The organism is Enterococcus songbeiensis (genome assembly GCF_005405265.1).
In the GTDB taxonomy this organism is placed as follows: Bacteria; Bacillota; Bacilli; order Lactobacillales; family Enterococcaceae; genus Enterococcus_C; species Enterococcus_C songbeiensis.
The window spans coordinates 1-57671 of the sequence record NZ_BJDS01000008.1 but is presented as its reverse complement, the minus strand read 5'-3'; the positions used below and the strand labels follow the sequence as shown (position 1 = coordinate 57671).

The 57671-nt window shown below is 36.9% G+C and carries 51 protein-coding genes (1 of these 51 running past the window's edge); 3 read left to right on the top strand and 48 right to left on the bottom strand.

Annotated elements, in window-relative coordinates; translation table 11 throughout:
• The 8 genes from ylqF to FFM66_RS05440 form a co-directional block, all read right to left on the bottom strand.
• Positions 1-711, bottom strand: partial view of a ribosome biogenesis GTPase YlqF gene (ylqF, locus tag FFM66_RS05475; RefSeq protein WP_137605254.1) — the 5' portion only. Its footprint begins 156 nt before the window's first position; the window shows 711 of its 867 coding nt (coding positions 1-711); the start codon lies at positions 709-711; its stop codon lies off the left edge, out of view.
• A gap of 72 nt (positions 712-783) precedes the next feature.
• Positions 784-1344: a signal peptidase I gene (gene lepB / locus FFM66_RS05470; RefSeq protein WP_069959653.1), complete on the bottom strand. Its 561-nt coding sequence runs from the start codon at positions 1342-1344 to the stop codon at positions 784-786.
• Between the two features lie 22 nt (positions 1345-1366).
• Positions 1367-2797 carry a S41 family peptidase gene (locus tag FFM66_RS05465; RefSeq protein WP_137605253.1) on the bottom strand — a complete coding sequence of 477 codons (1431 nt, stop codon included), beginning with the start codon at positions 2795-2797 and terminating at the stop codon, positions 1367-1369.
• 180 nt (positions 2798-2977) lie between these two features.
• Positions 2978-3199 carry a YozE family protein gene (locus FFM66_RS05460; RefSeq protein WP_137605252.1) on the bottom strand — a complete coding sequence of 74 codons (222 nt, stop codon included), beginning with the start codon at positions 3197-3199 and terminating at the stop codon, positions 2978-2980.
• Positions 3192-3713 carry a peptide-methionine (S)-S-oxide reductase MsrA gene (gene msrA, locus FFM66_RS05455; RefSeq protein ID WP_048605023.1) on the bottom strand — a complete coding sequence of 174 codons (522 nt, stop codon included), beginning with the start codon at positions 3711-3713 and terminating at the stop codon, positions 3192-3194. The genes FFM66_RS05460 and msrA overlap by 8 nt, the downstream gene beginning before the upstream one ends.
• Before the next feature lie 72 nt (positions 3714-3785).
• Positions 3786-4427, bottom strand: a complete 642-nt coding sequence (locus FFM66_RS05450; RefSeq protein ID WP_137605251.1) for a YpmS family protein — start codon at positions 4425-4427, stop codon at positions 3786-3788.
• Positions 4427-5320 (bottom strand): SGNH/GDSL hydrolase family protein, encoded by an 894-nt coding sequence (locus FFM66_RS05445; protein WP_137605250.1) that lies wholly within the window; start codon positions 5318-5320, stop codon positions 4427-4429. Before FFM66_RS05445 ends, FFM66_RS05450 begins: the two co-directional genes overlap by 1 nt.
• Positions 5321-5501: 181 nt before the next feature.
• Positions 5502-6344: a DegV family protein gene (locus tag FFM66_RS05440; RefSeq protein WP_137605249.1), complete on the bottom strand. Its 843-nt coding sequence runs from the start codon at positions 6342-6344 to the stop codon at positions 5502-5504.
• Between the two features lie 128 nt (positions 6345-6472).
• Between FFM66_RS05440 and trhA the strand changes: the two genes are divergently transcribed.
• Positions 6473-7126, top strand: coding sequence for a PAQR family membrane homeostasis protein TrhA (gene trhA / locus FFM66_RS05435; protein WP_137605248.1), 654 nt, complete (start codon positions 6473-6475; stop codon positions 7124-7126).
• 49 nt (positions 7127-7175) lie between these two features.
• On the opposite strand, the gene FFM66_RS05430 is transcribed toward trhA, so the two are convergent.
• The 14 genes from FFM66_RS05430 to FFM66_RS05365 form a co-directional block, all read right to left on the bottom strand.
• A complete protein-coding gene (locus FFM66_RS05430) occupies positions 7176-7655 on the bottom strand; it encodes a dihydrofolate reductase (protein WP_137605247.1) in 480 nt (159 codons plus the stop codon).
• A gap of 58 nt (positions 7656-7713) precedes the next feature.
• Positions 7714-8658, bottom strand: a complete 945-nt coding sequence (locus FFM66_RS05425) for a thymidylate synthase (RefSeq protein ID WP_137605246.1) — start codon at positions 8656-8658, stop codon at positions 7714-7716.
• A gap of 12 nt (positions 8659-8670) precedes the next feature.
• Positions 8671-10545, bottom strand: a complete 1875-nt coding sequence (locus tag FFM66_RS05420; RefSeq protein WP_137605245.1) for an ABC-F family ATP-binding cassette domain-containing protein — start codon at positions 10543-10545, stop codon at positions 8671-8673.
• Positions 10546-10665: 120 nt separating this feature from the next.
• Positions 10666-12729 (bottom strand): cation:proton antiporter, encoded by a 2064-nt coding sequence (locus FFM66_RS05415; RefSeq protein WP_137605244.1) that lies wholly within the window; start codon positions 12727-12729, stop codon positions 10666-10668.
• Positions 12730-13014 (bottom strand): hypothetical protein, encoded by a 285-nt coding sequence (locus tag FFM66_RS05410; RefSeq protein ID WP_048605015.1) that lies wholly within the window; start codon positions 13012-13014, stop codon positions 12730-12732.
• Between the two features lie 146 nt (positions 13015-13160).
• Positions 13161-15302 (bottom strand): peptidoglycan D,D-transpeptidase FtsI family protein, encoded by a 2142-nt coding sequence (locus FFM66_RS05405; RefSeq protein ID WP_137605243.1) that lies wholly within the window; start codon positions 15300-15302, stop codon positions 13161-13163.
• Positions 15303-15608: 306 nt separating this feature from the next.
• Positions 15609-16727 (bottom strand): LCP family glycopolymer transferase, encoded by a 1119-nt coding sequence (locus FFM66_RS05400; RefSeq protein ID WP_048605012.1) that lies wholly within the window; start codon positions 16725-16727, stop codon positions 15609-15611.
• 224 nt (positions 16728-16951) lie between these two features.
• Entirely contained in the window at positions 16952-17761 is an 810-nt protein-coding gene (locus FFM66_RS05395) for an ABC transporter permease (protein WP_048605011.1), read from the bottom strand.
• A 45-nt stretch (positions 17762-17806) separates the two neighbouring features.
• Positions 17807-18865, bottom strand: coding sequence for an ABC transporter ATP-binding protein (locus tag FFM66_RS05390; protein WP_048605010.1), 1059 nt, complete (start codon positions 18863-18865; stop codon positions 17807-17809).
• A gap of 116 nt (positions 18866-18981) precedes the next feature.
• A complete protein-coding gene (gene tagD, locus FFM66_RS05385) occupies positions 18982-19380 on the bottom strand; it encodes a glycerol-3-phosphate cytidylyltransferase (RefSeq protein ID WP_048605009.1) in 399 nt (132 codons plus the stop codon).
• A 154-nt stretch (positions 19381-19534) separates the two neighbouring features.
• Positions 19535-19735 carry a cold-shock protein gene (locus FFM66_RS05380; RefSeq protein ID WP_048605008.1) on the bottom strand — a complete coding sequence of 67 codons (201 nt, stop codon included), beginning with the start codon at positions 19733-19735 and terminating at the stop codon, positions 19535-19537.
• Between the two features lie 83 nt (positions 19736-19818).
• Positions 19819-20289 carry a GNAT family N-acetyltransferase gene (locus FFM66_RS05375; protein WP_082147281.1) on the bottom strand — a complete coding sequence of 157 codons (471 nt, stop codon included), beginning with the start codon at positions 20287-20289 and terminating at the stop codon, positions 19819-19821.
• Between the two features lie 69 nt (positions 20290-20358).
• Positions 20359-20967 (bottom strand): superoxide dismutase, encoded by a 609-nt coding sequence (locus tag FFM66_RS05370; RefSeq protein WP_137605242.1) that lies wholly within the window; start codon positions 20965-20967, stop codon positions 20359-20361.
• Between the two features lie 75 nt (positions 20968-21042).
• Entirely contained in the window at positions 21043-21498 is a 456-nt protein-coding gene (locus FFM66_RS05365) for a GtrA family protein (protein WP_137605241.1), read from the bottom strand.
• Between the two features lie 153 nt (positions 21499-21651).
• On the opposite strand from FFM66_RS05365, the gene FFM66_RS05360 reads away from it, so the two are divergent.
• Positions 21652-22452 carry a DUF1189 domain-containing protein gene (locus FFM66_RS05360; RefSeq protein WP_137605240.1) on the top strand — a complete coding sequence of 267 codons (801 nt, stop codon included), beginning with the start codon at positions 21652-21654 and terminating at the stop codon, positions 22450-22452.
• Positions 22453-22530: 78 nt separating this feature from the next.
• Positions 22531-23475: a phosphoglycerate dehydrogenase gene (locus FFM66_RS05355; protein ID WP_137605239.1), complete on the top strand. Its 945-nt coding sequence runs from the start codon at positions 22531-22533 to the stop codon at positions 23473-23475.
• 14 nt (positions 23476-23489) lie between these two features.
• Here the strand turns inward: FFM66_RS05355 and FFM66_RS05350 are convergent, their stop codons facing one another.
• The 26 genes from FFM66_RS05350 to FFM66_RS05225 form a co-directional block, all read right to left on the bottom strand.
• Positions 23490-24449, bottom strand: coding sequence for a glycosyltransferase family 2 protein (locus FFM66_RS05350; protein WP_137605238.1), 960 nt, complete (start codon positions 24447-24449; stop codon positions 23490-23492).
• A gap of 75 nt (positions 24450-24524) precedes the next feature.
• Positions 24525-24839 (bottom strand): HesB/YadR/YfhF family protein, encoded by a 315-nt coding sequence (locus tag FFM66_RS05345; RefSeq protein WP_048605002.1) that lies wholly within the window; start codon positions 24837-24839, stop codon positions 24525-24527.
• 15 nt (positions 24840-24854) lie between these two features.
• Positions 24855-25520, bottom strand: a complete 666-nt coding sequence (locus FFM66_RS05340) for a potassium channel family protein (RefSeq protein WP_048605001.1) — start codon at positions 25518-25520, stop codon at positions 24855-24857.
• A gap of 80 nt (positions 25521-25600) precedes the next feature.
• Positions 25601-26230, bottom strand: a complete 630-nt coding sequence (locus tag FFM66_RS05335) for a response regulator transcription factor (RefSeq protein WP_048605000.1) — start codon at positions 26228-26230, stop codon at positions 25601-25603.
• Positions 26205-27302, bottom strand: a complete 1098-nt coding sequence (locus tag FFM66_RS05330) for a sensor histidine kinase (protein ID WP_048604999.1) — start codon at positions 27300-27302, stop codon at positions 26205-26207. Before FFM66_RS05330 ends, FFM66_RS05335 begins: the two co-directional genes overlap by 26 nt.
• Positions 27299-28030 (bottom strand): cell wall-active antibiotics response protein LiaF, encoded by a 732-nt coding sequence (liaF, locus tag FFM66_RS05325; RefSeq protein WP_137605237.1) that lies wholly within the window; start codon positions 28028-28030, stop codon positions 27299-27301. Before liaF ends, FFM66_RS05330 begins: the two co-directional genes overlap by 4 nt.
• Before the next feature lie 135 nt (positions 28031-28165).
• Positions 28166-28648: a transcription elongation factor GreA gene (gene greA / locus FFM66_RS05320; protein WP_048604997.1), complete on the bottom strand. Its 483-nt coding sequence runs from the start codon at positions 28646-28648 to the stop codon at positions 28166-28168.
• A 109-nt stretch (positions 28649-28757) separates the two neighbouring features.
• The gene (gene mltG, locus FFM66_RS05315) at positions 28758-30128 is read right to left on the bottom strand and encodes an endolytic transglycosylase MltG (protein ID WP_137605236.1); all 1371 of its coding nucleotides are present in this window, start codon (positions 30126-30128) and stop codon (positions 28758-28760) included.
• Between the two features lie 75 nt (positions 30129-30203).
• Positions 30204-32165 (bottom strand): CDP-glycerol glycerophosphotransferase family protein, encoded by a 1962-nt coding sequence (locus FFM66_RS05310; RefSeq protein ID WP_137605235.1) that lies wholly within the window; start codon positions 32163-32165, stop codon positions 30204-30206.
• Between the two features lie 148 nt (positions 32166-32313).
• Entirely contained in the window at positions 32314-34251 is a 1938-nt protein-coding gene (locus FFM66_RS05305) for a GH25 family lysozyme (protein ID WP_246038422.1), read from the bottom strand.
• A 653-nt stretch (positions 34252-34904) separates the two neighbouring features.
• The gene (locus tag FFM66_RS05300; RefSeq protein WP_137605234.1) at positions 34905-36632 is read right to left on the bottom strand and encodes a DUF6020 family protein; all 1728 of its coding nucleotides are present in this window, start codon (positions 36630-36632) and stop codon (positions 34905-34907) included.
• A gap of 121 nt (positions 36633-36753) precedes the next feature.
• Entirely contained in the window at positions 36754-37701 is a 948-nt protein-coding gene (locus FFM66_RS05295; RefSeq protein ID WP_137605233.1) for a glycosyltransferase family 2 protein, read from the bottom strand.
• A gap of 10 nt (positions 37702-37711) precedes the next feature.
• A complete protein-coding gene (locus tag FFM66_RS05290; protein ID WP_137605232.1) occupies positions 37712-38665 on the bottom strand; it encodes an NAD-dependent epimerase/dehydratase family protein in 954 nt (317 codons plus the stop codon).
• 3 nt (positions 38666-38668) lie between these two features.
• The gene (locus tag FFM66_RS05285) at positions 38669-42133 is read right to left on the bottom strand and encodes a CDP-glycerol glycerophosphotransferase family protein (RefSeq protein ID WP_137605231.1); all 3465 of its coding nucleotides are present in this window, start codon (positions 42131-42133) and stop codon (positions 38669-38671) included.
• Positions 42134-42216: 83 nt separating this feature from the next.
• Positions 42217-45531: a CDP-glycerol glycerophosphotransferase family protein gene (locus tag FFM66_RS05280; RefSeq protein ID WP_137605230.1), complete on the bottom strand. Its 3315-nt coding sequence runs from the start codon at positions 45529-45531 to the stop codon at positions 42217-42219.
• A gap of 15 nt (positions 45532-45546) precedes the next feature.
• A complete protein-coding gene (locus tag FFM66_RS05275; RefSeq protein ID WP_137605229.1) occupies positions 45547-46719 on the bottom strand; it encodes a CDP-glycerol glycerophosphotransferase family protein in 1173 nt (390 codons plus the stop codon).
• Positions 46716-47447: a WecB/TagA/CpsF family glycosyltransferase gene (locus FFM66_RS05270; protein ID WP_171000800.1), complete on the bottom strand. Its 732-nt coding sequence runs from the start codon at positions 47445-47447 to the stop codon at positions 46716-46718. The genes FFM66_RS05275 and FFM66_RS05270 overlap by 4 nt, the downstream gene beginning before the upstream one ends.
• Positions 47437-48585 carry a CDP-glycerol glycerophosphotransferase family protein gene (locus tag FFM66_RS05265; RefSeq protein WP_137605228.1) on the bottom strand — a complete coding sequence of 383 codons (1149 nt, stop codon included), beginning with the start codon at positions 48583-48585 and terminating at the stop codon, positions 47437-47439. Before FFM66_RS05265 ends, FFM66_RS05270 begins: the two co-directional genes overlap by 11 nt.
• A gap of 168 nt (positions 48586-48753) precedes the next feature.
• Positions 48754-48975 (bottom strand): hypothetical protein, encoded by a 222-nt coding sequence (locus tag FFM66_RS05260; protein ID WP_048604988.1) that lies wholly within the window; start codon positions 48973-48975, stop codon positions 48754-48756.
• Between the two features lie 202 nt (positions 48976-49177).
• Complete coding sequence (gene asnS / locus FFM66_RS05255) at positions 49178-50476, bottom strand: asparagine--tRNA ligase (protein WP_048604987.1); 1299 nt, start codon at positions 50474-50476, stop codon at positions 49178-49180.
• A 42-nt stretch (positions 50477-50518) separates the two neighbouring features.
• The gene (locus FFM66_RS05250; RefSeq protein ID WP_137605227.1) at positions 50519-51709 is read right to left on the bottom strand and encodes a pyridoxal phosphate-dependent aminotransferase; all 1191 of its coding nucleotides are present in this window, start codon (positions 51707-51709) and stop codon (positions 50519-50521) included.
• A gap of 18 nt (positions 51710-51727) precedes the next feature.
• Positions 51728-52222 carry a cell wall elongation regulator TseB-like domain-containing protein gene (locus tag FFM66_RS05245; protein ID WP_048604985.1) on the bottom strand — a complete coding sequence of 165 codons (495 nt, stop codon included), beginning with the start codon at positions 52220-52222 and terminating at the stop codon, positions 51728-51730.
• Between the two features lie 131 nt (positions 52223-52353).
• Positions 52354-55122, bottom strand: a complete 2769-nt coding sequence (locus tag FFM66_RS05240) for a helicase C-terminal domain-containing protein (protein ID WP_137605226.1) — start codon at positions 55120-55122, stop codon at positions 52354-52356.
• A 157-nt stretch (positions 55123-55279) separates the two neighbouring features.
• Positions 55280-55579: a hypothetical protein gene (locus tag FFM66_RS05235; RefSeq protein ID WP_137605225.1), complete on the bottom strand. Its 300-nt coding sequence runs from the start codon at positions 55577-55579 to the stop codon at positions 55280-55282.
• Between the two features lie 128 nt (positions 55580-55707).
• Positions 55708-55908, bottom strand: coding sequence for a cold-shock protein (locus FFM66_RS05230; RefSeq protein WP_048604982.1), 201 nt, complete (start codon positions 55906-55908; stop codon positions 55708-55710).
• A 309-nt stretch (positions 55909-56217) separates the two neighbouring features.
• The gene (locus tag FFM66_RS05225) at positions 56218-57339 is read right to left on the bottom strand and encodes a baeRF6 domain-containing protein (protein WP_137605224.1); all 1122 of its coding nucleotides are present in this window, start codon (positions 57337-57339) and stop codon (positions 56218-56220) included.
• Between the last annotated feature and the right edge of the window lie 332 nt (positions 57340-57671).

The window sequence follows — 57671 nt, the reverse complement described above, 5'->3', positions numbered from 1 at the left end:
AGCTAATTGTTCTTCCTCTTCTTTTGACAGCTGATATCGTTCTGCAATTTTTCCCGGATAATAGCGGGAAAAAAAATCCAATCCGTATAAAGCGATATCGTCCAAATGCAGCAGTTGATCTTTGATTGCCCCGGTTAATGCCAATTTTTTTCCAATCATCGCATCTTCAAATTTTGGCCAAAGAATTCCCGGTGTATCCAATAATTCTAATTCACTACCAGAGCGCAACCACTGTTGACCTTTTGTAACTCCAGGTTTATTTCCCGTCTGTGCAATTTTTTTCCCCACAAGTCGATTCATCAAGGTCGATTTTCCCACGTTAGGAATACCGATAACCATCGCTCGAATTACTCGTGGTCTGATTCCTCGCGCTTTGTCTCTGGCAATTTTTTCCTGAAGTGCCTGTTTTGCCTTACCAACGATTGCTTTGACTCCTTGATTTTCCTGGGCATTGATCGCTAACGTTGGAAATCCCTGTGCTTCAAAATATCCTTGCCATTTTTTTGTTTGGATTGGATCAGCCAAATCTGCTTTGTTCAATAGAACCAATCGTGGCTTTTGTTGCAAAATTTGATCCATCATCGGATTTCTAGAAGAAAGGGGCAAGCGAGCATCCACCAATTCAAAAACAATATCAACAAATTTTAATTTTTCACTTACTTCCCGTTTGGCCTTTGCCATGTGACCGGGAAACCATTGAATCGTCGTCATTTATTTTTCCTTTCCTGTCTATTATATATTTTCTCCGCTAGATAAAAGTCTTTAAAAAAACTTTTTATCGTACTATGCAATAAATTTCCAATGAGGCAGCGGATAATAGACAATCCGTGCCTTTCCTAAGATATCTGTATTTTGAATGGAACCAAAAGAACGGCTGTCTTTAGAAACCCGCCGATTATCACCCAATACAAAATAACTGTTCTCTCCCAACGCAACTTCTCCTGTCAATTCCTGGAGAGAAAAATCATTCGTATAGGATGAATCACCGGAATCACTGCGCCTATTTTTTGTTAAAAATGGTTCGTCAACTGGTTTGCCGTTGATGTACAATTGATCTTGTTTATAGGCAATGACATCACCGGGTAGACCAATCACTCGCTTTATGTAAGTAGTTCCGCTTGGTAATTGAAAAACCACCACATCAAAACGGCGAATTGGGGATATTTTTTCCACCAGTACCATATCCCCTTGGTCCAATGTTTTCTCCATGGAGTTTCCTTCAACGGGAACCGGAATCAGGAGAAAGCCACGAATCACAATCGCGATCATAAAAGCCAAAATCGCATATTTGCAAATCACCCAGAATACATCCAAATATTTTTTCTTCACTGATTCTCCTCCCATCATAAAAACGCCAATTCATTTTTTATTTACTCTGTTTTGCTAATTCGTCTAATCCTGTTAAATAGGCCTGATCCTGCGTTTGCAGTTTTTTAGTAATCAGTGCTTCAATTTGTGTAGCAGTTTTTTCTTCCACTTCTCCTGTTACGTCTAATTGATATTTTTCTTGTAACTCTTTGACTGCCGCAGAGGTTTTTTCATTGAACAAACTACCGCTCGTACCATAATCAAGGGCATTTAAAAACTGATTCAAGGTAGATACGTCATCGGAATTCTGCCCTGCTTTCAATGTTTCATCCCGTGGCAGGGGCGGTAGATAGGCATACTTAGGATAGTCTGCTTCAATCGTCGGCTTGAGACCTTTTTCGTGAATCCAATCTCCAGAAGGTGTCAACCATTTCATGATGGTTAATTTGATTTCACTTTCGTCTCCTAAATCAGCAATGCTTTGAACGGTTCCTTTTCCAAAAGTCGTTGTCCCGATTACCGGAACATTCGCCGATTCCTTTAAAGCCGCAGCAAAAATTTCGGCGGCTGAGGCGGAACCACTGTCTACTAAAACTACAACCGGTTCTTTGACTTTAAATCCGTTGTCTAATTTTTCACTGGCTTTTGCCGTTGAGACAACACCTTCCGAGTCAGCAAATTCAACAATCGTTTTGCCGTTTTCTAAGAACATACTGGACATTTGTTCTACTTGATCCAATAAACCGCCAGGATTTTGCCGAACATCTAACAGAAAAGAAGTTGCTCCGTCTTTTCTCAAAGCCTCAATGGCTGTTTTTAATTCAGTGGTGGTTCCTTCGCCAAAACTGGTGATTTGAATCACCCCTACCTTTGGATGATCCGCAGCAATTTCACCATGAACCGTTTCCAGAGGAATAGTGTCCCGAACTAAGGTGACAGTAAATTGTTTTTGCCCCCGTTGAATGGTCAGTTTGACCTTTGTTCCTTTTTCCCCACGAATTTCTTGAACAACTTCGGTCAATTCTTTGCCCGCAGTTTCTTTGTCATCCACTTTTAAAATCTGATCTTTTGCTCGTAGTCCAGCTTTTTCGGCAGGTGTTCCTTTGATGGGCGCCTGTGCGATTTGTGGAATTTTATCCACCAGCACCAAGGTTGCTCCGATTCCTTCGAAGCTGTCAGACAAAGATTGATCCAACTCCGTGGCATCCTCTTGGTTCAAATAGGTCGTGTAAGGATCATCCAATGCTTCTGCCATCCCGCTCAAAGCACCTTCAATCAACTTCTCCTTATCAACATCTTTATAATAATTATCTGTGACAGTTTGATATAGATCATGTACCTTTTGCAATTCGTCACCATCTGTGGCTGTCTCACTTTTTTCTGCTTGTGCATCACTGTTTCGTTGGAAGAGAATTCCTCCACCACCAAAAATAATTGCAACACAAATCATGGAAATCATGTATTTATAAAAAGGAATCCCTTGCTTCATTTTTTCCTCCAGCTTTCTATCTTTCTCGCTAGTTTTGACCGTTTTCTTTTTTTAGCGTCTGTTTCATTTTAGCATAGTTTCTCTGGTTTGCTATGAAAAAAATTGATTATTCAAACTTTCTCAAAGACTTTTCTGACAAAAAAAAACTGATAAAATCAGCGGTGGATTTTATCAGTTTTTTTATTTATTTTCTTCAAGATATCTTTCCCATAGACGATCAAAAATATCCATCGTTGGCAGATAATCCACACTCATCTCCAAATAAGTAGATAATTCATGGTAATCCGTCGACTGTTTTGGAAATTGGATATCGTGGCTCGCATGGGTGGCAAAAACCTGTGCTTCATCACGGTGATTCGGTCCCTTGACGGCCATTAAATAGTGGTAAAAACTTTTATACATCCAAGTTCCCCCAATTTTTTTCTACAAAAGCAGCACGCCGAGCATGATTTCGGGCAAAATTTTCTGGATTCTTCTTGTAATATTCTTGATGATAATCCTCCGCCGGATAAAAAACTTGTGCCGGTTCAATCGCAGTCACTATTGGTCGATCAAAGCGACCACTGGCTTGCAACTCTTCCTTACTTTGCTGAGCGATTGCCTTTTGCTCCTTTGTCGTATAAAAAATCACGGGACGATAATTGTCGCCACGATCCTCAAATTGCCCAAAAGCATCGGTTGGATCTGTCTGCTGCCAGTAAATATCCACTAACGATTGATAACTAAAAATTTCTGGGTCAAAAATGATTTCAACCGCTTCTGTATGTCCCGTCGTATGACTGCATACTTGTTCATAGGTTGGGTGAGGAACATGTCCGCCAGTATATCCTGAAACGACCGAATAAATCCCTGGCGTTTCATCAAAAGGTTGAACCATGCACCAAAAACACCCGCCGGCAAAAATTGCTCTTTCCACAATAAAACACTCCTTTTTAAGTATCAGAATTCACTCTATAACATCGGTCTACGAAAAATAAGAACAATTCACTTATTTTTTAGTTGCTGGTAAATACAAACTAATCTGGATTTCATCGTCCACAAGATTGATTTTGTTCGCCCGCATGAATAATCCGTTTTGCATTCGAAACTGATCCAAACGAATCATGATATTTTCATCATCGGGATTGACTTCGATCCATTTTGGAAATTTATAACTGCGTTTGACCATGCTCATAACCTCTTTGAGCGGCAAACCTAACGTACCGATGGACAGACTTTTAGCTCGTAATTGAACATTGCCGTTATCCATGACATATGGATCAAAATATAAATAAAATTGAACCGGGAAACCCAACACCTTGAACTCTCCCGTCAGCATTGCTTCATTTTCTAAAGTGAATTCATATTTTACATCCGAATCCTTTTGAAATTCTTCCAAATAAAAATCAATCAACTCATTGACTTGCTTTTTATTGCTGTTGATCGTCAATACGGGCGTTCCCTGACGCTCAACAATAGCTGGTGTTTTTTTATAGTTCGGTTCGCGATTGGCAAAAATACGGGAACCAAAGAAAAAACCGGTACCTAATACAACCGCCACTAAAAGCAAAAAGGCAGAGCGCCAAGGATTTTTCACCCGAAACTTCCACATTTTCTTTTGCGGCTGTTTTCTTTTCGGTGTCTTTTCCATTAGTTTTGCTCCTTTATCCATTCATCTTGTGTTTTAATCAATTCATCACGTACCGTATTAGCCATCAATTGATAGCCAATGTTATTGGGATGAAATTTATCGCCATCATAAAGAACATTGTTATCCACAATCGACAGCTTATTGCCTTCAGAAGAACTGTTGTCCGTTTCTTCCAATTCACTGGTAATACCAACTTTATCATCTAATCCTTGATACAGCAAATCATTGATTGGAATAAAATACGCAGATGTTTCCTCCGTAAGAGCTTTTTCAGTTGCTGCGTTCCAGTTGTCAACAATCGTCTGCATGTCTGTGATTTCAGGGAAATTAAGATAAAAAGGATTGTAGATGCCAAGCACATAAATGGGTGCCTGTTGATTCAAGGTACGAATTTCATCCAACAATTCCGTCACCCGTGCTTGGTATTTTTTGATTGGTTTATTAAACGTTTTAATCGTCAAACCAAAAAAATTATCTTGGATGACCTTCATCAAATCATTTCCACCAACAGTTAAGGTAATAAAGTCTGCTGATTTCAGATTCTCCTGAATGGATGTATCCTTCTTCATTCGTTTCAAAATTTGATCACTGCGTTCTCCAGCGACTCCATAATTTTCGACTTCAACACTAGTTAAATTGTATCGGCTTTGAATATCATCGGCTACGATGGGAACAAAACCACCTCGATTAGTTTGATCTCCAATACCTTCTGTCAAAGAATCGCCGATTGCTACATAGTGTACTTTTGGTTTCTTATCCGAGTCCTTGTCAGAAGCCACAACCGGTTCTAGCCGTGCTTGTTCCTTTGGGATTGCCTGATTTAACACAAAAAAGATTAGCAATGCTCCGATGACTACCAATAATAGATGAATAATACCTTTCATTATTTTCAAAAAAATCCCGCTCCAATTAACGCATTCGTTTCTTTTTTTCTTATAAGTATAAAGCATTTTAGCAAAAAAAAGCTAAAAAAGGTAGTTTTCTTCCAGAAAGTTTACTGAAATTAGAAATTTCTAAATGTTATGTACAAGAAAATGCAACTCAAAGGATTGTCCTTCAAGCTGCATCATTTAATTATTCCGTGTAATACATAATGGCAAACGCACCTTCGCCTGTATGGGTAGCGATGATTGGTGTGGTTTGCAGTAATGGGATGTGCATATCTGGGAACAGCACCTGTAATTCTGATTTGAATTTTTCTGTCAATTCAAGCCCCGAAGCGTGGGAAATCCCGATTTGTTTTACATTGGGTAGTTCTTTCAATTCTTCTTTTAGCTGATCGAACCATTTCGTGAATGTCTTTGCTCCACGTCCCTTGACTACCGGAACCAATTCCGAATGATCAAAGTCCATCACGACCCGCATGTTTAACAAATTGGATAGAATTCCGGTCGCACGACTGATTCGTCCCCCTTTTACCAAATTGTTCAATGTAGAAACACCAATATATAATTTGGTATTTTCCCGCACCCGTTCTACTTCGTCTAAAACCTCAGTAATTTCTTTACCGGCTTGTGCCAACTCAGCTGCTCGAATAACTTGAAAGGATAATCCCTGATCGGTCGTGTCGCTATCAATAACGGTTACACTGCTTTTTGAAAGATTGCTGGCTTGTCTTGCTGCTTCGACAGTTCCACTTAACCCTTTTGTCATATGAATAGACAACACCTTGCTGCCATCTTTGCCTAATTCATCGTAAAGATCGACAAATTGTCCAATTGGTGGTTGACTTGTTTTAGGTAATTCCTTTGCGTTTTTCATCATTTCCATAAATTTCTCACCACTCAAATTGTCGTCATCTGGATAAACAACTCCATCAATCATGACGGATAACGGCATCACATGAATATTCAAACGATCCCGAACACTTTTTTCCATTGTGCAAGAAGAATCTGTTACTATCTTAAGTTTTATCATTGTTTGTCCACTCTCTCTTTAAAACTGGATACACTTCATGGTAGAATACGGTTAAACCTTATCTATTTCAAGTATAACAGAGAGAAATCAAATTTTCATCTTATTTAGAAAAGAAGGAGGACGCTTTCATGGAAAATTCAAAATTTAGTCGCAAATACCTCATTTTAAATGAAGTATTGAATGCGGTCACCCACGGAATCGGCTTTGGCTTGAGCGTAGCTGGTCTCGTTGTTTTATTGGTGAGGGGTGTACGAATGGGGTCGGCGATCCATGTGGTGTCTTATGCCTTATATGGTTCAATGATGATTTTACTTTTTTTATGTTCTACACTTTTTCATAGTTTGATTTTTACTAAAGCAAAAAAAGTTTTTCAAGTGTTCGATCATGATTCAATTTTTCTTTTGATTGCCGGCAGCTACACGCCTTATTGTCTGCTAAGCATTAGAGGATGGCTGGGTTGGACCTTATTTGTCTTGATTTGGACTATGGCGATCAGCGGTGTCGTTTATAAGTCCATTACCTTACATCGAAAAGAAACCGTTTCTAAAATTTCAACGATTATCTACATCATTATGGGCTGGTTATGTATCCTTGCTGCCAAACAATTACTAGCATCACTGGGAATTATGGGAACAGCTTTATTGGTGGGCGGAGGCGTTTCTTATACAGTGGGTGCCTTCTTTTACAGCATGAAACACATCCGCTTCATGCATGTCATCTGGCATCTGTTCGTGATGTTGGGTGCCGGGTTAATTTATTTTTCCATATTATTTTTTACCTGATTTCACAAAAAGACGACACTTTTCAAAAAATGAAAAGCATCGTCTTTTTTTATTTGCGTTTGTAAATTTCAAATTGGTGTGGGTAGCGATTTTTTTCGTCAAGGATTCCCTCGATTACTTCGACTTTTTCCCATTTGCTCCAATCTAACTTAGGAAAATAGGTGTCTCCTTCAAATTCGGCATCAATTACTGTTCGAAAAAGTGTATCACAGGCGGGTAGTAGCGCCTCAAAAACCACAGCACCGCCAATCACAAATAGCTGCTCCTCTTTTAGCGCCAGTACTTCATCCGCAGAATGTAAAACACGTACACCAGCAGCTTGATATGTTGGATTACTGGTTAAAACGATCGTCTTTCGGTTTGGTAATGGACGACTTCCCATTCCTTCAAACGTTTTTCGTCCCATCACGATAGTATGACCGGTTGTTTTTTCTTTAAAGAAGCGAAGATCATTAGGCAAACGCCAAGGTAAGGTTCCTTTATGACCAATTAAACCATTTTTATCTTCTGCCCAAATTGCTGCTAACATTTTTTCTCCCCCTTCTTTTATTCATTTATTTTTTCTGTTGCAAAAATCAATATGCCTGCTATACCGCAATCGGTGCTTTGATGGCAGGATGAGGATCATAGCCTTCTAAAGTGATATCTGCTGAATCAAAATCAAAGACAGATTTTTTATTTGCCAAAATCAGCTTAGGAAATGGACGAACTTCTCGGCGCAACTGCTCTTTCATCTGTTCAAAATGATTGTTGTACAGATGCGCATCACCTAACGTATGGATGAATTCTCCCACTGCTAAACCTGTTTCATGAGCAATTAAATGTGTCAATAATGCATAGCTGGCAATATTGAAAGGAACCCCCAGAAAAACGTCCCCACTGCGTTGGTACAGTTGACAGCTTAGCTTCCCTTCATTTACATAGAACTGAAACATTGTGTGGCAAGGCGGCAACGCCATGGAAGGCACATCTTCGGGATTCCAAGCAGAAACGATCAGCCGACGTGAATTAGGGTTTGTTTTAATGGTTTCAATCACTTCTTTAATCTGATCGATAAAACCGCCATCTTTGGTTTCCCAATGGCGCCATTGATAGCCATAAATATGCCCCAAATCCCCATGAACTTTCGCAAATGCCTCATCCTCAAGAATACGTCCACAAAATTTAGTTAATTCTGCTTGATAGAGTTGATTGAAGGCATCATCTACTAAAGATCGTCTGCCAAAATCTGTCATATCCGGTCCATTATACGCATTACTTTGTACATAGCGCTCAAACGCCCATTCGTCCCAAATATGATTGTTCTGTTGAAGCAAATAACGAATATTGGTATCTCCATGTAAAAACCATAGCAATTCACTTTTGATTAAGCCAAAAGGCACCCGTTTGGTTGTTAGAAGGGGAAAGCCTTCCGCTAAATCAAACCGCATCTGATACCCAAAAAGACTTTTGGTTCCGGTTCCTGTGCGATCGCCTTTTTGATGGCCTTCTTCTAAAATTTTCCGTCCTAAATCCAGATATGCTTGTTCCATCGTTTCCTCCTTTTATGCGTCTGCAAAATCACTCAAATATTCCCACCGAGCCATTTTTTCTTCCAGTTCCGTCTCCGTATCACTAAGGGCTTGTTGCAACTCTTGCAGTTTCGTAAAATTATCCCCTTGATGGTTCATTTCTTCTGTTAATTCTTCACACTTTTCTTCAAGTTTGGTAATTTCCTCTTCAATGGTTTCCCATTCCTTTTGTTCCAAATAACTCATTTTTTTCTTTTTAGGTGCTATTGTTTTTTCCTGGGATATTTTTGGTTCCTCTACGCTCGGCGAAGTTGTTTGAAGATAATCCATAATGGAACCATAATACCCTTCAATCTGACCTTGACCTTTAAAAATTAATAGCTTTTCTGCAACCTTATCCAGAAAATATCGATCATGAGAAACCGTGATTACAGCTCCCGGAAATTTGTCAAGATAATCTTCTAAAACTGTCAAAGTAGAGATATCCAAATCGTTGGTGGGTTCATCCATCAATAAAACATTCGGTTGTCCAATCAATAATTTCAGCAGATACAAACGTCGTTTTTCGCCACCGGACAATTTACCGATAAGGGTTCCGTGCATCTGTCTGGGAAATAAAAAACGTTCCAGTATTTCCGCAACACTAATTTGCGTGCCATCTGTTTGTCGCACTTGTTCTGCTGCTTCTTGCAGATAGGCGATCATCCGCTGATTTTCATCCATCGCTTCATTTTGCTGCGTATAATACGCCAGTCGCACCGTTTCACCCGTTGAAAGTGTCCCACTGTCCAATTCCAGCCGTCCCGCCAATAAATTCAGCAGCGTTGATTTACCGGTCCCATTTTCACCAGTGATTCCCAAGCGTTCCTTGGACTGAATCAGCAAATCAAAATCCTTTAAAATAAGCTGATTCTCAATCGAGTAATTTCCGGACTTTATTTCTAGAACTTTTTTGCCTAATCGTTTTGTTGCAACATCAATTGCTACTTCATCGGTAGTTTGAACTTGATACAAATTTTCTTTCAATTCTTCAAATCGACCGATCCGGGCTTGCTGTTTTGTGGAGCGGGCTTTTGCTCCCTTGCGCATCCAGGCTAATTCCTGTTTGTACAATTGCTTGCGCTTATCCTCTTGATCAGAGGCAATTCGTTCTCGCTCTGCTTTTTCCAAAAGATAGGCTTCATAATTGCCTTTGTATTCATACAGCTTTCCAAAAGACAGCTCAAACATGCGATTGGCTACCCGATCGAGAAAATACCGATCATGGGTCACCATCATCAACGCTCCTTGATACTGATTCAAATAGTTTTCCAACCATAAAATTGCTTCGTAGTCCAAATGGTTTGTTGGTTCATCCAACAATAGCAGATCTGGTTCATCAATTAAAACCTGAGCCAAACCCACCCGTTTTTTCTGTCCTCCGGAAAGGTCACCGATTTTCTTATGCAGCTCCTTCAACCCCAGCTTCTGCAAAATAATCTTTGCGTTCGTATCCGTCATCCACGCGTCATTCTCATTCATCTGTTCCTCTGCTCGTGTAAATACGGCTTGGGTTTGAGGATCGTTTTCATTTTCTGTCAATGCCAACAAGGCTTGTTCGTAGCGGCGAACCGTTTGGATTACCGGGCTTTCTCCTTGAAAAACGGCTTCTAAAATTGTTTCCCCATCGGAAAAATCAGTTGATTGCGACAAGAAGCCAATTCGGTACCCATTAGGATATGACACAGCAGTAACATCGCCATCTCCACTGTCTTTTCCTGCCAAAATTTTCAGTAGGCTGGATTTGCCTGTGCCATTGATACCAATAAGACCGATTCGATCTTTTTCATGTATCAAAAAAGAGATTTGGTCAAAAAGCGTTTTTTCTCCATAAGTTTTCGTCAAATGCGCCACTTTTAACTCTTTCAAAAAATCCCTCCTCGATAGTTCCTGCTTATTGTAACATATTCATTCTTTCCAAAAAATAGCTTCATCGTTTCTGCAAGAAATTTTGGCAAAAAGAAAAACACCAAAATTTGATGTTTTTCGCTATTTTTCAATTCGAATTTGCCACAAAAAATTAGTCAAACTTGTAAAATCCGTCTGATTGATTGCATAGGATTCCAATAAATTGACCTGTTTCCGATAATCATTGGCAGAAAACGTCGTGATTTTTTCTGCTTCTTCAAATTCATCGATCACTTTTCGCTCCAAATAATATCCCCGCAAAATTTCTTTTGTAAACGCAGGATCACCTTCCAGCATCATCTTAAAAAAGAAATCTGAGCGTTGCAACCGCTCAATAATTGACTGCCGACGATGCAAAAATCCTTCAATTAGTTGCTCATCATAAATATCCCGCAAATGTTCCAAACTATGCTGGATTTCTTGCGTATTTTCCTCAAAGACCCGTTGTAATTCGCTGATATCCCGTTTTTTCAACTCTTTTTTCCCAGAATGACGTCGTTGCAAAAAAAGCCGAGGATGGGTAATCACTCGTATAATTCGCCAAACGACAAGGAACCAAAAACCTAAGAAAGAAAAAAACTGCCGAGTCGCTGATTTTTGAAAATTAGTAATGAACCGGGAATAAATACGATAACTGTCACGGCTGATTTTTCCTTTTCGAAAATTTTCATCTAGCCCAGTTCGTTCAATCGATAAAATCAATCCTTGAATTTCTTGGACTTCTTGCTGCTCGCTTTCTGTCAGAGCTTCCTCATAGGTTTCCCAAATCCGCCCTTCATACGCATCAATAACTGATTGCAAAGCAACGTTTTCCGATTCTGAAAGAGTTTCGATTTCTCGGTCTTTTCTCAGCTGTTTCGTAACCTCTTTTAAAATCAATACTTGGTTTCGATCAAGAGGCAGCTCTGCTTCCCCGTCTGAAAGCAGCGGCAACACCATCAGGGCAACCACTAATGTTACCAAAATCACACCCGCAGTTAAAAACAGCAACAGCGCTCGATTTTCAAAGGTTTCCTCATGGATAACGACAGGTAAAATAAAGATTGTCGCTAGGCTGACAGTTCCCTTTACTCCGCCGAAGGTCAATAAGAGAATTTCAGAAAAACTCTCCATCATCTTATGCCATCCTTCTTTTATCAAATAGATGGCGGTAATAAATACCCAACGAATCAAAAATAAACTTAAAGCAATCAGCAGGATGATGCCTAACAAATACCAATTGGAATAATCTGTATTCTCCCAAATTGGTGAAAAAACTTGTGACACTTCGATTCCCAAGAAAATAAAAACTAGTCCATTCAAGGTAAATCCAATCATACTCCACGTTGCTTCTGAAACGTTTGCCAACTCTGCAGTAAACAGTGTAACTGGATTTCTGCGACCATGCGCCTGTGCAACACCTGCAACAACCGCTGCAATAATTCCTGATACGTGGAAACTTTCAGCAACCAAATATGCCGAAAATGGCAATAATAATTCAATCAATAGATAAGCTGTGACATCTTGTGCAGAAGCTTGCTCGATTAACTGAATGATTTTGCGTTTTACCCACACTACAAGAAAGCCTACCAAGCCACCGCCAACACTTGCCATAAAAAGTTGAAAACCAGCACTTGACCACGAAAAAGTGCCAGAAACCAACGCCGCTACAGCAAACTGAAAAGCGGTAACTCCAGATGCATCATTCAGTAGTCCTTCCCCTTCTAAAATCCGTACCGCTTTTTCGGAAATTTTTAATCGTTTCGTCAAAGAACCCACAGCCACAGCATCGGTCGGTCCTAACGCTGCACCAAAAGCAAAGCAGGCCGCCAATGGAATGAAAGGAAGCAGCTGATGCAACAATAATCCAACCCCTAGCAAAGTCAACAGCACGCCACCAAACGCCAACGCCAAGACCACACCAAAATTTTTAAGAATCATGGGAATATCAGCATGTTCTCCTTCACGGAAAAGCAGTGGTGCAATAATCATTACTAAGAAAATCTCCGGCTCAAAATTAATTGATTGACCATATGAGGTCAGCCCCAGTAGAATTCCCAGAAAAATTTGTAAGAAGAAAATTGGAATCGCAGGAACGATTTTATTGAAAATATTGGAGAAGGTGATTGCTCCTGCAATTAAAATCACTAACTCGATAAACGCCATCTATTCCCCTCTTCTCCGGGCTTTATCAAATACTTTCAGAAATATTTCTTTTTTCTCCAGCATTCGTTTTTCCAACAGTGCCAATTCTTTTTCATTTCCAGACAACCGCAGTTGTGCCCGCTTAGCTTCCAGTCGTAACAAATCATGTTTCAAGCGTTCGATTTTACGAAACGTCAGAATATTTTTCCGTCTCATTTCTTCGAGAAGTCGCCGTCGTTCTTCTACTGTATAGTGTCCATATTCTTGATGAAGCAGACGCATTTTCTCTTCAAAATTTTCAGTCATGATGACTCTCCCTTTATAAACTACTTTACTTTATTTTCGCTTTCTTTATTCTCTATCTTTAAAATACTCGCTTTTAGTGATTATTTCAAAGCCTAACTCTTTTTTAAACAAGAAAGTAGGACATGACTTTCGCCATGTCCACTCATTTATTTCATATACAAATCATAATACGCGTCCATGATTTCTTTTGCAATCTCCACATTTGTGTGATCGCCGGATAATTCCTTGATTTGGGGAATCATGATGCTGATGGATACCTGAGCATTTTCAGAAGGTCCATAAGCAACCAAATTACTGTTGATTAAATTGACTTCTTTGCCATCATCAATTATGAGCGTTTCAGCAGTACCGGTTTTGGCAGATACATCCATTTTTGCTGAAGCCAAACCAGTTGCAGTTGTCCAGCCACTAGTTCCGTGAACTGCATCATAAAAACCGTCTTGGATGATTTTCATTTCTGATTGAGAAATATCTACTGTGTTCAAAACAGTCGGCTCAATTGCTTTTTTCAGCTCGCCAAGATTGCCGTTTTCATCATTGTCATAAATACCGGAAACCAAATGTGGTTTTATTCGTTTGCCACCATTAGCTACAGTGGAGGCATATTGTGCAAGCTGGATCGTCGTGTAGGTATCATACTGTCCAAATGAAAGGTCTAAAATCAATCCCCCGGTACCATTGGTAGACAAGGATTCTAGGGGTGTAACGATTCCGGAGGCTTCATTTGGCAAATCAACGCCAGTTTCTGTTCCCATTCCATATTGAGCAAAAGCCGTTCGCAATTCATCGAATGCTTTGATCTGTGCCGGTTGATCAATATAAGGCATTGCCACACCAGAACTGTACTCCATTCCCAACAAACGAAAGGCAACTTTCATCATATAGGCATTGGAAGAAATTTCCAACGCTTTTTGTGCAGATAAACTTTGATTGGCACTGCCATCTTTATTATAAATTGACCCTTTGACTGCAGAACCTTGTACTCTGATTGGTTCATCATACAACACTTCGTTTCCTTTTAAAACGCCCGCATCCCAGCCGGCTGTCAAGGTTCCTGCTTTCACTACGGAACCGGGAACAAAGGCATGAGTAATGGTGCCTAGTGCGTATTCTTCAAGTTCAGTAGATTTCGTTTTATGTTGAAAACCTGACATAGCTAAAACACCACCAGTATTCGGATTCATTGCTACCGCATAAATTCCTGGCGAATATTCTACCCGTCCGCTGTCGATTAAGTTCTCAAAATGCTTCTTCAAAATCGCATCGATTTTTTTCTGGAACTCTGCATTGATAGAAAGCACAAGGTTAGAACCTTTTTCTCCTGCAAAAACTTCCTTTTGATTCGAAATGTTGCCTTCATGATCCAAGGTGATCTCGTATTGTGTTTTTGTTCCCTGCAATACTTCTTCATATTGCTTTTCCAGTTGGCTTGTCCCGACACGATCGTTTCGCGCGTAGCCTTTTGCCAAGTATTCTTCTAAATCTTCTGCTTCGATTCCTTGTTCTTCGGTGGAGACACTGCCCATAATGCTCTTCAAGGAACCTTTTTCTTCATATTTCCGTGTCCAGTCTGTTCCAGTAGAAACCCCGGGCAATTCTGCTGTTCGTTCCGAAACGATTGCCAGTTCCTCATCTGTGACATTTCTATTCTTAATAAAAATCGTATTTAAGGCCTGTGCGCCATTCATTCGTTTAAAAATTGTTGCCGCCTTTTCCTGTTCTTTTGAAAATTGAATTTCTTTGTCTGTTACCTTATCAACGATTTTTGCATACTGTTCACTGGTATCTAAATTCTTTTCTTCGTCAGATAAGCGTTCCGTTGCTTCTTCCAGATTTTTTTTATTTCCTAACCAATAATCCTTTTTGTCCCGTTCTCGCAAATTGCTGTCTACAGGGACATCGATCAGTTCATTCAATTTGTTTGCGATGGTATAAAGGTCATCTGCCGTCATCTTATTTCCCCGGGTAAACGTAATTGCCGGGTTGGCTTGATTACTGACTAAGGCTTTTCCGGTAGAATCGTAAATCATCCCTCGCGGCGTGCTGCCCTGTACCTTAATCACTGAAGAAGATTTTAGTTGTTTAGTGATATTTTCGCCATTTACAATTTGTAAATAGCCTAATTGCGCAATCAGCGCGACGAATAATGCAAAAATTACAAAAAATAAAAAATTCAAACGAAAGGGAACGTGGGAACGTTTTGCTCCTTTACTTTCCGGTTCCTTTGCACCTTTTTTCATGCTTTCAATCCAGTTTTTTGATTGTAGATTCTTTTTTAAATTTTTCATTCTCCAAATCCTTCCAGACACAGTTGCGTACCATCTCATTTTACCAAAAAAAAGTCAGTTAAGCAGTGACTTTTTGCGAACTATAAAAATATTTAAACACAACAGATAAATTCAACAAAATGTTTCACGAAAAATCTTGAAACTTTTTATTCCTAAAGAATTTTTATTGTCTTTCATTGCTTTCTTGTCTTTTTCAAAAACGCTGCCTGTGAAACACCATCAAAAAAAATACCGCTGTGGAAAAAGTTTTGTGCATAAGCTGCGTATATTTGTTGAGCAATAAAAAAAACTGGTTTCCCAGTTTTTTTAATAGCCGCCTTCTGTGTAGCTTTCCTCATAGTTAGCGCCGGTTTCATCATAATCATAATAGTCGGTTCCCTCTGTATAGGTACCTGTGTCTTCTTGATTTTGCACACTTGCATCATAAGAACCATTACTATCATCGTAAAATTGACCTTCTGCATAGCCACTTGTGTATTGATCACCTGTAGGCAACGTTTCACTCGTTGGCATATCCAGTTGCGTTTTCAAAGCATTTTGAACTTTTAACAATTCATTGATTCCCAGAATTTGATAGTAAACGCCATTAAGCATCTGACCTTCGCCTTGTAATTGTACTTGTTCGATTTTATCAAAAGCAGGAATGTAGTTTTCAGCGATATCCAGCATATCTTCCCAAGCTAAATCGGTTTTAGAATTTTTTTCCACCGCTTTGAGAATTTTTTGATAATTGCTGACGCTATCCAAGCTCATAACTTTTTTAACAATTTTGGTAATAACTTCCCGTTGACGTTTTTGGCGACCAATATCCCCTTCTGGATCGTCTTTACGCATCCGAGCATAAGCTAGTCCGGTTTTTCCATTTAACGTGATTTTCCCTGCAGGAACATGAACGCCTTCAAGGGTGAAATCAATTTTATTATCCACTTCAATTCCGCCAACTGCATCAATCAAATCTCGCATTCCCTGCATATTGATGGTTACGTAGTGGTCAATAGGAATATCCAACAGATTTTCCACTGAGTCCATCGACATTTCCACACCGCCGTATGCATAGGCATGATTCAGCTTATCCATCGTATCGTAACCAACGATTTGCGTATAAATATCACGGTCCAAGCTAGCAATGGTTGATTTCTTTTGTTCTGGATTCACAGTGACGACCATCATGCTATCTGATCGTCCTTGTTCCGTCCGACCAAGCGCTCCAGTATCGATTCCTAACAAAAGGATGGAGAAAGGTTCACGATCTTCGATACTCACTTCTTTTTCCCGCTTAGACGTTTTGCGATCCACTTTTTCAACAATATTATTAAAAGTCGTGTTCGCATCGTGGTACATTTTGATTCCATAAACAGTTACTCCAGCAACTCCTAATGTAATAATTCCTAGAATCGCTAAAATAATTTTCTGATATAAGCGCATGGTACACCTCGGTCTCTTCAATCTTACAATATCGAATAAATTTTGCCATAGTTTCCGTCTTTGAGCAACGCAACGCTTGCTTTATAACACAATCTTAATAATTCTGAAATGAAAATGAAACGCAACGAAAGCCCATTTTTCAAAAAAACAGAAAGATTTAGGTACATTTGCTGAGAAAAAAACTGACGAACATTGAATGTTCTTCAATTCCGTCAGTTCAGATTTTAAATATAATCAACAAAGCGTGCTCGGAATTTCATATGAAGATGGCTTCCTAGGATTAATAAGATAAAGACCATTCCCCAGAAAATCAGCGTAAAATTTGGTTTCTCCCAGAACCATTGGCGGCTCAAGAAACTATCTCGAAAGCCTTCAATGATATAGTAAAAAGGATTCAGCCGTAAAATTTTAACTAAAGCCACTGGCAAATTACGATTATTGATATCCCAAATTGGTCCCGACACATAAAACAATAGACGTAGAATCGACTGTAGCAGAATATGGTAGTCGCGAATCAAAACGGTAATCGTCGCATTTAATAGTCCAAAAGCAAACATAAATACCAGCATGCAGAAAAAGTAATAGAAGTACTGCAACCAATACAAGGTCGGCATGGTATCACTAACAAGGAGCGATCCCACAACGATCACCGTCATTGGAGCGTAAGAAGTAAGATTACTGATAATATTGATTGTTGGCAAAATGCTAACCGGAAACTTCATCTTTGCGACCATACCTACTTGGCGATGAATACTGTTCGATGCCCCCAAAACAGAAGAATTCATATAAAACCAAGCGGTAATCCCAATCAGCATCCAAACAATAAATGGTACGCCGGAAATTTCTCGATTTCGATTGACACCAACGCCAAAAACTAAATAATAGATTCCCACCTGGATTGCAGGATTCAAGATTTGCCAAGCCAAGCCTAAATAGTGACTCTGATAAGTTGCCTTGTCTTCATATCGCGACATCCGAGAAATCATTCCCAGATGTTGAAACTGCTCTTTAATTACTACTGAGATTTCTTTCACTAAACTCTTCCTTTTCTCATATATCCCACGAGATATTTTTTGTAATTAATTAAAAACCCGCTGCAACATTTCCAAAGGATGCTGCAATGACCAAATCAATGATTTGTCGCTAAAGGAGACGAGCGCCATAAAGCAAGTTGCTAATACGGCGACACCTAAAATTGCTTTGGTAGGACCACTCATTCGATCCCCCAATGGGATACGTTTCAAGTTTTTTTCAACTGTCGTTTGCGGCAGTTTTTGCTCTGTCAGCCACTTGTCTTGTTTATAATTTTCTGCCAACTTTGCTAAAGTAAAGGCTTTTTGCCCTTCTTTTTGTTCATCTTGGTATTTTTTTTGTTCTTTTTTCGGTTGTTTCTTAAACCAGTCAATAAATGTACGGTACTCTTTCATCACTTCTTCTGTCGGTCCAAACATCCGCATACTTCCGTAATGCATCCAAATCGTTCGATCACAAAGTTTTTCAACCTGTGGCAAAGAGTGGCTGACGAAAAAGATTGTTTTTCCTTGTTCCTTAAATTCAACGATTTTATCCACACATTTTTGATAGAAGGTTTCATCCCCAACGGACAACGCTTCATCAATAATCAAAATATCAGGATCGTTGTGAACTGCAATCGCAAAACCCAGTCGTGATTTCATCCCACTTGAATAGCTTTTAACCGGCTGATTGATAAAATCTCCCAAATCTGCAAAAGTCACGATCTCATTCATTTTTTTGTCAATTTCTTTGTTGGTCATACCAGACATCAGCGCTTTTAAGCGAATATTTTCTAATCCCGTCAATTGGTACTTTAATCCAGCACCGATAGCAATAATCGAGGTGTCCCCATTTACTTCCATTGTTCCGGAAGTTGGCGGAATAATGCCGCTAATCACATTGGATAAGGTTGATTTTCCAGACCCGTTGATTCCAATGATCCCAACTGATTCCCCAGCCTTTACTTCAAAGCTGACACCCTTCAGCGCCCAAAAACGTGGAACATTGCGATGATAGAATTTGAACAGCGCTTTTACTTTATCAGATTTCTTTTTATATAAGTCATACTCTTTTGTTACCAGCGTACTTCTTACTTTGATGTTTGTATTTTCCAATTCATTCATCCTTCTCATGCATAATTGTGTCATAGGAATTCAATGTACATGATACCATATTTTTTCTTCTCGTAAAGTATTACTCTGACAAATAAACAGCCGAGGAGCTATTCTCGGCTGTTAGTCTATTTCAATTTTAAATCATTTTTGATTTGAGTGGTGGAAACTTCTGGTGTTCGGGGTAAATAAATAACTTCTGCTTCTGTTTGTTCTTGGATGAAGTCAAACTTGCCAGCCCAGTCATCTCCCATAACAAACTTATCAATATGGTAAAGTTTGATATCTTCGACTTTTTGCTTCCAACCTTCTTCTGGAATAACCAAATCGACGTAGCGGATTGCTTCCAACAATTGTTTACGTTTTTCATAAGAAAAATAGCATTTCTTTTGTTTTTCGTCCCAATTGAATTCATCCGTAGACAAAGCAACAACTAAATAATCCCCTTGCTCTTTTGCTCTTCTCAATAAATTAATATGTCCATAATGCAACAAATCAAAGGTTCCATAAGTGATTACACGTTTCATCGTTTTCCCTCTTTTTTTCATGATACTTTACGATAACAAAAAATAATCAAAATAGCAATATTTTGCCAGAAAGCTCTTTGTTCATCAAAAAGGCACCCCAATGAAGGACGATTTCTCGTCCGTATCAGGATGCCTGAAAGCTGCTTGTTGAAGATTAAAGTTTCGTTACTTCCGCTGCTTGTGGACCGCGAGCTCCTTCAACGATTGAAAATTCAACTTCTTGTCCTTCTTCAAGTGATTTGAATCCATCCCCTTGAATTGCTGAAAAATGAACAAAAATATCATCGCCAGCTTCTGTTGTAATGAATCCAAATCCTTTTTCATTGTTGAACCATTTTACTTTTCCTTGTTCCATCTTCTGTGTAGCCTCCAAGAATAAAATTAGTAACGAATACGTTCGTCCCAATTATTATACAAAAAAATGTAAGCGGTAGCAAACTATTTTTCTAAGACGAAATCGTTCATGATAAATCCCTCGCCAATATCGCCATAAAACTCATCAACAATCGTAAATCCGCGATGCTGATAAACAGCCAATGCCTCTGTATTATTTTGATTGACCTTGAGCTGAAGTTTTAGTCCTAATGAGTCTGCCAACTGATCGTACCAATCAAAAATCTGCGTCATCAGTCCTTTTCCCCGATGTTCATGGTCAATGTATAATTTGCTGATAAACACGCAATCTGAGCGGATTTCATACGCGGTATACCCAACAATCTGCTCCTCCGTCAAAGAAAAATAATGGACCCCCGCGCTGATTTCTTGGCAAATATTTTCTGGCGATTGATAATGCTTCAGCATATACTGCACTTGCTCTGCTCCGATAATTGGAGTAAAAAATTCTTGCCAAATTTTTTTGACAACAGGAAAAAGCGTTGAAACTTCATCCGTGGTTTGTATTTCATGCATGGTTAAAATAAGCGTTGCCCCCAAATAAAAAAGATGAAAGGAAAAATTCCTTTCATCTATTGTAGCGAATTATTTTGCATTTGCAAAATGTTCGTTTACTTTTTCCCAGTTTACTACATTCCAAAATGCTTCAATATAATCTGGACGAACATTTTTATATTTTAAATAATAGGCATGTTCCCAAACATCTAAGCCTAAAAGTGGGGTTTTTCCTTCCATCAATGGAGAATCTTGGTTTGGTGTGGAAGTAATTTCTACTTTGCCATTTGAAGCAACCAGCCAAGCCCAACCAGAGCCAAAGCGCCCTGTTGCCGCTGTTTTGAATTCATTTTTGAAAGAAGTAAAATCACCAAATGTTTCATTGATTGCATCTTTGATTGCCCCTGTTGGTTCGCCACCAGCATTTGGTGCCATGATTTCCCAAAAGAAGCTGTGGTTTGCATGTCCGCCACCGTTATTACGAACAGCTGTTTTAATATCTTCTGGTATTGCAGACATATCTGAAATCAATTCTTCAACCGATTTTTCACCTAATTCGGGATGTTTTTCGATCGCTGCATTTAAATTTGTTACATACGTATTGTGATGCTTGTCATGATGCAAATGCATGGTTTCTACATCGATATAAGGTTCCAATGCATCGTATCCGTAAGGTAATTCTGGTAATTTGTAAGTCATGAAAAAAACCTCCTGATTGATAGTCTTTACACTGTAAACACTATCAAAGTTAGGAGGTTTCTTCAATTAATATGCCTACTCTTTGTCGATTTCCTCGATGACAATTTTTTTCTTGAAAATAAACAATTTACTAAATACATAATTGGCAATGACAACCAATATCTGAGTGACTAATTTGGCTAGAAAATCGCCAGAATGAAAAACGTCAATCATTAGAAACATCATTCCCATGTCCATGCCATAAGAGATGACACGATAAAAAATAAATTTTGCAAATTCAACAATCAATTCCCAGAAATTTTCTGATTTAGACTGAAAAACCCAAATCTTGTTTGTCACAAAGGCAAATAAAACCGCTGCAATCCAGGAAATACTGTTAGCATATAAATAATTGAAGTGAAATACATCTTTACTAATAAAATAGGCAGCAAAATTTACCACTGTCGCCAAGCCGCCAAAGAACAGGTAAATAAATATTTCCCATAGACCTCTTTTTACTAATTGTTCTTTAAACCAAAAAAAAAGTTTCATTTCAATGCTCCTTTGATATTTCCTTATTATCATACCTAAAATGAGACAAAATGACTAGTCTCTAGCGATTAATTTATTTCTTTCCCTTGTTTTCTACAGAGAGCTTCGTTACAATAGCTTGGAAGCCATACAGTCTAAAAAAGGAGCTTGTCGATGACAGTCTTACAATTATTCAAAAGTTCATTTTTTCGCTTTAAAGATTTAGCGGAAGCCCGCAAGATTTCATTTATAAAAATTATCGGTTATTTGGTTCTTCTAAGCGCCTTTCTCGCAATTCCGATTACCTTTCAAGTTTCAAGGATTATTGATGATGTTCAAAAAGATGGACAGGCCATTGCTGAAAAAATTCCGGATTTTACGATTCAAAATGGTACCTTGACTCCTGAAAAAACAGCGGAAGGTTTTATTTATCAAACAAATTCCATTATTTTTACCTTTGATCCCGAAGGTAAACGAAGCGCCAATGATATTTCTACAGATATGATTGGTAATTTTCTCAGCATCGGTCTGCTGAAAAATAATCTGGTTATTGCCTTACCTTCCTCGGGCTTTACCACTCAATTTCTTGGAGACAATCAGCTGGTTCTTTCCTATAAAGAAGACGCACTACAATCATTAGATGGGAGCCGTATCCGTACATTTCTCCAACAAAATCAAATTCCTTGGTGGATACAACTGGTTACTTTCTTTGTTGCCTTGTACCCTACCTTCTTGGATTTGATTTTGACAGTCTTAATGATTACAGTGGGTGCCACGATTTATTCCAAACTGAGACGTTTACCATTGAAATTTTTTGACAATCTAAAAATTGCGATCTTTTCTGCAACATTACCAGCGATCATTGCTGCGCTTTTCTCCATCTTCGTTACCTTTGATTCTAGTACATTTTTGTTGATTGCGAGTTTATTTATTTATATGCAAGCAGTCAAGGCAGTTTCCCCAATTACCAATTAGTATTTAAGCATTCTCAGCAGTCCTTGAGAATGCTTTTTTTCATCCAATTTGATAGACTAGAAAAAAGGAGGCACTTTCATGTCTAAAATTATTTTATCCAAACGTCCATTTAAACCTGAACTGATTGAACAGATACACGAAATTGCTCCAACCTATGAATTTAAAACCCCAGGAGAAGAATTTTCTTGGGATGAAGTTGCTGTCACCATTGGTTGGTCGGAAGCTTGGAAAGAAAAACTCTTTCCAGTAAAAAATCTTAAATGGGTTCAAACGATTTCCGCCGGCGTCGATTATTTGCCCCTCACACTGTTTGAAAAAAATAAAATTCAGGTGACTAATGGCAGTGGTATTCACGCACAAGCGATTACGGATCACATTTTGGCAACGCTTTTTATGAAGCTTCGTGGCATTGATCAAGCGGTCGCTAACCAAAAAAAGAAACGCTGGCATCCTGCTGAAACCCATTACGGTTATCTTTCAGAGCAACAGATCTTAATTTTGGGTACGGGTCATATTGGACAACGACTTGCTGAAACCTTATCTCTACTTGGTGCTAAACCACTTGGCATCAATACGAGTGGGCATCCAGTCACTGGTTTTTACAAAACATTTCCAATGAATGATCTGTTTACTCAAATCCAACAAGCAGACTTCGTCATTAATATTCTTCCTTTAACAGATGAAACCTATCATTTATTCAATGCTTCTTTCTTCAAAATGATGCAATCTACCGCCGCTTTTATCAATGTTGGGCGTGGGGCAAGTGTAGATACTTCCGCAATCACTGCTGCCTTGGGAACAAAGGAAATCGCTTTCGCTGCCTTAGACGTCTTTGAAGAAGAACCACTACCAGACAACAGTCCACTATGGGAACTGCCAAATGTTTTGATCACTCCTCATATCGCAGGAATGACGCCACATTTTCAAAAAGCTTTTATGGGTATCTTTTTGGAAAACCTTAAAAGCTATGTGAAAGATGGTACGTTGTGTCGCAACGAGGTAGCATTGGAAAAAGGGTATTAAAAAAACTGCCAGATTTACTTTTCTGGCAGGTCTTTTTGATTCGTTTTAATATCCGCATCCGTTTCCTTCACAATAAAATGCGGTCGTTTCTTGGTCTCTAAAAAGATTTTTCCGATATATTTTCCGATGATACCTAAGCAAAGCAACTGCAAGCCACCAACGAAAAGAAAAATCGACACCATAGAGGGCCAACCGCTTGTTGGATCCCCGTACAACAATGCCCGAATAATAATGAACACTAGTGCAATTCCCGACCCCAAACATGAAAAAGCGCCGACAAATGAAGCGAGATTTAGCGGTGCATCAGAAAAATTAATAATTCCATCAATCGAATATTTAAATAATTTCCAAAAAGACCAGGAAGTACTCCCAGCCACTCGCTCACGGTTTTCATAGGAGATATACTCGGTATCAAATCCCACCCAACTAAAAATCCCTTTAGAGAAGCGGTTATATTCAGTTAATTCTAAAATTGCGTCTACCATTTGACGGGTCATCAGACGAAAATCCCGAGCGCCATCCACCATTTGAGTATCACCAATTTTATTGACTAACTGATAAAATAGCTTTGAAAAAAAACTGCGAATTTTGGGTTCTCCCCTTCGATTGGAACGACGAGTCCCCACACAGTCCAAATTATTAGCTTCTAAGCATTGAAACATCTCTATCAGTAGTTCTGGTGGATCTTGCAAGTCAGCGTCCATGACAGTAATATAATCCCCTTTTGAAGCTAATAGACCTGCATATAAAGCAGCTTCTTTTCCAAAATTTCTAGAAAACGACAAATAACGGACATTCTCATGACTGGTTGTCGTAAGGGAACGCAACACCGCTAAGGTCCGGTCGGTAGAGCCGTCATTGACAAAAATGTATTCAGTTGGCATATCTAAATCCAACACAACTTTATTTATATGTTCAAAGAAAAGCGGGATACTTTTTTCTTCATTGTAGCATGGAACAATTACTGATAACATTGCGTTACTCCTTTAAAAACATCCTATAAATAAAAAATGTATTCTTCAATCCTAAAAAATAGGCTAGTGATTAGCCTATTTTTTTTGCTCATCTTCATGATTTTTTTCAAACACATACTTCGGTTCATCCAGTTTTTCATCATAATCCACCACTAGATCATATCCTTTAAAAAACCATTCATCCGTTTCATCGATAAAGAATAAAAGACCATCAATGGTTTCTTCTACTACTGGTTGACTAGGAACATCCACAGCCATTCCGACAGAAAATCCTTCATGAACCTGCGTTTTTCCATAGACCTTTCCGTAAAAGCGTACACCCATTCCATTATCCACTACAAGTTCCTTTTTGAACCATTCAATTGCTTTTTCGGTAACTGCTAATTTCAAACCTATCGCTCCATTCTAATCATTCATTTTATCATCAAGAATATCGACGTCACCCGTCTCACCGATCACTAAAAGATTGTCATTTTCCTTAACGATCTCGTCTGCAGTTGGTGACACAACCACTTTTCCGCCAACCCGACGAATTCCTACAACAGTTAAACCAAACCGTTGTCTAAAGTTTAGCTCTAATAATGTTTTATTGAAAAATTTCGGATTGGATACTCGAATTTCAGCTAATGAATAATCATCAGACAGCTCAACATAATCCAAAATATTTTTTGAAACTAGATTGTGGGCGATTCTGATTCCCATATCCCGCTCTGGATGGACAACTCGATCTGCCCCGATTTTCTCCAACACTCGCGCGTGATACTCGTTTTGTGCCTTAGCAAGAACATCCGGTACACCCATCTCTTTAACCATCAAGGTAACCAAAATACTCGCCTGAATATCTTCGCCAATCGCCACGATTACATGGTCAAAATTGCGAATCCCCAACGACTTTAAAGTCATTTCATCCTGCGCATTCCCAACAACCGCATGAGTAGCAATATTCATATATTCATTCACCCGATCTTCGCTGGTATCAATAGCTAAAACCTCTTGTCCAGCTTCAATCAATGTTCGACAGATACTACCGCCAAATCTTCCTAAACCAATAATTGCATAATTTTGTTTCATTTTCTTCTCCTTGTAAACGCCTTTATTAACATTACCAGTATAACAAAGACCTCTCCATCTGACTACGGAGAGGTCCTTTTTTATTTCACTAACCCATGTTTAAACGCATAAATCGCTGCTTGCGTCCGGTCTTCCACTTCTAATTTCGATAAAATATTGGATACGTGTGTTTTGACCGTTTTCAGCGTAATAAATAATTCATCTGCGATTTCTTGATTGCTTTTTCCTTGTGAAATCAACATTAAGATTTCATGTTCCCGATTGGTAAGATCCTCATGCAGAATAGGTGTGCGACGAGTCAGCCGTTCCATCATCTTGGTAGTCACTTCTGGTTCAAGCACTCGTTCCCCCCGTTGTGTAGCACGAATCGCATCCGCAATTTCATGAGCTGTCGAGGTCTTCAACATATAGCCGGCTGCACCAGCTTCAATTGCCGGATAAACTTTTTCATCATCGATAAAACTTGTCACAATAATAATTTTGGCTTCCGGCCAATCTTTTAAAATAGCTTTTGTGGATTCGATTCCATCCATCACGTCCATGACCAAATCCATCAAGATGACATCTGGGCGTAATTCCATCGCTTTTTCATAACCGATTTCGCCATTTTCTGCTTCACCAACGACTTCAATATCATCTTGAATCGATAGATAAGAAGAAACGCCCAAACGAACCATCTCGTGATCATCCACGAGCAATACTCGTATCATTTTCAATAACCTCCTTCAACAGCGGAATCTTTATCTCAATACTCGTTCCCTGTCCTTTAAAACTAATAATTTTCACCGTACCACCAACACCATTGACCCGCTCACGGATATTCATCAAACCATAACTCCCGGCTTTTTGATTGCTGGCGTCAAAGCCAACACCATCATCAAGCACCCGCAGCAAGACATTTTGGTCCACTTGATGCAAATAAACTTCCAACTCATCAGCTTTTGCATGTCGCAACGTATTTGACAGTAATTCTTGAATAACACGGAATAATTGATCTTCAATCGCCGCTGATAACGGAATATCTTCAATTTCCCATTTCAATGAAATTTTTATTTTTGTTTGCAGCTCTTTTAATAATTGCTCGATTCCTTGACGTAAACTTTTACCCTCTAAGGTTATCGGACGCAAGTGCAACAATAGCGCCCGCATTTCTGATTGTGAGGCGTTGATAATATCGGTGACCAACGCTAACTGTTTTCGCTGATTTTCAGGCGCTTGCGTTTTTTCTGCCTGTTCATTCAGTGCCGACATCATCATCATGGCAGCAAAAAGCTGTTGCGAAACGGAGTCGTGCAACTCACGGGCCAATCGATGCCGTTCTACCTCTAAAATCTCTTCTTTCGTCTGCCCATCAACCAGCTGCGGACGGCTGTTCAAAAGTTGCAGCTCAGAAGACATTTCTTTCATCTTTTCCGAAACCTTCGTAATGTCCGCATCAATTTCTTGAATATACCGATTTTCTTTTGAATGGGGAATAGCTTCCGAAAAAATAGTACTTTCATAATTGCCGCCTGCTAACAAGCGTAGTTTCTCTTCAATTCCACTATAGAACCTTTTACGAAAGACACTGATTAGTAGATAGGCAAGCAACCCGATACCCACCGAAATCGTGAGGATGTAAAAGATTATCGGGATGTAAAAAATTTTTGTTTGAAAGGTCAGCGCCCACCAGTTGCTCTGCCCGCTGGCATACAAAAAAGAAAAGTACAGTAGCATTTGAATCAAAAAAGCAGTGATTCCAATATATAGAGCCAACATTCCTTTGGTAATTTTTGCGATCATACACGGATCACCTCAATATCACCAAATAAGGTGTTTGTAATGACCTTGATTCGTCTGGTACTCTCATCATAATCTTCACTGTAGACTTTTAGGCTTTCATTTTTTAATGCGGTCTTTTCCCCTTCAAAGTTCACTTCACCTATAAATGTTGCATGCTCCAGCATCACACCCACACCTGAAGGAACCAGAACTCGCGTACGACCAAATCCTTTACGGATCAGAACAGTATTGTCTTTTTTAGGTAATATCGTATTGCCTAAATCAACGATGGTATCACCTGATAGGATATTGATGTTGATATCATCCCACTCATACACTTGATTACCAATTCGTTCATTGCCTACCCATTGTTGCTTGATTTTTTCTTGACGATGACTCCGTGGTTGATCTGTTTCAACAATGATCATTTGTTTTTTTCGCCAAAAAGCATTTTTCGTCAAGTCAATTCCGGAAATTTCAAAACCTTTTAGGCCGATAAAGATCACCGCAAATACTACCATAACCCACAAAGCAGGACTGTTTAATAAACTGATAAAAATCGCCAGACAGCCAATAACTAATAAAAAATTATTTGCATTGGTTTTTTGCTTGCGCTTATAGGCTGTGTAAAGGAAGAAAATACCAATTATAAGCAGGATCAATAGCGGTGGATTGCTTATAATCTGCCAAATCGCAAAAATAAACAACAATGCCTCAACTACAATGAAAAAACGCCATGGATTATTCATCTATCCACCCCCATTCTTAATTCTATCTTATCATATCGCATTCTTAACAAAATAAAATCGGTCTGTAGTCTGAAACAAACCTGTCTCTTAAAAAAGCTGGAACAGCATCTTTTGCTCTCCCAGCTTCTGCAATGACTATTTTGTTTGAGCCACTTCAACGATTTTTACTAACATATCTCCACCAGGTGTAGCAATCGTTACTTCATCATTGACTTTTTTGCCAATCAACGCTTGAGCGATTGGAGAATCATTTGAAATCTTTCCAGAAAATGGATCTGCCTCAGCACTGCCGACGATTGTATATTCTTCTTCTTCTCCATCTGGTAATTCAATAAATTTAACAGTTTTTCCAAGGGAAACTTCATCTTTATCAACACCTTGGTTATCAATAATCTGTGCAAAACGAATCATATTCTCTAATGTTGTGATCCGACCTTCAACGAAAGCCTGTTCATCTTTTGCTGATTCATATTCCGAGTTTTCGGATAAATCGCCAAAGCCACGGGCGATTTTAATTCGTTCAATAATTTCGCCACGTTTGACCGTTTTCAATTCTTCTAATTCTTGTTCTAATTTTTCTTTTCCTTCTGCTGTCATAGGATATACTTTTTCTACCATATTAATAATCTCCTTTGCTTCATCTAAAAAAATCGCAAAAGGTAATCTTTTGCGAATAAGTCCACAAAAGATTACCATGCTTTCTGCTAAATGTAAATAACATAATTGATTAATTATTTACATATTTCTCTACTAATTCCATGTGTTCTTCATAGGTTTCAGCGAAATAAACTTCCTTCGTATCAATGTCTGCAACGAAATAATAGTAATTATTTGCTGTTGGTTCCAAAACTGCTTCAATCGATTGTTCGCTTGGGCTGTCAAAAGGTCCCGGACCGTATCCAGTGTTAATATAAAGGTTATACGGTGAATCCGTTTGTGTTTCGGCAATCGTTACGACTTCTTTATGTTCACCAATTGCGTAAAGAATAGAGATATCTGATTGCAGTGGCATATCCGTAGCTAACCGATTGAAGAATACTTGTGCAATATTTTTACGATCCGCTTCTTTTTCTCCTTCTTTTTCAACAAGTGAAGCTAACGTCAGTACTTCTTGCACCGTCATATCTTTTTCTTTGATTGTTTCAAAATACGGAGTCAGTACCGCATTTGATTTATCAACCATTTGCGTAACCATCTCTTTAAGTGACGTTCCTTTGAAATAATCATAGGTTGCTGGGAATAAATAACCTTCCAGTCGATAGCGAACATTTTCCGCTTTTGCCGCACTATCCAAAAGATCTGGATATTTTTTATGCAGTTCATCAAAGAAAGCTTGATCTTTCATCAAGGCAATGAATTCTTCTTTTTTGATTTTCGTTGCTTTGGCAATAGCATCACCGATTTGCTCAATGTCATATCCTTCTGGAATTGCTAATTTTGCATCGACACCAGCCGATCCTGCGCCACCTTGCTGCAAAGCTTCACCGATGTCATCTAATGTCATATCTGGTGAGAATTGATAGCTACCTGCCTGAAATCCTGTCAAATTATTAAATTTCGTATAATAATTAAACACCATACCACTTTTAATAACATCTTTGTCCTCTAAAATTTCTCCAATTGCTTTATTGGAGGATCCACTTGGAATCTCTACGGAAATTTTTTCAGAACTATCCGGGTCTAATGGTCGTAAACTGGCTGACACATACCGATAAACGGAGAATACCAATATTCCGCCAATCACTAATAACGCTAGCACAACGACCGTAACGATTTTATTAACAATTCGGTCTTCTTTGCGCCGCATCACCTTACGCTGTTTGACATCGCTTGGATCTTTACTATCAACTATATTTTTTTCTATTTTATTTTCTGTTTTCTTTGCCTTTTTTGGCGTAGGCTTTTTTGAAGAGCCAGCAGGTTTGCTTCTTCTAGATCCCACTGATTCTGATTGATCTTGCTGATCTTTATTTTGGGCCATGATTTTTTCCTTCTCGGCATCCTTTAAAGCGCCGGTAGTATTACTTGAATCTGAATTATTCAGAGAATTTAATATCTTATCTTTAAATGATTCTTCCTCTGGATGTTGTTTAGACAAAAACAACTCCTCCTTACTTTCGTAGTACTAGCTTGTACTATTATACACGAAAGTTTGGAGGAGGGGAACAGGTTATTAATTTTCATAATTTTTTAAAACAGTAAATATTCTTTTACAGGCTTTTTTATCGTTGAATGTATAAATATTTTCTCTTACATATTTTTCCAGTTTTTTATCGATACTATTATTTCGTGTTTTTTCTAAAGCTAAGTCAATAAGCGATTTTTTATCTTGAATTATGGGTCCTGGTAGAAATGTTTCTTTTTTTTCTAATTCACGTTGTTCGTTAAATTCCTCAATAAATTGATAATAAATAACGCTTTTTTTAAGAATAACAAAATCTAATCCTACACTCGAATAGTCTGTAATAAGAACACCATGATTCTTTAATAGATGTTGCACCGTACATGATCCCTCATAAATAATATTAACAAAATTAGATTTAAATAGATGCGTATATCTTTGAAAATTATGGTGGAGGTAAAAACTGATACTTAGATTATTCTTATATTTAGCTTCTCTAAGAATTGGGTCATTAATCAGTTCATTAAAATGCTTATAAAAAGATGTTTCCATGAATTCTTGATCTGACAGAGTTTCTTTGCCCTTTCTCCAAGTAGGCATTATTAGAATTTTTTTTCGTATTAAATATCTCTTAACTTTATTATTTCCTTTTAAAAGTGCATCAAATCGTGCAAATCCAGTAATCTCAATATCCTCTTCAGAATAAAACAGCTCATCTCTTACTATTGTAAATTCTCTTTTAGAAGATACTAAAAATTTATCAATTAGATTGGGATTACTTTTTTTACCATATAGGTACTCTATGTCTCTGACTCCTGTAATACCATGTTGTAGAAAAATTTTCTTCGCGAAAGTTAATTTCTTTAATGTTTCAGTCGTAATCACCGGTAGAACATAATTTGGTGTATGGGTATGGACAAAGAAATCTGCTTTAAAGAAAAGTTCTACATGTTGTAAACTTTTGTAAAACACTATATTTTTCTTGAATTTCATTAGATTTTCTAAGTCTTTTGAATTTTTTGAAATTAGATAATACACCTCAAAGTGATTCTGTTGCTCCATCATGTATTTAAAAAAAAGCATTCCATTATCTTGAGCTTTAGATGGATATTCAAAAATAATCACAATTGGTTTCTTATTCATACTATGTTTATTATCTTTAATTTTTTCAAAAAGATTAAATTCTTTTTTATGAAGGACACTCATCCTATTTGATAAATTTCCCAAAGAAGTTTTATACCAATTTATCGCAATCATATCTGTATTCGTATATTGCAACCAAGACGTCTCGGGTAAATTATTTGGACCAAACAATCTAAAATCATAAGTCGTGAGATCATGCTCTATTATCTGTATATTAATCCAGTAATCGAAAACTGATAGGTCATAGTTATCGTAATCAAAAAAATTAGAAAGTTCGGGGAAAATTTCTGATGGCGAAAAAACAACCTCAAAAAGATTCTTATATTCACCAGACACCGTTTGGATAGTATTTTTTGTAAAAACTCTTATTTTAGTTTTTAAGAGTTCCTTTCTATTCGAAAGAATGAAATCAATTGAGTTAAGAGAAAAAGTCTGCGTGAAAACTTCAAGTTCCATCTTAATTTTGTCATCGTTTATTATAGATATTGAGTTTACCTGACTTTTCTTATAATATGATTTAGATGAAGGTACCTGATTCCAAATAAAACGAATAAACTTATCATATGTAACATATAAAAATAGTTTTTGATGTTCAAATTCGGTCATTAGGGATTTTGAATTAGATTTAAAAGCGAAATTCTCCATAGAAATTTGCTTATTTTCTTTTCCATAATAAATATATGCACGGTCTTCTTGATCTTTTTTTAACAACTTAGCAATAGAATATAAAGAAATTCTCCATTTATCTGTTCCTATTTTTTCAAAATATTCTACCTCGTTATTTCTAGAGATTCTGAGATCTTGGAAATTAAATTCTGAGCATTCAATAAAATAATAGTTTCCGTTTGTATATGCTTTCAAGTTAAGCATATCGTACCTCCTAGCATTTACCGGTTAATAAAGTGTCATACCATTTTTCCCGAAAAAGAACAGATTGCTTTACCATTCAACCTGTTCTTTCGATTAATCATTCATTTAAAGTGCGCTTTCTTATTTATTTAATCAAATAGTTTCTCGTTCAATTAATAATCCTACAAGCATTGGCATTGATGTAACCATACCATTTCCCACTAGTTGAATACAAAGAGTAATAGATTGCTCCATTAATATGATTATATTGACCTCGGGCAACAAAAGATTCGTTTAAGAATTGAGAAGAACTGTGTCTTTTTTTCCAAGAAAAATTGGACCATAAATTATAATTTTTACTTTTTATTTGAACCTTTGACCCATTTCTAATATAGATACCTTCCGCCCCTGCTGCCTTTTCAGTTCCAGTTGAATTAATGTAGCCGTACCATTTTCCTTTTGAGTCATAGAGAGAATAATAATGACTACCATTGGAATGTTTATAACTAATTTTCACATTAAATGTAGTATTAAGAACCTGGTTAGAGCTACGAAGTTGTTTCCAACTAAAATTTTGCCATATCGAATAGTTTTTCTTGTTTATCGTCACATAGAAATTTTCTCTAACTGCAGGTCCTTGTTGTGTGATGTCTGTGGAACATGCTCGTGAATTGATGTATCCTTGCCATTTTCCATTTGAATCATACAACGACAGATAAGAAGCCCCATTAAAGTGGTGATATCTTCCTTTCGCCAGTAGTTTTTTCCCAATGATTTTTTCGGATGGATTTCGCAATCTCCAACTAAAGTCACTCCATGTATTATAACCATTTCCAGTTACAGTCACATATTTCCCATAACTTTGCCATACACCGGAACTCTCTGAACTGAGCACTCCAACATTCGACTCAACATAACCTTGCCACACATCTTTATTATCATAGACAGAATAATAAGTTTTTCCATTTGAATGATTATATTTCCCTTTGGCTAACAGCGTTTTATTTATGAAATTGGTCGTATTTCCGCTAATTTTCCAAGAAAAATTCTGCCATATTGATGAATTTGATTTTGTTACTGTTAAATACTGATTTAAAGAGATATAGGGGCCTTGGGGTTGTACATTACTAAACTTATTCGCATAATCTGATGACATGTCAAAGGGATTCGTAATTCCGGGATAAAATACGCGAGATGTCCATTGCCATGCTCCATAGGCTGTATAAAGTTGTGTTTTTGTGGGATTATACGGATATGCTGCTACCCACACATTTTTTTCACCTAATGTTTTCGAATTTATTCTCCCTTCATTAATCCAATTCAATCCAATATAATGCTGCACATTTGAATATCCCAATTGTCTCAAGCGGTCAGCAAATGCCTGAGAATTTTGTGTATGATTTTTATTATCTTTAATTTTGGGTTCTTCAATGTCATTGACCATAATTGCTGATTTAGGTAATTTTAACTCTGTAGCATATTTAGCAAAATAATCTGCTTCTTTCGTAGCTTCAGCACTTGTAGTGAACCAACTGTAATGGTAAGCATGCACATTTAATCCCGCTGCCTGAGCATTTGCAATCTGACTTGCTGCATAAGGGTTTCTATAGGTCGTATATTCCGTTAACTTTACAACAACGGATTTAACGCCATTGTTTTTCATAAATTGGTAATCTGAAACACTGATTAATCCATTATGCGAAGAAATATCAATAAAGTCTTTTGTCGGTGTGTTTGAATTATTATGAGCAATATCAGGTAAAGTCAACGAAGCCGCTCTTCCACTTCGCTGAACAGGTGGTTGAATAACTTCGTATAAATCTGATCTACTTTTATCTGACGGAAATGCTTCTAGCGAAATCTCAGGTATTTCTTTAGATTGTGATTCTTCTGTCATTGTTGACGAAGAATCTGTGTATTCTATAGCATTTCCCTCAATAGTGCTACCGAAAGTATCTATTCCAGAAGAATTTTCAGTCGTGTCCTCCGATTGACTTGAAAATTGGATAAAATCAGTGCTTTGTGTAGCCTTCTCTTTGGCAACCACAACATCCGTAAACATCAAAGTGCTAATTAAGAGCATAGTAATTAAAACTTTCTCCCTCATTTTCACTCCCCCTTTTCTCTTTATATACTAATCTTAACTTAATTAAAGCCAAAAACCAATTTTTAAACATAGTATAGAATTAGTTATTGTCACTTTTGAGCCCCCACCATACATGCAGCCAATTTTTGCCATTTTTTTGGAAAAATCAGTATTGAAATATCACCTCATAGAAGGCATTTAACAATTTTTGACATCTATCTCCTAAAAAGATCAACACGAGCTTGCCTTTTAAATGGAAGTTGCGAAACTTATGAAATAGGTGTTTTAACCTACCTAGCAATCAAAGCAGCTAATTATTTTCTTTCGGCAAGAGATGTCATGTTTTGGTGAGACTACAAGAAAATTTTCCGCTGAGATTAAAAGTCTTCTCACTTTGTGATAGGCTACCCCTATTGATACATTTTGCTCAATAACTATCAGAATTTAACTTGTACTGAGTTAAAGAAAGATGAGTGACTGGAAAAAGTACCTCAGTAACAAATTTCTACAAAAGAAAAAATAGCAGAAATTATTCAGTCATGAGAAATACTAATAATAAAGTACGAATTGGCAACTACTACGGTTAATATATAAAGTAATCTGCCTTTTGGGGTATTACATTATACTACTACAAGTTTATTTATCGGTTTTTTGTTGCACTTTATATTTAAGATTCACTTTTTCGTTAGTGCAACTCCAAAATAAATAGGTATTGCAAAAAGAATACTAAAAACATATCTAAAATCAGTAGCCGGCAAAGAAATTGCTAGTGTCAATAGATTTAGATACATTGGTAAAATAATTAACAGACTCCTCTTGTTAATAACGAATAACACAGTTATTATTCCCAGCCCCAACAATCCAATCGCTCCTCGAAAGATGATTGACTGTAAATTATCATTAAGAAATTCAAAAAAATTTCGGGTAATCTCAGAAAATTTAGGAAATAAGGGAGGTTTCTTTAATGCTTCAGTACTTTTATTAATCCGTTTCTTATACTCGTTAAAACTAAGAATATTTTTATTTCCTTGTGTTTTACTCTCGTTGAAATAAGATTGGTATGCTTGCACTAATTGAACGTCAAAAGATTTCGTAGTATCAGTACGATAGGTAAAATATTGATAATTTCCTCTTTCCTGAGTAGGGTCATTGTTTCCAAGATAAATTTGATAGTTTTCAGGTGTGTAGTATCGCCAAAGAGGCGCTACTTGTTCAAGATAAGCTTGGACATAAATTCCAAAATTACTTTTTAACAAACTGAACCAACGTTTTAAGAATTCTCCTAAATTATCTGAAATGAACTCTCCGTTATAAGCAGAATTAAATTTAAGAGGATCAACAGTTTTAGAATCGTATTTTTCCTTCCAAATCTCCTCAGGTAAAATTTTGGTGAAGTATTCCTTATCTTCACTTGAAAATACACCATTATTATGGAAAACAGCAGCTACTTGTTGTGTTGGAATTGCTAAAGCCTCTGTTAGTGGGCTTTCGCGGGCATTTAAGACCGTTGAACCAACAAACGAAAAAACAAGATGCATCATAATCGAAGCAGCTAAAATAACAACTGCATCTTTGCTTCTAATTTTCAAAAGAAGGATAAATAGAGTAATTAAAACGATGATTAGTCCATTTTTTCTGAATTCCATTGTGAAAAAAATAGCAAGTATAAACAAAAGTGAAAACCACTTATTTTTCAGAAAATTTCTTCCTAACTTATCAATTTGATAGATACAAAAACTAAATAACAAAAGTGCAATACTAAAGGGGATATCTTTCCAGAGCGTAGCCATATAAAAACCATTAATTGGATAAACAAGGTAGACTAATAAAATTATACGACTGATATTTCTTGAAAGTCCATTTTTCTCTAAGAAAGCTAAACAAAAACCAACTACAAATGAGCCACATAATGTCTGCAAAACTAAAAATGAGATGGGACTATAATATATGTAGCTAACAAATCGTATTAATAAAGTATGAAGTAATGGATGCCATTCCGAAAGTATTCGTGTTTCATTTGCTTGAGACCATTGGTTGTAGGAATCTGTACTTAATGATCCTGGGAAAAGTGCAATGAGAAATAAACTCCAGAAAAGGGCCAGAATACAAGAATAGATCAGACCCTGTCTTATAATCAGCTTTGACTTATGTTTTTTTTGTTGTTGCTTAGTTCTGGGTCCACTTCTGAAATTATCTTTGGGACTCTCGGATAATTTCAATAACCATAAGAGAACATAATAAAAAGTGAATACCCAAAAAATCAAAGTAGACATTATTCCAAGTATACTCATAGATGATGTTAAATGTAAGTTTTGTGAACTTGTGCTCAGTGTCCAAAAAAATGCTAAAATTCCCGATCCTATTAAAATTGATTTATCTGTTCTTAATTTTTGACTAGACACGAAAAATAGAAACCCTGATAGAAGTAGCAACGCGACTAACTTTCCAAGTGAATAGGAATAATTAACCAAAATAGAAAGCAATCCGGTGAAAAAAAAGATTATAAACAATAAAAGATTTGTTCTACTCATCGAAATCTGTTCCATTCATATTTTTATATTTGATTAATTCAAGCCGATATAATTTTTTATAAGAATTATTATGGGTATCTAAAATTAAACCTACAAAGAAACAAAGAATCGAAATTATTACCAAACCTACAGCTAAAACAGCCGAAGGTAGCTTAGCCACAAAACCAGTTTTTATGAATTCGTTAATAACCGGAATACCCGTCAGTAGTCCGAAAATTAAAAATATAAACGACAGTAACCCAAAGAAAAATAATGGTTTTGAATCTCTCAACATGCCAAGTATCATTTTGATTACTTTAAATCCGTCTGAAAAAGTATTTAGTTTTGACTCGCTACCTTCTGGTCGATCTCGATAATCAATTTGTATCTCTTTAACTAAAAATCCATTTTCAACACAATGAATTGTGAGTTCAGTTTCTATCTCAAATCCTGGGCTTAGAATAGGAAATGTTTTCACAAAGTATTTATTAAATCCCCTAAATCCAGTCATGATATCTTGAATATTGCTCTTATATAGATAATTAATCATATTTTTAACAAGATTGTTCCCAAAATCATGGAAATTTCTTTTATTTTCATTTGAGTAAGTTCCATTAGAGAGTCGATCCCCAATTGTCATGTCAGCAATTCCTTGTTTCATTGGTGCTAATAGCTGATGAACATATTCTGCCGGATATGTATCATCTCCATCCACCATAATATAATAGTCAGCCGAAATATCCATAAACATGCTTCTGACGACATTTCCTTTTCCCTGACGGGATTCAGCCCTAACAATTGCTCCATGTTGTTTTGCTATTTCAGATGTTTTATCTGAAGAATTATTATCATATACATAAATTTCCGCATTGGGTAATTCTTTTCTAAAATCATCAATAACTTTTCCAATTGTTATTTCTTCATTGTAACAAGGTATTAAAACTGCAACTTTATCTAACATTTTATCCCACCTAATCAACTTTTTTCAGTTCATATTCTAAATATTCACATATACCTTTTCTTAAGTCATATTTTGATTCATAACCTAAAGATTCAAGTTTTGTAATATCTGCAAAGGAATATTGTATGTCTCCAACACGTGCATCCTGTTTTTTAATAGGTAACTTAACATTTAATACCTGTTCATAAATATCTATCACTTCATTTAATGAAGATGGTTTACCTGTTCCAACGTTAAAAACCTCTCCCTTTGCATCAGATTTATCTGATACCAAGAGTAATGCGGCAATTACATCTTTAATAAAAACAAAATCTCTCGTCTGCTCTCCATCACCGTATAATACAAAATTAGTTTCTTGATTAGATAAAACTTTTTTAAATTGTTCTGTAATAATAGATAAAACACCAGAGTACGGTGATTTCGGATTTTGATTCATTCCATATACGTTAAAAAAGCGAACTGCGGAAGTAGGGACATTGTATAAATGGTTGTACGCTAATACGTATTTTTCAGTTGCAAATTTATCAATAGCATATGGCGATAAAGGTTTAATCTGTGAGATCTCTTTTTTGGGTAAAGCGGGGTCATCTCCGTATACTGCTGCAGAAGAAGCAAAAACAACTCGCTTTATTTGTTTTTGAAATTTTTTAACTAATTCAAGTATTTCTAAATTGGCATTCATATTTATTTCATGGGTTTCTATAGGGCGCTTGATAGAATCAGCTACACTAGCTACAGCAGCCAATAAAAAAATATAATCAAATTTGTTCTTACTTAATATTTGAGTGATAAGTTTTTCATCTCGAATATCTCCTTTTAGAAACTCAACTTTATCTAACTGCAGATTTTCTTTTTTTCCCATTGATAAATCATCGACAACTACTACATCATGTCCGTCATTGACCAAATGATTCGCCAATGATGAGCCGATAAATCCAGCTCCGCCTGTGATTAAATATTTCATTTCTTAGTCCTCATTTTCTATAATATTGTAGAACATTTCTATCGCCTTTTCGTTATAAATGGTTGCATCAAAATTAGCGGGTTTCAACTTTTCAGTATATGATTTGGTGATTAATTGTGCAATTCCCTCTATGCTATTGTCATCAGCCAGCAGGCCTTTTTTCCCATCTTCCAAAACATATTTGGTTGCCGGAATTTTAGTTGCCGCTACTGGTACTCCAACTGCCATTGCTTCCAAAAGGACCATCGGTTGCCCCTCATATGCCGAAGTTAATACAAACAACTGACATTTTTTTAAAATCTCAAATGGATTTTCTTCATGTCCAAAGAGAAATACCTTATCCATTAAAGCTAAGTTTTGTACAAGCTCTAGCAGGCTCTTTCTCATAGGACCATCCCCTAAAATGAATAACCTTAAATTCTCATTTCTCTTCACGGAAATAGAAAAAGCTTTTATGAGATCTTCTTGTCTCTTTTCGGGAGATAATCTTCCCATAGTAATAATATTATAATTTTCTTTCTGAGGATACAAAACAAAATTACCTGATAAATCAAACTTTCCAAAATACTCAATTACTTCTGCATCCTCAACATTAATATATAAACCCTCGGTGGTTTTATAGAAAACAGCTTTTGTCGTATAGATAGTTTCAAAAACATTGTAGTTTTTAACCAACGCTTCTTCTTGTTTCTCAAAGAAAATTGAAGAATAGATTTTTGAATTTAGTTTAACTTCGATTTTTGCTTTTATTTTCTCGGTATAAATAAGTTTTTGAGAATTTATCAATCTAACATTTTTCTCTGCAATAAGTCCCAAATAGTTCTGCTTGTAAGAAATATCGTAGTACCAACCAAACTTTGTTTTAACTTTTTTACTATAAGAAACCACGAGATCTTTTAATTCAATATTTTGTTGCTTTACCGTTTCTTGTAACTTTTCTGACTTTATCCATTTTTCATCTACTGGCTCTCCAATTACTTCTAAATATCCACTTTCTATTATAGTTTCAGTTATTCTCTCTTTCCATCTACGATAACTCAAATGATTGGAGACTCTATTTTTTAGATTACGTATCAATAAAAAGTTTTTAGCTTGAGCAAGTGAATTTTTCTCTATCCATCCAAAAAATTCATTTCTAAACCAAATTTCAAGATATACCTGATTATTGGATAATAGCGCTTCTTTTCTTACCTCTACCATTATATATTTATAATCCCACAACCAATCAACCATCTTTGAATCAGTTGTTACTGGGGGTTCCACCCAGATGACCCGCTTACGAACTTTTTTTATATATCCAAAATAATTAACTATTTGAATATCCGTAATAGAAAGAGGCTTCTCTGCGAACTCGCTAGAGCTTACCCATCCAACATATAAGTCATTTTTTAGAATTTTAAAAAACTTTTCCTCATCATCTGCCCTAGTAACTGCTACTGCTCGAATTATATCCGTTTCGAGTACTGAGAATGAATCTACGTTTAAGCAATTTAAGCTTGAATAGAGAGAATACTCATCATTTGTTTTAATAGGTTCCAAAAAGAGATTACAATCCAAGAAAGGTGCTTCTATTTTCCTTTTCTCAGTCTTTCCATCAAATAATTTTATTAAGTCGAGTGTATTCAAAGAAAACGAAATTTTTTCTGGTATAGCATAATTTTTAAGCTTTTCTTGATTTACTTCTTTCATTATCGGTGAGACCGTTATTAATTTGTCAAATTCGTTATAAACATGAAACAACGGAGTAAGATTTTTTTCATGGATTTTTCTTCCGTTGACTTCTCGGTCTTTATCCGCCATCATATCACTATGCAAAAAACACATTTTTTTTGTAGCTGATGAAAATAAAATGTATTTACTCCAAAAAAAACTATACCCACTGAAATCAATTGCAATATCAAATTTTCTATTTGAAAAAACTCTATTTGCCTCACGCTCTAATCCATTTCTTGGTAAAAAATCGCTATTATAATTTTTGTTATATAACAATAATCTTTTTTCTTCATTCTTATTTAATAATGCATACCCTGGTTTATATATAAAGCGAACTTTACTTGTTACATTCTGAATATTGGTAATGCTTTCCTTGCTTGTAGGATATCCGGTAAAGCAAGTCACATCAAACTTGGAATAATCAAGATTATTCAATAGATTTATCAAGCTAGATGTAATTCCATTGTTTTTCATTCCACCTACATAAAAAAGCAAAGATTTTTTCCTTGTTTTCTCCTTTACAATATTTCCTTTGTTTTGCTTCTCATTTTGAAATATACGTTCAACTGTTCTTTGTGTTGAATTTCCATCTTCGTAAGGTAGAAACCTACTTTTAGATTTTAAATAATTTCCTTCAAACTGATTTTTTATATTATCTATATCCAGTATTAGTTCGGCAACTTCTTTTATCGTTTGTACTACTGGTCCAGGCAACTCTTCATCTTTAAAATATATCCCTCGTTCTAATTCATAGATATCTTTATCCCAACAATAGAAAATAATTGGTTTATTTGTGATCAGGAAATCAAAAAAAATACTAGAGTAATCAGTCACCAATAAATCAATCATCGCCATTAATTCATTCGGATCTTGACTATCAGGAACTAAATAAGGAAGTAATTCTTCACACTCAGAAGCTATGTCATAAATAAACGGATGGACTTTTACTAATATATTATATGATCCGCCTACTTGATTACGTAAATACTCTGTTTCTTTGACAATTTGTATTATCTGATTACTCGGACTGTTTACATTGTTACCTTTCCATGTAGGGCAATAAAGAATATTTTTTTTATTCATTTCAAAAGAGGATAATTTTTCTTCAAAGCTTTTCTTTAGTTTTACATCGTCTGCTTCGATTGTCAGGTCTATTCTTGGATAACCATATTCTAAAATCTCGCCCGTATACGCCCCATCAAGCTTAAAACTTTTTAAATACATATTTGTCGTATGTTCATTTGGGCTAATTAAGTAATCAGAAAAAAAGAAATTCCTGACAACGTTTTGTAGCCCTGCAGGATTCCCCTTCTCTATTTCATAACCCATCTTTTTTAGAGGTATTCCATGCCATGTATTTATACAAATTTGATCATCTTTTGGAATAAAAAATGATTGAAAAGTTGAATTATTAATAAGGTATTTAGATGTTGCTAGATATTCTACGTATTTTTTTGTATTTCGTTCAACAAAAATAACCTTTTGGTTCAAGTACTTTTCCATATCTGGATTCCAGTCCTCTTCGACCTTTTTATCATAAACCCAAATATGTGTAAATTGACTATACTCCTTATGATCTAATAGATATTTAAAGATTGCATAAGGAGAATCAGTCATACTTTTCCCATCTCGACACTCATACAAAACATATGCTTCATTCATTGGTAATTCATAAAATTCTGCAAACCAACTAGAGAGATTTTTTGATATGTTCGTATTTTTTTTATTTAAAGAAAATAAATTATTTACTTTCAACAAGTTTTCCACCTTTGCCTTATAAAAATTATATTTCTATATTCACTTATACAGAATAGCATAATTCTACATTAAACAACTGATTATTTTACTAGCAGCTCATTTTCAAACATTTTGATCGCCTTTTCATTGTATTTTCTCGCATCAAATTTTTTCAGTTTTGGTTTTGTATCCAGATAATCGGCTAGATACTTGGATATTGCTTCAGTATCTAATCCTTCGATGTAGTAGCCATACTCTTGTCCAAGAACAGAACGGTTAGCTGGGATATCTGAGGCCACTATTGGCATGCCTAGGGTTAAAGCTTCTAACAATACCATTGGCTGACCTTCATAAATAGACGGTAAAATAAATAAATCACATTGTCGCATGAAATCAAACGGATTTTCTTTGTGCCCTAACATGTAAACAGCAGCTTGAAGATCCAATTTAAAGATTGTTTGAAGTAACTCATTTCGTAAATCTCCGTCACCTAAAATATAAAGCTTAGCCTGTGAAAATTTTTTATTTATGGCTGAAAAAGCCTTGATCAAATTTTCTTGATTTTTTTCTGGAGAGAGTCGTCCCATAGTAATGATATTAAAATTTTCTTGATTAATTCCAGAGATTGATTCTCCATAAATATCCGTCAAAGTATTACTTTGTTCATACCGCTCCATACTGATTTTACTATCATTTGAAATGTCTTTTATATCAGACACGCATTTCGCATCTATCCATCCATTTATCCCTGCGATTGAAAAAAATATATACTCAATCTTATCAACCACAGCTTTTTTTGAAATGCTTAATTCCGAGTTAATAAATTTGCTGAGATCAACTTGAAGACGTGTGCTATTAGTAGTGTTTGGTGGGTCACTCCAGCAAAATTCAGGTTTACCAATTAGCGTTCCCCTTTGATGGACGACCTCGTATGATTCTGTAATTCCCGTCTTTTGTGTTTGATTTCTATGATAGAAGATTTTTTTAGCAAAGGTAAATCCTTTTAACTCATGAATATTATTTATATATCTTGCATCTACCCACCCCAATAGGCCAGACTCATTTTCAATAAGATAAAAATCTCCTTGATTTGTTACAGCTTTTTTTGTCATTAACGCATAGGTCTTTTCCAAATAAATCAAGGGTGAACGAATACCTTCTAATGATTTTATATGATTATAGATATAGCCATTCTTAGAGCCAATGATTGTCCCAATTTTACAAATAGAATTTTCCTTTATTTCCTCTACTCTGGCACTTATAAGCATTTCTTTTTCTATCCAACCAATATAAATTCCATTGAGTGTAATTTTTGCATAGTTAATATTATTTATCGAAACTGTCGCTAATACATAAATAATACTTTCCTTTGAAATTCTTCTTTCTTCAAAATTTTCTATCTGAATAGCAGTTATATTCTTGGCAATTTTAAAAGTTCCAGTCGAACTAATAGAAGCTAAAGAACGCTCATTACTGATTTCATAGCCAAAATCTTGTGTTTCTAACATTTCTAATTTTTGGTGCAATATTTTTTCTATATCAATTGTATTTATTGTATACCCTAATTGTTCTGGATAAATATATTCTGCCAATTTTTCCTTATTAACTTGCATCGTTTCTTTAGAGACACTCAGAAGACGATCAAAGCGATAATAGATAGAAAAAATACCATTTAGATTTTTCTCATGGGGTTTTACTCCATTTACAGTTCGCTGCGAATCAGCCAATAAATCATTATGCTGAAAAACAATTTTCTTATTGGCAGACATTTCACTAATCAATTTTCCCCAATAAAAGCTATATCCACTAAAATCAATTGCTACGTCAAAATGGACACCACCAACGATTCGTTTTGTTTCTCTCTGAAAAGCTTTTTCAGGGTAAAAACTCCTCAACCATTTTTTTTGAGTGAATTCTTGAATCCAACTGTTGCGTATAGCCTCCATTCGAGTATAAATAGCTGCACCAGGTCTGAAAAGAAAACGAACATGCGGATTTACCTTGTTTAAATTTTGAATTTCTTCATCTGAAGTAGGACGTGCCAGTAATAATGAAACATCATATTTTTGATAATCCAGATTGTTCGTTAGATTAATAAAGCTGGTTGTAATGCCGTTATTTTTCATTCTTCCAGGATAAAATAATAGTTTCACTTTTTCTGAATCCAAGTGATATTCTTTTATTTTTTGCGAAGCTTTTCCAAAAAAGATTCGAGCAAGGTAGCGTGCTGTCGTCTCACCATCATCATAAAAACAAACGGACTCTTTCATTTTCTGATAGTCGGGTCGTTCTTGTATTCCATTTTTACTAAAGTTTTTTATTTCTTCAATCAGCTCAGTAATCGTTTCGGTGATGGGACCTGGTAACTGTTCTTCATTAAAATACATTCCACGATCTGCATCATAAAGATCACGATCCCACGCATAGAAAATGATCGGGCGGTCTGTCACCAAGAAATCAAAGAAAATACTAGAATAATCGGTTACCAATAAATTGATTCCTGCTAAAATTTCGTTAGGATCGAAATAATCCGGAATCAACATAGAAGTAATTCGCGGGTCTTTTTTCATACTTTCATAAATATACGGATGGACTTTAATCAAAAAATTATATTGTCCTTTGAATGTTTCCTTTAAAATCAACGATTCTTGAACAATTTGTTGCTGATCATTCAACGGATTAGAGACAGAAGTTCCCTTCCATGTAGGCGTGTATAGAATCGTTGGTAAAGAAAAGTCAATTTCTAACCCAATTTGGACCAATCTGTTAAATAATTCCCTAGGATCAGTTTTAAACGTGTTATCAATCCTTGGATATCCACCTTCTAAAATAGTACCGGGATAGATTCCTTCCAATCGATAACTATTAGAAAGTATCTTTGTGGTATGTTGATTAGGTGACAATAAATAGTCCGTCATCAGAAAATTCCTAAGCACGTTTTGCGAGTGAGACGGGTCTCCAGGAATATCAAATCCCATATGTTTTAAAGGGGTTCCGTGCCAGGTATTAATGTACACTTGTCCTTCTTTTTTTGAAAAAAATGATTGAAATGTGGCATTATTAATCAAATATTCTGCTGATAGAAGCCAATCAACATACTTTTTGGAATTTCGAGTAACGAATTCCACCTGATCTGCATACCTGTTTTTAATTTCCTGAATAATCGGATTATTTTCATTTGCTACAACCCAGATATGATGAAAGTTGTTGAAAGCAGAATTTTCGACCATATAACGAAACATTGTATAAGGAGAGTCCACAATCGACTGTCCATCTCTTACCTCATACAAAATAGTATTCTTTTTTATTTTTTTATGATAGTGTTTCGCATAATAATTACGAATATCGGCATCTTTTGATACTATCGGTTTAACTATTCCTTTTGCTGATGCCGTTAAAAAATTCTTTACTCCCATTTTTCTCTCCTCAATTTACTCACTCATTAATTCGACGATTTTCTCCGCCGATCGACCGGTCTCCCATTGACAGAAACGTTGATAGAAAATCTCGTACTTTTCTTGATAACCAGTAAAGTTTCCGTTTTTCAAAAATAAATCTAGTTCTTGATACAAGCAAGTTTCATCTTTGACGATTGGTCCCGGCACGTCATTGTAATCAAAATAAAAGCCTCGTAAATCCTCTTTGTAGTGTTCATAGTCATACGCATAAAAGAGCATTGGCCGTTTGAGGTTAGCAAAATCAAACATCACCGAAGAATAGTCGGTAATCAACAAATCACTAATTAAATATAAATCATTTATATCCTCATCCATGCAGACACGTACATTTTTTTCAAATCCTGCAATCGAAATAGAATCTCCTACAAGATAATGGGGACGGATAATCAAAATGTCTTCCCCAAGATCTTGTGTTACTTTCTCCAAATCAAACGGCATATAAAATTTATAATTTCCCTTACTGATAAAGTAATCATCTCGCCAAGTAGGTGCATACAAAATCACTCTACCAGAAGTTTTTCCAACAATTTTTTGTTTCAGTTGCTCAATAAAATCCTTATTATTTTTTTGAGTGACCAGGACATCATTTCTTGGATATCCCATTTCTAAAAAAGTATGGTGATAGTGGAACGCTCGCTGAAAAATTTCTTTGGAAAATTGATTTGGTGCAATTAAATAATCCCAGCGATTGGCTTCCTCTGAGAATTCTCTTTTGTATGCTTCAGTTTTTGCCCCAGGTATCGCCACGTTACTGATATCTATCCCCAGTTTTTTTAATGGTGTTCCGTGCCATGTCTGTATATAAACAGTTCCTTTATTTTTTTTCAACCAGATTGGCATACGGGCATTGAACACCCAATAATTTGCTCGGGTGACCGTTGTAAGCCATTGAAGAGAAAATCGAGTAACAAATTGCAACTCAGGAAATTCCCTTTTGGCTTCTACCAAATAACTTTTTTTTATGCCCCAGAAACACCGCCAATTTGGATTTTCACTTTTTAAAGCTTGGTAAATTGCATATGGACTGTCAGAAGGTTTCTTTCCATTAAAAGACTCAAAAATAACTGTCTTTTTCTTTATCGGAAAAATCGTTGCACTGATATTAAAAAATAGACGATAAACATAACTTATCATTTTTTTTATCATTCATTGTTCCTCATCTTCCACCATAAACTCTTTACCACAAAAACCGGCAGTTGAAAAATTCGACCGATTCGCGCTGGATTGCTCAACGAGCGATACAGCCATTCCAAATGATGATCCAAATAAAACTGCGGTGCGCGTTTCACATGACCACTCAATACGTCGAAACTGCCGCCAACGTCTTGAAAAATCGAAACTTTGAGGCGTTCACTATTCCGTGCCAACCACTGTTCTTGTCGGGGAAAGCCAAGTGCAACAAATAAAAAATCAGGAGCTGCCTGATTGATTTGTTCAACGACTTGGTCTTCTGATAAGGTGGTATAACCGTCAATCGCTCCGGCAATTCTCATCTTAGGATATCTTTTCTTAAGATTTGCGATGGCATCCTGCAAAATTTCTGGTTTTGCACCATAAAAAAAGGCACTGTGCCCGTAGAGATTCGCATATTCTAAAAATTTCTGCATCAATTCAAAACCCGCCACGCGCTCATTAATTTTTCCACCTGTTAATTTCGAGACCAAGACAATTCCGATTCCATCAGGGATACGGTGCGTACTGGTCTTGATAAAGTCAATTACTTCTGGATAATTTCTTGCCTGAGTGACAATTTGCGGATTGACACTGATTGCAGTCATTTTTTTCCCTGAACTCAGATACTGAGGAACCTCTGCCAGAATCATGTCATATGTTAATTGATCGACCGGGATTCCCATAATGTATTCATGCGCCATTTTCTTCCATCCAATTCGTTAATTGTTTCATTGCAGTTCCGTGATTGTATTGATTCCACGTACGATTAAATACCTGAAAATCGATTGACTGGGCTGCTGCCGTTTTTTTGATTAACTCATCCAAGGTTTCTGCCACAGCCTCTGGAAACTGTTCAAAAAACGCTGTTTGAATCCCCACCTCTGTTTGATAGCTCTGCAAATCATAGCAAAAGAAAAGTAATTTTCCTTGCGGATTTGCTAAGGTATATTCAAAAGGAACAGAGGAATAATCCGAGATTAGGCAATCTATTGAAGGCAGGATTTCCTGCAGACTCATTTTTTTAAAGTCAGTGATTACCTGTGGATCAGCCGCTAATTTTTGTTGTAACGATTGATCATGAGGATGTGCCTTTGCGAATACTTGCCACCCATCCCCTAATGTTGCTGCTAATTTTGAAAAGTCAATCGGATTGGCGGAGTCATTTTCCCTATAAGTGGGAACATAGAGCAAACTTTTTTTTGTGCCAAACAAGTGACGAAATTGCTTTTTTGCTTGTACAAGCAAAGATTCATCAAAATAACGATCCGTCGGTATGTATCCGAAAGGCAAAAATTCTGCATTTTTTGCTTGATAACTCGCTTTAAAAATTTCCGACATTCGATTTGAACCAACAACATAATGCGTTTGCCGATCATAGACTCGTTGAAATCGCTGGCGATCTTGGATTGAACTATTTTTGGCGTATTCTGCTTGAAGTCCAAAGGTTTTGATGGCACCACCTGCATGCCAGAGTTGAACAACTTTTGTGTCTTCATCAAAAGTGACACCTCCCAAAAATGGAAAATAGTTGTCACACAAAATCATAGTAGATCCTTTGATTATGGGAATAGCTTTCCATAAAAGTTCGCTGAAAGAATCCAAACAATAGATGTCGCAGCCGAGATTTTGATAACTTTGCGCCAATTCCTGTGCATTTTTTGTGTAGCAAATAACTAGCCGTTTGCCAAATTTTTCGTACAGTCCGGTTAACATCCAATGACTCGTCAGTGGAAAACTCAACAAAAAAATAATTTTGTCATTTTTTTGTGTTTGCTGATTACTTCTTTTTGCTACCATGAAAAGATAAAGAGACTTCATACTAGCTAATAGGGCCTTCATTAAAATCCCCCTTTACACTGCTTCTTATTTTACCTGAAAGCCCGGGAAAAGAAAACAATTGTAAAGAAACTGTCATATTTCTTTCAATCGTTTTCAATTTTTTCACAAAAAAAGCTTGCCGTTTATCAAGATTCTTGATACCAGCAAGCTGCATAATTTTACTAGATTTTAACTGAAAAAATATTTTTCTCCTACTTGTTGTTTCACATCGGCACAATCAGCAAGTACGGTTGTTGTCGCCTTGTCTCGATCACAGATATCACAATATTCGACATCAAACACGATTCCTTTTCCAGTGATTTCCTTCGCGACACCAACAAATGAACGGTGAAATTCGTGAGGTTTGACTTCATACTTCTTTCCAATTTGAATCGCGGTTTTTGTAATCATTTTAAAACTCCTTTACTGTTAGCCTATATTTACAATACCATACCAATTATCATTTATCAAATATCATCATGATAATATCTATATTCTCATCGTGTATATACAAGTATACCATTTCTAAATAAGAGAAAAGTTATTCCTTTTTATTCCTTATATAGAAAAAAGCTTTCAAAATCCTGACAGATTTTGAAAGCTTTCATTTTATTTATGGATAAATACGATTCAACAAACGTGGAAACGGTATTGCTTCCCGGACATGCTCGATACCTGAAAGCCACGTGACCGTTCGTTCCAAGCCCAGACCAAATCCAGCATGAGGTACAGAACCATATTGGCGTAAATCAAGGTACCAAGAATATTCCTGTTCATCTAAACCATGCGCCTTGATTTCCTCCAACAGATATTCATAATCAGTGGCACGTTCAGAACCGCCGATGATTTCCCCATATCCTTCTGGAGCAATCATATCTGCACAGATAACAAGATCTTCTCGGGTTGGGTGTGGCTTCATATAAAATGGTTTGATCGCTTTTGGATAGTTCAAAATGAACACCGGTTGATCAAAGGAATTGGCAATAAAGGTTTCATGAGGTGAACCGAAGTCGTCTCCCCACTCAATATCTTCAAACCCATTTTTCTTCAATAAAGTGACCGCATCATCATAGGAAATTCGTGGATAAGGTAATTGCGTATATTTTTCCAACACTGCCCGATCCCGCCCTAATACATGAAGCGCATAATCGCAATGATCCAATACATTTTGAACCAGATAAGCTACATAATTTTCTTGAATTTCTAAACTTTCTTCTTGATGCATAAATGCCATTTCTGGTTCGATCATCCAAAATTCAATTAAATGACGACGTGTTTTCGATTTTTCTGCCCGGAATGTTGGACCAAAAGAAAATACCTTGCCAAAGGCCATTGCTGCAGCTTCCATATATAATTGCCCTGATTGGGAAAGATACGCCTTTTGATCAAAATAATTGGTTTCGAATAAATCGGTCGTTCCTTCTGGTGCTGAACCAGTTAAAATCGGTGGATCGATTTTGATAAATCCTTCTTTGTTGAAAAATTCGTAACTTGCACGAATAATTTCATTTCGAATTTGCATGATGGCATGTTGCCGTGAAGAACGCAACCACAAATGACGATGATCCATCAAAAAATCTGTTCCATGTTCTTTTGGCGTAATCGGATAATCTTGGCTTTCACCTACAACTTCAATGCCGGAGATGCCAATTTCGTAGCCAAATTTTGAACGGCTATCTTCACGAATTTCACCTTCCACCCAAATAGATGTTTCTTGGTTTAAATTTTTTGCCAATTGAAAAATTTCTTCGGATACTTCGCTTTTAACGACTACCCCTTGAAAATAGGCCGTTCCGTCTCGTAACTGTAAAAAAGCGATTTTTCCGCTTGATCGCTTATTTGCTACCCATGCACCGATTTTCACGATTTCACCTACATGATTCTTTGCGTCAATAATTTGAATTTGCTCCACTGATGTCTCTCCAATCTAATTTATACACTCATAGAAATTTTATTACTTTCCTTGCTTCTTTTCAACAAAAGAATGGATTCGTGCCACAGCCTTTTCTAAGGTTTCCCAATTTGCTGCATAACTAATCCGCAGATTTTCCGGTGCACCAAAGCCTGCCCCCGTTACAAGAGCGACCCCCGCTTCTTCCAAGATTGCTTCAACAAAAGCATTGATATCTGAGTAGCCGCATAAAGTCATCGTCTCTTTGACATTTGGAAATAAATAAAAAGCGCCCTGTGGTTTGTCCAACTTGACTCCTGGAATTGCCGTAATCAAGGGATATAATTTGTTCAATCGTTCTTCAAACGCTTTGCGCATGATCTCTACAGAATCTTGCGGACCATTTAACGCTTCAGCTGCTGCATATTGACTCACTGCGGTCGGATTGCTGGTGGATTGCGAAGCGATATCAATCATTGCTTGAATAACAGTCTCGTTGCCCACTGCAAAACCGATCCGCCAACCAGTCATAGCATACGTTTTAGAAACACCGTTGATGATAATCGTTTGTTTGCGGATTGCTTCAGAAATTGTGGCGATTGGGGTAAAGGTATTTCCGTTATACACAAGATTGCCATAAATATCATCAGCAATGATCAAAATATTTTCAGCAACTGCCCATTCACCAATCAGCCGCAATTCTTCTTTCGTATAAATCATTCCTGTTGGATTTGACGGTGAATTTAAAATCATGGCTTTCGTTTTTGGAGAAACCGCCTTTTTCAGTTGTTCAACGGTCACTTTAAAGTTATTCTCGTGACGACCTTCAACAAACACCGGAACGCCTTGTGCCAGCTTGACCTGTTCGCCATAGCTTACCCAATAAGGAACAGGAATGATAACCTCATCTTCCGGATCCAGAATTGCTTGAAACAGCGTGTAGAGAGCAAATTTGGCCCCATCTGTTACAATAGTTTGCTTTACTTCGTATTCAAGGCCATAATTTTTCTTGATCCACGAAACGACAGCTTGTCTAAGCTCAGGGATACCTGCAGATTGCGTGTAAAAACTGGCTTTGCCGCTTTCAATGGCACGGATTGCTGCTTGTTGAATATTTTTAGGCGTAATAAAATCCGGTTCCCCGACGGTCAAACTTAAAATATCTTTCCCTTGTGCTTTCAACGCCTTTGCTTTAGTAGACGCTGCTAGCGTTACTGATGGCTCTAATTTCTCCGCTCGTTGCGAAAGTTTCATACCCTTCACCCTTTCAAATTAAACGTTCGTGATTGTTTTAATCTCTTCACCATTTTCAAACGCAATTAAATAATAATTAACTCCCTTAGATGTTCGTGTGACGATTTCCCAAACCGGTTCGTCCTCAAAAATTCCCAGACTGGCCTTTTCCACGGATTCTTTTGGATAGGTTTTTGCGACCATCGCCTTTGCCGCATCCTCTGTGATTCCATCTTTTTGTGCCAACAGCGTGATTTTCTTTCCATCTTTTGGAATGATTACAGCAATTTGCTGGCCTTTTTTATTTTTGCCAGTCAAACTAAAATAGGTTTTCTCCCGGGTAAACCAATAAAATTGGTCCACCTCTTCAAGATCCGTATATTTTTTTGCCATGGCCGTCGCTTCTTTTTCTGCTTGTCTTAAAGGACGGGTTGCCCGAGTATAAAAAATACCGCCAAACAAAAGAATTGCCGCCAACACACTAGCTAAGATGATTAAAATAACTTCCTGTCGTTTGCTTTTGTCTTTGCTCACTACATTACTCCTTGTTCCTTTTTTGGCGCTGAATTTTATGTCCCTAGCTGACGGGTAACAACATAAAGTCAGCTCAGGTCTTCAACAAATTGTTGTTATTCATTATAGCAGATTTTTTTGTTTCCATACCGCTAATTTTCATCCATTGCTGAGGATTTATCCAAAAATTTATACATTTCTGAAGTGATTTCTGAAAGCGGCAGCTCTGCGATCACGGCTTCTTTCGGTAGTGCTTGCCGGATTCGTTTCCCGTATTTCGTTGTTAGCAGTCGACGATCCAATAAAATCATTACCCCACGATCTTGTTGGGAGCGAATCAATCGCCCCAACCCCTGACGCAATTTCAATGCCGCTTTTGGAATAGCTTCTTGAAAAAAAGGATTGATTCCTTTTTCCTGTAAAAAGGCGTTTTTAGCTTGAACTTCCGGACGTTTAGGATTTTCAAAAGGCAAGCGGGTCACGATTACTAGCTGCAAAGTATCTCCTGGGAGGTCGATTCCTTCCCAAAAACTATCTGCACCAAATAAAATTGCCGCATCTGATTGACTGAAGCGTTTCAAGATTTTTTCCCGGCTACCACCAATTCCTTGGGCAAAGATTTCCCTTCCTTTGGTTAAAAACGCCAAGTGCATTCGACCGTAAACTTTTTGCAAAATTTCGTGGGAAGTGAACAATACCAGCACCGGCTTATTGAAATCTTTTAAAAGATTTTCCAAAGTCTTAACTAAATAATCCACATATTCTTCGGAAGAAAGTTCTGGAATCGAGCTTCCTTCTGAAGGAATAAAAATCCGAGCCTGCGCTTTATAATCAAAAGGCGAGGGCAAAATTTTTAAGGGTGCTTCCGGTATTCCCATTTTTTTAGGAAAATACAAACGATCAGCAGCGATTTTCAACGTTCCACCAACATAAATGATTCGATCATATCGTTGATACCACGTAGTTTGAGGTAACAAGGAAGCTTCAAAATCGGTGATTTTTATTATTCCAGCCGGCGCCTTCGTTCCCGGAACAAACCAATGAATATAGCGTTCCTGCCAATTTTCCAGCCACCGTGACATCACCATCGCCTGCTGTTGCATCTCCTCAAATAAATCCAACAATTCGGTATAAACAAACTGCTCCCGTTTCAGCCATTTATTTTCATCTGGCAAAAGATAGTCGGTAATTTGCGCCTGCAATTCGCCGATTTCTTCATAATACAATTGGATTTTCTGAATATTTTTGGCATCTGATAAAGACAGTTGCTGCAACGTATCTGCAGTAATAATCGTTTCTTTTTCAGAAGATACTTGTTCCGACAAAGCTTCAAGAAAAAGTTCCTGACTTTCCACCAAAAAACGAATCTCCTCTTGATAAATAGCCAACAACCGCAAACACTCTGACTGATCTTCCAACAATTCTTCAAGTCGAGCAAACAACCCGGTAGGCTCCAACAGTTGTTGGGCTTTTCGATGAAATACCGCAAAATTAACCGATTGGCTAGCAACTCGTTCACAAATATCTGGAAGATGATGTGCTTCATCAATAACTAAATAAGGGCTTCGGGGCAACAATGGGTTCTCCCGCAAGCTTTCCTGCGCTAACAGCGCATGATTTACGATCAGAAAATTGCTCTCCTTCATCCGTTGATGCAGATAACGTAAAAAATCCTGTTCATAAAATTCATCTGTGACAGACAGATGGGATACTCCCCGATGGTGAATTTCTTTAAACAGCAGATGGTTCAAACTAATAAGATTTAGTTCATCAAAATCTCCAGTCGTTGTTTGAGTTAACCAAACCAAGACTGCCGACTGATACAGTGCATATTGTTTTTGCGGCAATGGCCGCTGCAATGTCGCTTTAAAGCGTTGTAAATCGATGTAATGCTGATTGCCTTTGATCACCGTTGCTTGGATAGGTTGGTGAAATAATTGATTCAATAGTGGGATGTCTTTTTTCAACAATTGATCCTGCAAAACAAGTGAAACGGTACTGATAATCGCTGGCTGTTCCGGTGTGGCAACGTAATTCAGCGGCAAAAGATAACCAATCGTTTTTCCCATCCCGGTAGCAGCTTCAATCAGCAGATTTTTGTTGTCCGGTGTCTCGGTAAAATGCCGATAGACCAAATTCATCAATCGTGCCTGATCTTTTCTGAAGGCAAGCTTTCCGGCAAAAAGATGTTCTTTGCCTTTTTTCTTTTTGGGATAATCCTCTGCAAAATAATTTTTCTCAAAGTAAGTAAGCCTTTTTTTGCGCAAAGCAATCCCGCTAACCACCTCCAGTTGACTGTCCAATGGTTTCGGGTGTCGTTTCATTTCATTTGCTAATGAGCGAATATAGTTGCTGGTCTGCATGCCTAAAGGTTTGCTCAAAGCGGCGATTTTCTCCACTGTGATGACCGGCAGTTGCTTAATCATCGCTTCAATATATAAAAATAATGCTCCGGTAACTTCCGCATCACTATCTGCCTGATGAGGATTTTCATGGCTCAAGCCCAGACTTTCCGCCAAATCTCCCAGACGAAAACTGATTTCTGTTGGCAAAAATATTTGTGCCAGCTCCACCGTATCGATTCCAGGGATCGTCAATTCCGGCGCACCGCAACGTTGCAATTCCTTATTCAAAAAATTGTAATCAAAATAAATATTATGGGCGACAAAAACCGTATCTGCCAATAAATTGTAAATCGTTAAAGCGATATCTTCAAAATAAGGGGCTTTTTTTACCCGCTGATTGCTAATATGCGTCAAATTTTCGATTTGTTTCGGAATAAGACGATCGGGATTGACATCTGTTGCAAAGCGCTGGATCACTTGCCCATTTCGAATCAACACACAGCCAAGTTGAATGATCCGATCAACTTTCGGATCTGTCCCCGTCGTTTCTATATCTACAATTGCGTACGTCTTCATTTTGACTGGTAGCCTCCTTGCATATACCTTTGCATTATACTACAAATCCCAAAGACATTTCAGCGCTTTTCAAGTAGATGCCTGCATTTTTGAATAAAAAAAGAGGAAAAAGCAACTTACCTTTCTCCTCTACTTTTTGATGACTGGCATCATCTTTTTATTTTTTTCCATTGGCTGCTACTTGTTTAGGAAAATCTTTCTTAAACTGCAACCATTTTTTATTGTCCACGACAAGTAACTTTTTTTCTGTCAAATCGTAAACAGGAATCCTTTTGCGCGCACTACTTACTACCAACCAGAAAATCATGATCCCAACTAATAAAAGTAGCCACCATAAATTTTGTACAAAGGCAAAAATAATTGAAACAAGTGCAAGAATGCTAGTGAGGATGAATAAAATCTGCGTCGCTTTCGTCGCTTGCTGCGAGTAAAGGTGATCTTTAGTTAATGAATCCATGTTTGTTCCTCCTTTTTTATTAGTTTACTCCATCTAAAAAAATTGGTAAAGAATACTGGCAAAACGATTTTTGGGTATAAAAAAAGCCTGATGCAAAAGCACCAGACTTTCCAAGTCAATAATTAGAATTAAGCTTTGTTAACGTTTGTTGCTTGAGGGCCACGTTGACCGTCTTCAACATCAAATGTTACTGCTTGGCCTTCTTCTAAAGTTTTGAAGCCGTCACCTTGGATAGCTGAGAAATGTACGAATACGTCATTTCCGTCTTCAGCAGTGATGAAACCAAAACCTTTGTCTGAGTTGAACCATTTTACTGTACCTGTTTGCATAATAAAAATCCTCCTTGTGTTTGATACACATATTTGCAATTACTTGTATCGGGTGAAAATGTGGAAGATGTTTTAAAATGAAACAAGCTTACCATAAATTACCGTAACAAATACTACATAAAGTATTGTACCACACTAATTTGTTTCTGGCTAATCTTTTTAGCAAATTATGAATTATTTAATAACTTTTTCAGTCTCAGCGAATGAAATTTTATTAATAAATCTACTAATTAAAAAATAACTACCTGCTTTCCACAAAGAAAAGCAGGCAAGAGATCAGTCTTTCTTGAAAAATGAAGGATTCAGCAATCAATAGCGCAAGATCGCAACGAGACTTTTTTCATCCGGTGCATCTTTTTGATCAAGAATAAATACTTGTCCGCCGTTTTTCACCACTTCATCTGCCATCGTATTCAATACTTGGCGCCGATCATATTCCGTATCGACATCTTCTCCAAATCCATCTACCAGATTGGCTGTTGCGATGAAAAGATGAGAGATACGCCCTTCTGTAGCTGCTAACTTGATATCGACTAATTGATCGATAAATTTTCGATCCATCAATTTTTGATATTCAGCCATTTCTTTTTTCGCCAATGCTTCTGTCAGCTGCTCTGCGCCATTCTTGATTTCTTGAATAGAAAGTTGTGCAGGAGAAGCCGACACAGCCGCATCACTGCAATAATAAGGGGTTTTCGCATATTTTTTGAACATCGTTTGATTTTCCGGCAACGCATAAAGATAAAGCGGGGAATTTTCTTCATTGTTAAATTCATCTTTAAAGAAAGTATCAACTGCTTGATAATAATTTACCCAGTCAATTTCTACTTCTTCATCTTTTGCATTTACGCCATGATAAGCAACGCCTTCTTTGGAGCCATTCCGACTGCCTTGAGAGCTGTAATTCAAGCTTCCACCAGTCAATTCATCGCCAAGTGCCGTGGGAACATCCACAGGTGCCCCTTCTGGCAGTTCCACTTCTTTAACAATTTTATTGTCAACAAAATACAGCTTAATGGAATCACGATTCAATCCCAGTAAATAATAAGTATAATTAAATTGAGCATTTTTGATGATAGCTAAAATGTAAGGAAGATTGCCTACATAGTATTGATCATCAACTGAAATACTCAAACGATGGATATAACAGTCACTTTCGGTAAGAATGATTGCCACACTGGTCGTGCCGCTGCGCCAAAAGGATTGATCCGCCAATAACGCATCTACATTTTTTTGGAACACCGTCCAATCTTTTTCAGGATATTTTTTATCAAACCGTTTTTTTGCTTCTTTCGCAAAGTTTTTCAACTTGATTTGATCCTTTTCTACGTTTTGATGCCCCACGTGAGTATTCAGCATAATGGTGACAAAGGGTCCCTCTACGCCTTCTGATGTTAATTGTGACAATAATTTCTTCCCAATTTTTGTCATGTAACGATCCCTCCTTGGATAGCTTTAAATTCTACAATAAAAGTGTAACACGCTTACAACTATTCATAAAGAAAAACGATTTACACCATTTTCTGACTATCTTTCTTTCAAAAAAATCAAACTTTACCTTTTGTTCGCTTTACAAAAGCAAACGTACGTTCGTATAATTAAGAAGAGGTGAAACACATGAGAACCATCGATTACACACAAGAACCCGTTCGCGATATTTTGTTTATCGATGTCAAAAGTTTTTACGGTGCGAAACGTTCCTAACTGAAAAGGTTAGGCACACAAGATTTTCTTGTGTAGAACTAATGATTTGAGGAGTGAAA

Coding starts and splice junctions, on each gene's coding strand:
- FFM66_RS05270 (WP_171000800.1), bottom strand. CDS start 47,447: ATGGCGCATGAATACATTATGGGAATCCCGGTCGATCAATTAACATAT.
- FFM66_RS05450 (WP_137605251.1), bottom strand. CDS start 4,427: ATGGAAAAGACACCGAAAAGAAAACAGCCGCAAAAGAAAATGTGGAAG.
- FFM66_RS05425 (WP_137605246.1), bottom strand. CDS start 8,658: ATGGAACAAGCATATCTGGATTTAGGACGGAAAATTTTAGAAGAAGGC.
- FFM66_RS05380 (WP_048605008.1), bottom strand. CDS start 19,735: ATGGAACAAGGAAAAGTAAAATGGTTCAACAATGAAAAAGGATTTGGA.
- FFM66_RS05265 (WP_137605228.1), bottom strand. CDS start 48,585: ATGAAGGCCCTATTAGCTAGTATGAAGTCTCTTTATCTTTTCATGGTA.
- lepB (WP_069959653.1), bottom strand. CDS start 1,344: ATGGGAGGAGAATCAGTGAAGAAAAAATATTTGGATGTATTCTGGGTG.
- FFM66_RS05330 (WP_048604999.1), bottom strand. CDS start 27,302: ATGATCGCAAAAATTACCAAAGGAATGTTGGCTCTATATATTGGAATC.
- FFM66_RS05370 (WP_137605242.1), bottom strand. CDS start 20,967: ATGACTTACAAATTACCAGAATTACCTTACGGATACGATGCATTGGAA.
- tagD (WP_048605009.1), bottom strand. CDS start 19,380: ATGAAACGTGTAATCACTTATGGAACCTTTGATTTGTTGCATTATGGA.
- FFM66_RS05230 (WP_048604982.1), bottom strand. CDS start 55,908: ATGCAAACAGGTACAGTAAAATGGTTCAACTCAGACAAAGGTTTTGGT.
- FFM66_RS05335 (WP_048605000.1), bottom strand. CDS start 26,230: ATGATACGAGTATTGCTCGTGGATGATCACGAGATGGTTCGTTTGGGC.
- FFM66_RS05235 (WP_137605225.1), bottom strand. CDS start 55,579: ATGGATTCATTAACTAAAGATCACCTTTACTCGCAGCAAGCGACGAAA.
- FFM66_RS05355 (WP_137605239.1), top strand. CDS start 22,531: ATGTCTAAAATTATTTTATCCAAACGTCCATTTAAACCTGAACTGATT.
- FFM66_RS05250 (WP_137605227.1), bottom strand. CDS start 51,709: ATGAAACTTTCGCAACGAGCGGAGAAATTAGAGCCATCAGTAACGCTA.
- FFM66_RS05400 (WP_048605012.1), bottom strand. CDS start 16,727: ATGCGCTTATATCAGAAAATTATTTTAGCGATTCTAGGAATTATTACA.
- FFM66_RS05275 (WP_137605229.1), bottom strand. CDS start 46,719: ATGATAAAAAAAATGATAAGTTATGTTTATCGTCTATTTTTTAATATC.
- FFM66_RS05405 (WP_137605243.1), bottom strand. CDS start 15,302: ATGAAAAATTTAAAAAAGAATCTACAATCAAAAAACTGGATTGAAAGC.
- greA (WP_048604997.1), bottom strand. CDS start 28,648: ATGGTAGAAAAAGTATATCCTATGACAGCAGAAGGAAAAGAAAAATTA.
- FFM66_RS05310 (WP_137605235.1), bottom strand. CDS start 32,165: ATGCTTAACTTGAAAGCATATACAAACGGAAACTATTATTTTATTGAA.
- FFM66_RS05390 (WP_048605010.1), bottom strand. CDS start 18,865: ATGAATGAATTGGAAAATACAAACATCAAAGTAAGAAGTACGCTGGTA.
- FFM66_RS05225 (WP_137605224.1), bottom strand. CDS start 57,339: ATGACAAAAATTGGGAAGAAATTATTGTCACAATTAACATCAGAAGGC.
- FFM66_RS05290 (WP_137605232.1), bottom strand. CDS start 38,665: ATGAAATATTTAATCACAGGCGGAGCTGGATTTATCGGCTCATCATTG.
- FFM66_RS05350 (WP_137605238.1), bottom strand. CDS start 24,449: ATGTTATCAGTAATTGTTCCATGCTACAATGAAGAAAAAAGTATCCCG.
- FFM66_RS05295 (WP_137605233.1), bottom strand. CDS start 37,701: ATGTTAGATAAAGTTGCAGTTTTAATACCTTGTTACAATGAAGAAATA.
- FFM66_RS05280 (WP_137605230.1), bottom strand. CDS start 45,531: ATGGGAGTAAAGAATTTTTTAACGGCATCAGCAAAAGGAATAGTTAAA.
- FFM66_RS05360 (WP_137605240.1), top strand. CDS start 21,652: ATGACAGTCTTACAATTATTCAAAAGTTCATTTTTTCGCTTTAAAGAT.
- FFM66_RS05415 (WP_137605244.1), bottom strand. CDS start 12,729: ATGGCGTTTATCGAGTTAGTGATTTTAATTGCAGGAGCAATCACCTTC.
- FFM66_RS05305 (WP_246038422.1), bottom strand. CDS start 34,251: ATGAGGGAGAAAGTTTTAATTACTATGCTCTTAATTAGCACTTTGATG.
- FFM66_RS05440 (WP_137605249.1), bottom strand. CDS start 6,344: ATGATAAAACTTAAGATAGTAACAGATTCTTCTTGCACAATGGAAAAA.
- trhA (WP_137605248.1), top strand. CDS start 6,473: ATGGAAAATTCAAAATTTAGTCGCAAATACCTCATTTTAAATGAAGTA.
- liaF (WP_137605237.1), bottom strand. CDS start 28,030: ATGAATAATCCATGGCGTTTTTTCATTGTAGTTGAGGCATTGTTGTTT.
- FFM66_RS05260 (WP_048604988.1), bottom strand. CDS start 48,975: ATGATTACAAAAACCGCGATTCAAATTGGAAAGAAGTATGAAGTCAAA.
- FFM66_RS05460 (WP_137605252.1), bottom strand. CDS start 3,199: ATGTATAAAAGTTTTTACCACTATTTAATGGCCGTCAAGGGACCGAAT.
- FFM66_RS05410 (WP_048605015.1), bottom strand. CDS start 13,014: ATGACTGAAAATTTTGAAGAGAAAATGCGTCTGCTTCATCAAGAATAT.
- FFM66_RS05340 (WP_048605001.1), bottom strand. CDS start 25,520: ATGAAACAAAATTATGCAATTATTGGTTTAGGAAGATTTGGCGGTAGT.
- FFM66_RS05365 (WP_137605241.1), bottom strand. CDS start 21,498: ATGAAACTTTTTTTTTGGTTTAAAGAACAATTAGTAAAAAGAGGTCTA.
- FFM66_RS05240 (WP_137605226.1), bottom strand. CDS start 55,122: ATGAAGACGTACGCAATTGTAGATATAGAAACGACGGGGACAGATCCG.
- FFM66_RS05430 (WP_137605247.1), bottom strand. CDS start 7,655: ATGTTAGCAGCAATTTGGGCAGAAGATAAAAATGGTTTAATTGGTCAT.
- FFM66_RS05375 (WP_082147281.1), bottom strand. CDS start 20,289: ATGCATGAAATACAAACCACGGATGAAGTTTCAACGCTTTTTCCTGTT.
- FFM66_RS05465 (WP_137605253.1), bottom strand. CDS start 2,797: ATGAAGCAAGGGATTCCTTTTTATAAATACATGATTTCCATGATTTGT.